Here is a 57,671-nt window from a genome sequence, read left to right as displayed (position 1 = left end):
CAGGTCGCGGATCATGGCCAGGCTCCTCGGAAAAACGGTGGTGGCCAGGCCAGCCTACGCCCGCCGCACCGGGCGGCGTTGACGTGGGTCAAGCCCGCGCCCCTGGCAAGTCTCACCCAGTGAGACGGCCCTGGCCGCTAATGCAGGACCCCTGCCCTGGACAGACCGCCATGCCTTCCAATGCCCTGGCCCGCCGCGACGCCCGCGACCTGGCCCTGCCCTCCGCGGCCCTGCCCGCCGGCCCGGCCGATGCCCCGCTGGCACCGCGCGTGCAGGACCCCCGCCAGCTGGCCAGCCGCCTGCAGGCGAAGTACCGCGACCGGGTGACCGGGCATTTCGTCCAGCCCGCCCGCGAGGGGGCCTACGCGCCCCTGCCCGCCAGCCTGCCGCCGGCGCTGGCGCAGGCCCTGCAGGCGCGCGGCATCGGCCAGCTCTACAGCCACCAGGCCCAAGCCTGGGATACGGCGCAGGCCGGCAAGCACTTCGTGGTGGTCACGCCCACCGCCTCGGGCAAGAGCCTTTGTTACACGCTGCCGGTGGTGTCGGCGGCGATGCAGGAACAAGCCAAGGCGCTGTTCCTGTTCCCGACCAAGGCACTGTCGCAGGACCAGGTGGCCGACCTGCTGGAACTCAATCGCGCCGGCGACCTCGGTCTGCGCTGCCACACCTTCGACGGCGACACGCCCGGCGATGCCCGCCAGGCCATCCGCCTGCACGCCGACCTGGTGGTGTCCAACCCGGACATGCTGCACCAGGCGATCCTGCCCCACCACACCAAGTGGGCGCAGTTCTTCGAGAACCTGCGTTACGTGGTCATCGACGAAGTGCACACCTATCGCGGGGTGTTCGGTTCGCACCTGGCCAACGTCGTGCGGCGACTCAAGCGGGTCTGCGCGTTCTACGGCGCCAATCCGCAGTTCATCCTGTGCTCGGCCACCATCGGCAACCCGCAGCAGCATGCGCAGGCGCTGGTGGAGGCGCCGGTCGAGGCCATCACCGAATCCGGCGCGCCGGTCGGCGAAAAACACCTGCTGCTGTGGAACCCGCCGGTGGTCAATCCCGACCTGGGCCTGCGCGCGTCGGCGCGTTCGCAATCGAACCGCATCGCCCGGCTGGCGATCCGCGCGGGGCTCAAGACCCTGGTGTTCGCGCAGTCGCGCACGATGGTCGAGGTGCTCACCAAGTACCTCAAGGATGTCTTCGACCACGACCCGCGCAAGCCGCCGCGCATCCGCGCCTACCGCGGGGGTTATCTGCCCAACGAACGCCGCGAGGCCGAACGCGCCATGCGCGCCGGCACCGTCGACGGCATCGTCAGCACCTCGGCGCTGGAGCTGGGCGTGGACATCGGTGCGCTCGACGTCGTGGTGCTCAACGGCTATCCCGGTTCGGTGGCGGCCACCTGGCAGCGCGTGGGTCGCGCCGGCCGCCGGCAACAGCCTTCGCTGGGCGTACTGGTGGCCTCGTCCGACCCGCTCGACCAGTACCTGGTGCGCCACCCCGGCTTCTTCGAGCAAGCCAATCCCGAGCACGCCCGCATCGCGCCCGACCAGCCGCTGATCCTGCTCGACCACCTGCGCTGCGCCGCCTTCGAGCTGCCCTTCCTGCGCGGCGAAACCTACGGGCCGATGGATCCCTCGCCCTGGCTGGACGTGCTGGCCGAAACCGGCGTGCTGCACGCCGAGGGCGAACGCTGGGACTGGATTGCCGACAGCTACCCGGCCAATGCGGTGTCGCTGCGTTCGGTGGCCGACGGCAATTTCGTGGTTGTCGACCGCACCGACGGCCGCCAGAAGATCATCGCCGAGGTCGATTATTCCGCCGCCGCGCTTACGCTGTACGAAGGCGCGATCCACATGATCCAGTCGGTGCCGTTCCAGGTCGAACGCCTGGACTGGGAAGGCCGCAAGGCCTACGTCACCCGCACCCACGTCGATTACTACACCGACGCCATCGACTACACCAAGCTCAAGGTGCTCGAACGCTTCGACGGCGTGCGCGCCGGCGACGGCAGCGCCCAGCACGGCGAGGTACACGTGGTGCGGCGGGTCCCGGGCTACAAGAAGATCCGCTACTACACCCACGAAAACATCGGCTACGGCCCGGTCAACCTGCCCGACCAGGAAATCCACACCACCGCGCTGTGGTGGCAGCTGCCGCAGGACGCACTGGCGCTGGCGTTTTCTTCGCGGCAGGACGCGCTCGATGGTTTCCTGGGCGCGGCCTACGCGCTGCACGTGGTCGCCACCGTCGCGGTGATGGCCGAAGGCCGCGACCTGCGCCAGGCCGTGGGCAGCGGCGACGGGGCCTGGTTCGCCCACACCGACGGCCGCGGCCGCGGCCAGCTGCGCGGGGCCGACGGCCAGCCGGGCAGCCCCGACGCCGCCGAGCGCTTCACGCCCACGGTTTACCTCTACGACAACTACCCCGGCGGCATCGGCCTGAGCGAACCGCTGTGGCGACGCCAGGCGGAATTGGTGGCGCGTGCCCGCGAACTGGTGGCGGCCTGCGATTGCGCCGCTGGTTGCCCGGCCTGCGTCGGCCCGGTGTTGGCCGCCGACGAAGGCAAGACCGGCAATACGCCGCGGGCGCTGGCGCTGCGGGTGCTGGGCCTGCTGGAAAGCGCGGCATGAGCGCGGTGTTGTCGCAGCGGCTGCGGCAGTTGCAGCGGGAAGCGGGAAGAACGCCAGCCCTGGCCGGCCTGCCCGCAGGGCGGGAGCGCGATCAGACCCCGCCAGGTGCCGTCCGACCCGAAGTGCCCGAGAACATCCGCCGCCTGCTGGGCCTGCGCAGCCGTGCTTCCAGTCGGCCTGTGACGCCCTTGCGCCCACCCGACCGCCACCTGCCGGGCGATGAGATCGCACCCGGCTTGCGCTACATCGAGTCCCGGCACGAAGCCCCGCCGATGCCCGAGGCTATCGACGCCAGCTTCGCCAAGGACTTCGATACCGTCGAACCCGCACAGCTGCTGTGCTTCGACACCGAAACCACCGGCCTGGCCGGCGGCACCGGCACCCGCGCCTTCATGATCGGCGCCGCCGATCGCGTCGACGGCCAGCTGCGCATCCGCCAGCTGATGACCACCACCCTGGCCGCCGAGCGGGCCATGCTTGAAACCTTCGCGCGCTGGCTTCGCCCGGACACGGTGCTGGTGAGCTACAACGGCCGCAGCTACGACGCGCCGCTGCTCAAGACCCGCTACCGCCTGGCGCGCCTGCCCTGCCCGATTACCCCGCTGGCCCATCTCGACCTGCTGCACCCCGTCCGCCGCCGCTACCGCGGCCACTGGGAAAACTGCCGCCTCGCCACCGTCGAACGGCAGCTGCTGAAGGTGCTTCGCGAAGACGACCTGCCCGGCAGCGAAGCCCCGCGCGCCTGGCGCGACTACCTGCTAGGCGGCCCGGCCACCCACCTGCGCCGCGTGCTGGCCCACAACCACACCGACGTGCGCAGCCTGATGCAACTGCTCGCCCACCTGGCGACACCTACCCTGTAGGAGCGGCTTCAGCCGCGAATCTTTTGACTTTGCCTATGGCAAAGAAGAACTTCGCGGCTGAAGCCGCTCCTACAGGTTTACGACACCCATGCCCGAGCCGTTCAAGAACCTCATCAATGCCGCCCTCGTGCGCGCCTGCGGCAACCACCTGCATCGCCATTGGCACGACTTCGACCGCCGCGGTTTCGAAGCCCGGGCCTTGGCCGGCCTCGACGCCCTCGAAATGAAGGCCCGCGCGATGCAAATCGCCGACGCGCTGGAAGCCAGCCTGCCCGACGACTTCGATCGCGCCGCCGGCATTATCGAAGCCGCACTCGCACCGCCCGCCCGCAGCGACGAGCTCGACTTCAAGACCACCGACGCCGGCCTGGCCGGCTGGATCGGCTGGCCGCTGGGCGAGTTCATCGCCCGCCGCGGCCAGGCCGAACCCCAACGCGCACTGCGCGCCCTGCGCGAACTCACCCAGCGCTTCACCAGCGAATTCGCGGTGCGGCCCTTCCTGGTCCATCACTTCGCGCTGACGCTGGCGCACTTCGTCCGCTGGCAGCACGACCCCAGCCCGCACGTACGCCGCTGGGTGAGCGAAGGCAGTCGCCCGCGCCTGCCCTGGGGCCTGCAGATCAGATCCTTGATCGAAGACCCGTCGCCGACGCTGCCGCTGCTGCGTTCCTTGCAGGACGACCCCAGCCCCTACGTGCGCCGCAGCGTCGCCAACCACCTCAACGACATCGCCAAGGACCACCCGGGCGTCGTCGCCGACTGGCTCGAACAGCACCTTCCCGGCGCCGACGCCGGGCGCAAGGCCCTGCTGCGCCATGCCAGCCGCACCCTGGTCAAGCGTGGCGACCGGCGGGTGTTGAAGGCCTGGGGCCTGGGCAGCAGGTTCCGCGGCGAAGCCCGGCTGGCGGCGTCGCCCGGACGGGTGGCCGTGGGCGACGCACTGACGCTGGTGGCGACCCTGGTGTCGTCGGCGCGGAGCCCGCAGGCCCTGGCCGTCGACTACGTGGTCCACCACGTCAAGGCGAACGGCGGGAGCTCGCCCAAGGTGTTCAAGGGTTGGTCGCTGACGCTTGCCCCGGGCGAAACGCGGCGGCTGGAGAAGTCCCACTCCCTGCGACCCATCACCACGCGACGCTACTACCCCGGCGTGCACCGCATCGAACTGCAGGTCAATGGCAGCGTGGTGGCGGAAGCCGCTTTCACGCTCCGCGCCTGAAGAAACGGAAGGGAACAGGTCCGCAAGGCGGACCTGTCCCCGCGTCACATCAGTTGCACTGGTTCTGGAACACGCACGCCGCCCATTCCGGATGGTCGATGAACGGGTTGCGGTTGCCCTGGTAGGAATACACCGCCTCGTTGCGCAGGCGTTCCTTGTCGTCCACCGGGTCCTCGGCGTGCCACTGCAGCAGGTCGGCCAGGCGTCCCATGTAGGCGACGCTGAGGTTGCTGCCGGACGCCTGGATCAGGCCCGGGTCGTCGGTGAGGATGAGGTCGGGCTCGGCGGCGCCGGTGACGCCATGCGTGCCGCCCTCGTAGCGAACGTCCATGTACAGCAGCGCGCGGGCGACGTCGCCCTTGCGGTCGCCCCAGGTCTGCCAGTACGTCGTCGAGTACCAGTTCGAATTGCCCGGGAACACGCCGCTGCCGCCGCCCTTGCCGTTGTGCGCGAGGGTGGTGCGCTCGGTGCAGCCCGACAGGCAGTTGGCGTAGGGCTTGTTGCCGCGCGAACTGTTGTAGCCCGAATCGGACAGGAACAGCATGTGGGTGTCGGTGTACGGGTAGTTGGTGCTGCCGTCGTTGGTGAAGCCGTAGCTCTTGGGCCAGGTGTGTTCGCGGTTGTATTCCGTGTTGCCGGCACCGTACTTCTGGTAGCTGGCGTTGCGGTAGACGTCCAGGATGCGGCCCGGGTTGAGCGGGTCTTCGTCGGCGAACTCCAGCACGTCCCAGGTGTCGGTGGCCGTGGCGCTGTACGGGAAACGCTGGTGGTCGTCGATGATCGCGTGCAGGCTGGCGCGCAGGGCGCTGGCGCTGGCCTGGTTGACGCCCTGGTAGTAATCGTTGCCCGGCACCGAAGCCGTGGTGAAGACGAAGCTGTGGTTCGCCGCCATCGGCGTGGGCGCGCCGTCGAGGTCGCTGACCTTGTTGGCCAGCACGTCCACCAGGCAGTCTTCCAGTCCCGCCAGGTTCGACTGTGGGTCGGCGGTGAACACCGTCGGGCCGCCGCTCACCACCACCGGCACGTTGCCGCTGGTGTCGCAGCCCAGCACGATGGCGCCGGCCTGCAGGCTCACCGGTTCCGAGAAGCTCACGGTGACCTGGGTGTCCAGGGGCACGGCCGCGCTGCCGTCCGCCGGCGTGGTGGCCGTGACCGTGGGCGCGACGTCCGGCGGCGGGAAGGACTGGCCGGCATTGCAGGTACCGAAGCTGCTCGAGGCGGGCGCGTGCCAGCTGAAGTCGGCATAGGCGTTGCCGCTGCCCTTGAGCTGCAGCGAGTAGCCGGCAGGCGTCGACGCGGCTTCCGAGACGCCGATGTCCACCGAGGTCTGGTTCAGCGCCGGCCCGTTGGCCGCCTTGAACTGGCCTTCGTAGCTGAGGAACTGCACCGCCGCCCCGGAGGCATCGACCAGGGCCACGCCGTCGGGTGCCCCGTTCTGCATGCCCGCCGCGGCCACCGACACGAAGCCGTAGCCGCCGCAGGTATCGCCCAGGGTGCCCGACAAGCTGCGCGTCATGTACACGCGCCGGTCCGAGCCGTTGTAGAAGTGCAGCGACCATCCGGCCAGCGACGTCCCCGCGTCACCGGCCACTTCGATGCGTTCACCGGTGTCCGTGCCGTCATTGTCGTAGTGGATTTCGTTGATCCAGACCCCCGCCTGGGCGAAGGCAGGGCACAGCAACAGCGCGGGCAGCAGCCCGATCTTTCTGGTGTCCATCTGAATGATCTCCCCGAAGTACCGTCGGATACTCCCCTGCGTGCGTGACAGTACCGTGGCTGGCGCCCCTGTGGGAGGGATTTCAGTCCCGGGCTGCCTTCGGGACTGAAGTCCCTCCCACAGGGGGCCGCCCACCTGCCGTCGCATGGGCCTGGACCCGGCTTGGGTGCGGCGCGGCTTCGCACGTGGAAACCGCGCGCAAACCGGCTAGGCTAGGCCGGCCCCGACGCCGGAGACCCGCATGCAAGCCGATCGCTTCCGCCTGTATTCCGAAGTGGACCTGGAAATCGTGGTGGACGACATGGCCCGCCAGGCCGCCGCCCTGCTCGACGCCACGCCAACGGTGCTGCTGGGCGTGCTGCGCCGCGGCGCGCCGCTGGCGGACAAGCTGCTGGCCCGTATCCGCGTGCATGCGCCCTGGGCCGAGGTCGAACGCATCGACCTGAAGGTGAAGCGCTACGCCGACAACCTCGAGCTGCTGCATCCGGACACGTCGCTGGAGGCCCCGCAGGGCGCCGACCTGATGAACCGCCGCGTCATCGTCGTCGACGACGTGCTCTACCAGGGCTACTCGTTGATGCGCGTGTTCGAGTGGCTTTCCACCCAGAAGCCGGCGCACGTGCACGCGGCGGTGCTGGTGGACCGACAGCGCCACCGCATGCCGGTGCGCGCGGACATCGTCGGCCTGGCGCTGAAAATCGCGCCCGAGGACGTCATTGAATGCAACGTGCCGCCCTATGAAACGGACTTTGCCGTCGACCTCTGGCGCCCCGCCGAGTCCCCGAAGGGCTGACGATTGGCCCTGTGGGAGGGACTTCAGTCCCGATGCCTTTCGGGACTGAAGTCCCTCCCACAGGGCCGTGCGCTTACTTCGCGCGGACGTACAGGTCCTTGCCCCCCGCCGGGCTGGCGAGCTCCTTGAACTCGAACCACTTGGGATACGCCTTGAACAGGTCGCTCAGTTTCCGGTGGCCGAACAGGCGCGGATCGAAATCCGACCGCAGCTTGTTGAGGTAGCTGCCCACCGCGCCCAGCTGGGCCCAGCCTTCTTCGTCGCTGGCTTCCTCGATCGCCTGGTTGAGCAGTTTGCGCGGCGCCTGCTGCGGCTGCTTGGGCTTCTCCGCAGCGGTCGCGGAGGAGGCCGTGGCCTTGGTGGCCTTTTTCGCCCCACGAGCGTTCGACTTGGCCGGCTCCGGTTTCTCCGCCTCGCCGGCGTCCTGGCGCAGCACTTCGACATAGGTGAACTTGTCGCAGGCTTGCACGAAGGGATCTGGCGTCTTGCGCTCCCCGAAGCCGTACACGGTGAGGCCCGCTTCGCGCAGCCGCTGGGCCAGGCGGGTGAAGTCGCTGTCGCTCGACACCAGGCAGAAGCCGTCGAAGCGCCCGGTGTACATCAGGTCCATCGCGTCGATGATCAATGAACTGTCGGTGGCGTTCTTGCCGGTGGTGTAGGCGAACTGCTGCACCGGGTGGATGGAGTGTTTGAGCAACGCCTGCTTCCAGCCCTGCAGGCGCTGCGAGGTGAAGTCGCCGTAGATGCGCTTGACGCTGGCGACGCCGAACTTCGCGACTTCGGCCAGCAGGCCTTCGATGACCGAGGGCTGCGCGTTGTCGGCGTCGATCAGCACGGCCAGGTGCTGGGCGTCTTCGGCAGGCGTGGGGGTGTTGCGGTCTCGGGATGGCATGGGGGTCCTTCGCGGCTGAAGCCGCTCCTACAGAGGTTTTTCCGGGTCGCGGCGCGAGTAGAGGTCGATGATGGCTTCGACGGCATCGCTGCAGACGTCGCAGAAGTGGTCGGTGCGGGTGAACATCAGGCAGTTGAGCTGCGGGCGGTAATAGCCCGTGGCCTGGTAGTTGGCGCCTTCGAAGGCGCCTACGGCGTTGGCGTGCGGGTGGCCGTCGAACAGGTCGGTGATGAAGGCCTGCTCGTCATGGAAGAGCTGGCTCATTTCCGACTCGGGGCGCTGGTCGGCGCGCAGCTGGGCGCGGCGGGCCTGGTTCTCGCGCTGGAAGGCTTCGAACTGCGTCTTCGGCCAGGGCGTGGGCAGCGGCGAGGCCGGGCTGACAAGGTGCTTCCACTTGTCCGCCCGTGGGTCGGCGGTGGCATTGGGCTCCCAGGGTTCCGGCCGTTCGCCGCCGCTCTGGTAGGCCACGGAGGAGGTGTAGTACTCGTCGGCCAGGCCGGCGAAGTGGTGGCCAAATTCGTGCACGAACAGGTAATCGGCCCAGTCGTTGCCGGCCGCCGCGGTGCTGAACTGGCCGAAGATGCCGCCGCCGCCGTAGGTTTCGCTGTTGAAGATGATCTCGACCACGTCGTAGGGCGCGTGCTGGGCCAGTTCGCGCCAGGCACGGTTGTCGACGCTCAGCGCGTAACGTTCGGAACCGAAGATGTCGTAGCGCAGGCCGGTGGCGCTGGCCTTGTGCACGCCGGTGGATGGCCGCGAAACGCCGCTTTCCGGCAGCGGCACGGTGAGCGCCCAGACATTGAAGTCGGCTTCGCGCTCCTTGAACGGCGAGACGCTGAAGAGGTGGTCGGCCAGGCGGCGGGCGTCGGACTCGAACTTGCCCAGTTCGTCGGCGGCGTAGCCGTCGCCCAGGATCAGCAGGTCGACCTTGTCGGCCGGGTCGCCGTTGTCGCGGATGGCGATCGGCGTGGCCGGGGCTTTGGCGACGGCACGCTCGACGTCCAGCCCCGCCGGGTCGATGCGGACCTGCCAGGCGGGCACGAACGCGTTGCCGGCGTCGCGCTTCATCACCTGCACGGTGACCGGTTTGCCGGGCATCGGGATGCGCAGCGATTCCTGGAAACTGCGCTGGATGTTTCCGGCCTCGGCGGTGGACTGCCATTCGCCGAAGATCGTGCTGTAGCCGCGGGAGTACAGGACCTCGCCGGTGTCGGGGTCGAGTACGCGCAGCAGGTTCATGCCGCGATTGCTGGTGTCGATCGGTCGCGCCGGGTTGCCGGGCCAGGGCAGCGGTTCCACCACCACCCGTTCGAGCGCGAAGTGTTCGGTTTGCGCGTCGCCGCCGTGCTGGAGGTCGATGCGCAGGGTCGCGGGGGGCTCCGCCGCAAAGGCGGGCAGGGCAAGCAGGCAGGCTAGCGCGAAGCGGAACATGGGCCATCTCCCGGGTCTCGCCCCCCATCATTCAGGGGGCGGGGCGGGGAGTCCAGTTCAGGCCTGGCCGTCGTCGAGCGGGCGTGCGCCGGCGGTCACCATGGCCGCGTGGGCGGCGGCGTGGCGCTCGGCGGACTCCGCGTGCACCACGACCAGCAGCACGCCGGTTTCGACCAGGGCCTCGTAGCGCTTGCGGACGTCGTCGTCGGCGTGGTCGCCGGCCACGGGCCGGGTCCAGCCGGCCAGGTTGCTGCCCAGCAGGTTGAGCATGCCGGCGCCGGCCAGGCTGACGCCCAGGGTCGGCACGGTGACGGCGCTCAGGCCGGCCAGCAGGCCGCGCACGCGGCCGTGTTCGTCGGGCTCGCTGGCTTCGGGGTCGAGTTCGAGCTCGATGTCGTGGCGCGCGACCAGGGCGATGTCCTCGTCGGCGATGCCGGCGTCGCGGGCGGCGGTGAGCGCATCTTCGAGCTGGGCCAGGTTCTCGACGGCGAAGACGCTGCGATTTTCAGATTTGGGGTTCATGGCGAGGCTTCTCCAGGGTCACCAACGAAAGCGGCCGGGCGTCCAGCCCGGCCGCTACCATCCACTCTGACATGGATAGGCGTTCTCGCTTAGTCGTTCATGTCCTCGACATCGTCTTCGTCCATGGCCTCGTCCGGGCCGACGATGAGGTTGGTGGCCACGACGCTGCGCACGCCCTTGGTGCCCTGGGCGATCTCGACCGCCTTGGTGCGGGCCGCCAGGGTCGGGGCGGTACCGGTCAGGGTGACCACGTTGTCCTCGGTGTCGACGTTGATGTCGGTGCCGTGGACCTGGTCGTCGGCGAGCAGCTGGGTCTTCACCTTGGAGGTGATCCAGGCGTCATCGATCTCGTCGCCGGCCTCGTCGGCGGCCTCGCGCACCTGGCCGGAGGCCGTGGCGGTGTTGGCGTCCTCGCGGGCCTCGGTGTCTTCGCCGGCCACGATCAGCTTGTTCTCGACGCGCAGCACGTCATCGACCTGGCCCACCACTTCGGTGGCGGCCATCTTGTCGGCCATCGAGTCGGCGCCGCCGGTCAGGGTGACCACGCCGTTGTGGGTGTCGACGTTGATGTCGAAGCCCTTGGTGCGCTCGTCGGCCAGCAGGCGGGTCTTCACGGACGCCGTGGTGGCGGCGTCGGCGGTGGCCTGGGCGGCGGTGCGCGCCGGCTTCATGTCGTTCTGGTGCTTGACCTTGTCGGCCATGTCTTCGCCGGTGTGGTGGTCGGCGTGGGCGGCGGTGACGCCGAAACCCAGGGCAATGGCGGAAGCGAGCAGGGAAGTCTTGAGAGCGTTCATGGCGTTTCTCCTTAACAACATGTGGTTGGACGGCCGGGGGGCCTCGCTCGCGGTTGGGATCGGGGGATCCACCAGCACGTCCGTCGAGCGTGGGGCAGAGACTGGCGGCCGGCGCCGAAATCGAAACTGAAGCAAATATTCGTTTTTTGTTATGGGATCGCCGGAATTCGCCTGTTTTTGTCGGTGATTCATCCACTTGCAGAACCTGAACGGGTCGGGACCCGCGGTTCGCAAGGCCTCTCCGGCCACTGGATTTACTCTCCACAGGGAGTAGTATCTCCTCTGACTCCACGAGGAGAGTGTCATGTCACCGCGTGCCGCCCCGATTCCCGCCAGCCGGCCCCTTCCCGACCTGGGCGGGCCGGCCCTTCGCGCCTATTTCGCCATCGCCCGGGCCTGGGACCTGAAAAACGCCGAAGCCCGGCGCCTGCTGGGCGATCCGCCGGAATCGACCTGGTACAAGTGGAAAAAGCAGCAGGACGGCAGCCCCGGGCGCGACGTCCTCGAGCGCATCAGCTACGTGCTGGGCATCTTCAAGGCGCTGCAGGTGCTGTTCCCCGACCCGACCCGTGCCGATGCCTGGCTTCGCAAGCCCAATGCCGCACTGCCGTTCGGCGGCGGCTCGGCGCTTGAGCGCATGTTGTCGGGCAACGTCGCCGACCTGTTCGTCGTGCGCAGCTATCTCGACGCCCAGCGCGGCTGGCAATGAGCCTGCCGCGCGTCACCCGGGTCAGCTGGACCCAGGCCTGGCGGCTGGTGCCCAGCCGTTTCCCGCCGCAGGGCGTGTTCGACCGCATCGCCCGTCCCGAGGACCTCGAGGCCCTGTTCGCGCTGGAGTCGCTGACCAACCCGCGCCTGCGCGAGGAGCTGGGCGAACTGCAGCTGGTGCCGCGCGAACGCCGCGTCAGCGGGCCCGGCACGCAACCGGTCATGGCCGCCTTCACCCACCTCAATCCCGCCGGCAGCCGCTTCAGCGACGGGAGCCATGGCGTGTTCTACGCGGCCCGCGCCCTGGAAACCGCGGTCGCCGAAACCATGCACCACCGGGCGCGCTTCATGGCCGCCACCGCCGAACCGGCGATGCGCATCGAGATGCGCTGCTATCGCACGGCGATCCGCGGCCACCTGCACGACCTGCGCCGCGGCTGGCCACAGATGCTCGACCCGGACGATTACGGCCCGCCCCAGGCCCTGGCGCGCCAACTGCGCGCAGCGGGCTCGAACGGCGTGGTGTACCCCAGCGTGCGGCACGCCGGCGGGGAATGCGTGGGTGTGTTCTATCCCGACCTGGTCGATCCCTGCGTCCAGGCCCGGCACCTGGTCTACAGCTGGGACGGCCAGCGCATCCTGCCCGACTACGCGCAGGCGACCCTGCGCAAGATGGGCTCAGGCCGCGACGAAGCGCACTGAGTGGCGGTGGCCGTGCACGAGCGGCTCGAGCAGGTACTGGCCCTGCATCGCCAGCGCGCGGTCCTTGATCGCCGGCACCAGCTGCAGCGGGGGCACGTGCTGCACGTAGGGTGAGAACTCCAGGTCCAGGGCCAGCGCCACCACCCGGGTGCCGTCGTCCCGTGGCTTCACTTCCAGGTGCAAGGCGAAGCGCCGCACCATCTCCAGGCGCACGGCTTCGCGCACGGCGGCCTGGCAGATGCGGTAGACGGTGGTGCGGGCGTCTTCGTCCAGGCCGTCCACCGGGCCGTCGAACGTCGGCTCGAAGACCACGCCGCTGTCGTCGAGCATCTCGTGCAGCGGGCCCGACTCCAGGGCCTGCTGCAGGCCGTGGGTGTCGAGCTGGGGCGGCCGCAGCTGCCGCAGCGCGCGGCGCAGGCTGTCCTGGATCTCGCGTACCTGTTCGCGCAGGGACTCGAGCAGGCGGGTGCCCTGTTCGTCGCGCACGTCGCGGAAAGCCAGGCTGATGCGGGTCCCCAACGCATGGATGGCGTGGCCCAGTTCGTATTCGAGCTCACTGGCGAGCTCGCGCTGGCCCTGCTCTTCCAAGCGCGCCAGGCGCTGGCCGACCTGGCCCAGCTCCGCCGCCAGCATTTCCAGTTCTGTGGTCTTGGCGGCCAGTTCCTGGTGACGCTCGGCCAGCACCTCGTGGCTGCGCCGCAGCGCCGTGCTGGCCGCGCCCAGCACCAGCGCGCCGCCGCCCACGACCGCCAGCACGAGCTGGAGCATGGTGACGTTGACCGTCAACAGGCCGGTTTGCACCAGGGCCTGCATCACCGCGGCCAGCAAGGCCGTCGCCAGCGCCCCGCCTTCCCAGCCGTGCCGGAAGCTCAGGAAGAACAGCGGCGCGAAGGCCAGCAACAGCACGTACATCGCCAGGTCTTCGTAAGCCTGCAGCACCAGGAAAACACCCAGTGCGCCAATCAGCACCAGTCCCAGGTCGCGCAGCAGGCTGGCGCGCTGCGGCCGCCGGAAGCTGCCATGCACGGCCGCGACCAACAGCGGCGCCAGCACGATCTGCCCGATCAGGTCGCCGTACATGAAGGCGAACATGCTCGCCAGCGAATCGGCCGTGGACATCGGGTACGTAACCAGGAACATCCACAGCAGCGGCGAAACACCGGCCGCGCCCAGCAGGCCCGCCAGCAACAGCAGCAGCATGCGGGTGGGTGAATCCGGCGGCGGCGCCGGCCGGGGGCCGCGCAGCAGGTACACCACGGCCGCGTAGATCAGCCAGGGCGCCACGCAGACCGCCAGGAAGGTGAAGGTGACCAGGGGATAGCCCAGCACCGCCGACTTGGTGGCCTGGGCCAGTATTTCGGCGGCGCCCAGCCAGCCCCAGCGGCGGGTCGGGGTGAGCCACAGCATCGCCAGGCGCAGCCCGGCGGGCAGGAACCACACCTGCGCCGAAAGCTGCTCCAGGCCCAGCCAGGCCGCCAGCACGCACAGCGCCAGCAGGGCCCAGCGGCCATTGCGGCCCGGACCTGCATCCTGCAACAGCGCCAGCGCGCGTCCGGTCATGCCTGGTGAATCCCCCTGTTGGCCGATACTCCCGGCTCCCGGCCATGCTAACCGAGCCGGGCGGCCGCGCCGTAAACGCACGGCCGCCTTCCTTGCCGGGGACGGGGCCGATATAATCGCGGCCTTCTTATCCACAGGGCCCCGGCCCTTTGTCAGGACACCCCGTGCGCAATCACGATCTGGTTTTCCTCAAGCACTTCTCGATGGTCATTGTTTTCCTGGTGGCGGTCACGGGCGTGCTGATCCTGCTCGGCCTGTACTTCAACAGCCAGCTCCAGCCCGAACCCAACCCGGTGGCCCAGGCCGCGATGGTCCAGCGCCTGCAGCCCGCGGGTGGCGTCTACGCCGGTTCCACGGGCGCGGCGGCGCAGGCCGCTGCGGCAGCGGCCGCGGCCGCGGCGTCGGCCGGCCAGGTGGCCTACGACGGCACGCTCGACGGCAAGGTCATCTACGACAACCTGTGCGGCGCCTGCCACACCTCGGGTGCCGGCGGCGCGCCGAAGCTGGTACGGGCCGAATGGACCGCGCGCATCGCCCAGGGCATGGACACCGTCCACAAGCACGCCATCGAGGGTTTCCAGGGCTCGGCGGGCATCATGCCGGCCAAGGGCGGCAACCCCAACCTCACGGACGAGCAGGTCATCGCCGCCGTCGATTGGATGCTCGACAACCTGCAGTAAGCTGGCGGCCACCGCCCTTGCGCCAAGACGCCGCCCCCGGGCGGCGTTTTCGTTTCCGGAGTCCCCGCATGACCCTTCGCCGCTTCCTGGTCGCCCCGCTGCTGCTGGCCGCCTGCACCCCACCCGGCCCGGATACCCTGGGCAAGGTGCCCAGCCCCGAGACCGGCCCGATGACGGTCTCGCGCATCCAGGGCAGCGGCGAACGCAGTCCGCTCGAAGGCCGCGAGGTGACGGTCGAAGCGGTGGTGGTGGCGCCGATGGGCGGCCTGGGCGGCGTGTTCGTGCAGTCGCTGGCGCCCGACGCGGACCCGGCGACGTCCGAAGGCCTGTTCCTGCCGCGCGCGCGCGACGCCCGGCCAAGGCTCCGGGCCGGCGACCACCTGCGCATCACCGGCACCGTCGTCGAGACCGGCGACGACGGCACCACTCTTACGGCGATCGAGGCGTCGGCGCTCGAGGTCCTGGGCCAGGCCGCGGTCGAACCCCTGGTGGTGTCGGCCGCCCCGGCCAGTGCCAGCGACTGGGAGCGCTACGAGGGCATGCTGCTGACCCTGCGCGGTCCGCTCACCGTCACCGGCAACGAAGACCTGGCGCGCTACGGCGAACTGCGGATCAGCTTCGACGGCCGGCTGTTCACGCCCACCGAAATGGCGCCGCCGGGTCCCGCCGCCCAGGCCATTGCCGCCGAGAACGCGCGCCTGATGCTGCGCATCGACGATGGCCGCAGCGCCCGCGACCCCGACCGCCTGTGGTTCCTGCCCGGCGACGGCCTGGGGCCAGGCCAGCCGCTGCGCGTGGGCAGCGTGCTGCACGACGTCACCGGCATCCTGGACCAGCGTTTTGGCAGCCACCGGCTGCAGCTGGTCGAACCGCTCGCCAACATCGAACAGGCGCCGCGCCCGGAAGCCCCCGAGGTCGGCGGCGACCGTCGCATCGCCGGCTTCAACCTGCTCAACCTGTTCAACGGCGACGGCCGGGGCGGCGGTTTCCCGACCGCGCGCGGCGCCGCCACCCGCGCCGACTACGAGCGCCAGCAGGCCAAGCTGGTGGCGACGGTGCGCGCCATGGCCCCCGACCTGGTGGCGCTGATGGAACTGGAAAACGACGGCTTCGGGCCCGAGTCGTCGCTGGCGCAGTTCGTGGACGCGCTCAACGCCGCCGGCCCGCATCGCGACTGGCGCTTCGTCGACGCCGGCCACGGCCCGGGCGACAACCCGATCCGGGTCGGGATGATCTACCGCGCCGAGCGCATGCAGCCGGTCGGCAAGCCGCTGATGTTGTCCGAAGGTCCCTTCGGCGACCGCAGCCGGGTGCCGCTGGCCCAGGCCTTCCGGGCCGGCACCGGTCCGGTCTTCGTGGTCGTGGCCAACCACTTCAAGTCCAAGGGTGGCTGCGAGGAGGCGCTCGACGGCGACGTCGACCGCCGGGACGGGCAGGCCTGTTTCAACGCCACCCGGGTGAAATCGGCCCAGCTGCTGCACAGCTGGCTCCGCAACGACCCCACGGGCACCGACCCGGCCGGCCACCTGCTCATCGGCGACTTCAACGCCTATGCCCAGGAAGACCCGATGCGCCTGCTGCGCTCGCAGGGCTGGCAGGACGCCTTCGCCCAGACCAAGCTCGAACGGCCCTATTCCTTCGTCTTCCAGGGCCAGTCCGGCCGGCTCGACCATGCCCTGCTGGACGCCGGCCTGGCCTCGCGCCTGCGCGGTGCCGCCGAGTGGCACGCCAATGCCGACGAGTCCGAGGCCTTCGATTACCGGAAGGACCGCGGCGGGCGGGGCGGCAGCGACCCCTGGCGGGCGTCCGACCACGACCCGCTGCTGCTGGGCTTGGACCTGGCGCGCTAGGGGCTATCATCCGCGCATGGACGCCTTGCCCGACTTCCCGACCGAATCCGGCCCGCTGCTGGTTCCCGGCCCCGCCGGCCAGCTTGAGCTGATGGTGGACCTGCCCGAAGAAGGGCAGGAACGGGCCGGCGTGGCCATCATCTGCCATCCCAATCCGCCCGAGGGCGGCACCCTGCACAACAAGGTGGTCACGATGACCGCCCGGGCGATCAGCGAGCTGGGCCTGGCGGCGGTGCGCTTCAATTTCCGCGGCGTCGGCAAGTCCGAAGGCGAGTGGGACGAAGGCCGCGGTGAAATCCTGGACCTGCTGGCCGTCGCCGACTGGGTGCGCAAGTCGCGTCCGGACGACGCGCTTTGGCTGGCCGGCTTCTCGTTCGGCAGCTGGGTGGCCCTGCAGGGCGCGCGCCAGCTTCCGGTGAAGCAGATGATCTCGCTGGCGCCGCCGGTGGGCTTCCGCGACTTCTCGGGCGTGCAGCCGCCGGCTTGTCCGTGGCTTGTGATCATGCCCGACGCCGACGAAGTGGTGGACCCGCAGAAGGTCTACGAATGGATCGACGGTCTGGATGAGTCGCCGACCCTGGTGAAGATGCCCGACACCAGCCACTTCTTCCATCGCCGGCTGATGGACCTGCGCGGCGCGGTCAAGAACGGCGTGCGCAAGAACCTGCCGCCGCCGCGCCATGGCTGAATCGTCCACGGTGCGCCCGCCGTCGGCCGCCTACGCCGACGGCGTGGCCAGCGGCCGCTGGCAGGACGACCCCGCGCAGCGGCCGGCGCTGGCGCAGCTCGACCGCATCCATGGCCAATTGCGGGCGCGTGAATCCACGCCCGCGTGGAAACGCTGGTTCGGCCGCGGGGCGGCACCGGTGCAGGGCCTGTACCTGTGGGGCGGCGTCGGCCGCGGCAAGACCTTCCTCAACGACCTGCTGTTCGACCAGCTCGGCGACCTGCCGCGCCGGCGCTGGCATTTCCATCGTTTCATGGTGGAAATGCACGGCCGCATCCAGGCCCTGCCCGAGGACACCGCCGACACCGTGGCCGTGGTCGCCGACGGCCTGGCCGATGAAATGCGCCTGCTGGTGCTCGACGAATTCATCGTCTCGGACATCGCCGACGCGATGATCCTGGGCCGGCTGCTCGACCGTCTGTTCGAACGCGGCGTGGTGCTGGTCACCACGTCCAACACCGAGCCGAAGAACCTCTACAAGGACGGCCTGCAGCGTGCGCGCTTCCTGCCGGCGATCGCGCTGCTGGAAAAACACAACGTCGTGCATCACCTCGCCAGCGACCAGGACTACCGGCTGCGCCAGCTCACCCGGGCGGAAACCTATCTCACGCCCCTGGGCGAGGCGGCCGACGCCGCGCTGTCGGCGCACTACGAACGCCTGGCCGCCGACGCCCCACGCGAACAGGGGCCGCTGCACGTCAACGGGCGGTCCATCCCGGTGCGGGCGCTGGCCGAAGGCATCGCCTGGTTCGATTTCCCGGCGCTGTGCGAAGGCGCGCGCGCCGCGGCCGACTACATCGAGGTGGCACGCGACTTCCACACCGTGCTGCTGTCGAACGTGCCGGTGATGGATACGCCCCGCGACAACGCCGCACGTCGCTTCGTGCACCTGGTGGACGAGCTCTACGACCGCAACGTCAACCTGCTGCTCAGCGCCGCCGCCGAACCGATGTGGCTCTACACCGGCGACAAGCTGCAGCAGGACTTCGAGCGCACCGCCTCGCGCCTGGTCGAGATGCGCAGCGCCGAATACCTGGCGCGCGAACACCGGCCATGAAGCGGGCCGCGCCCTGGCTGGCGGCATCGCTGGGCCTGGCGCTGGTGCTGGCGGCGTTCTGGCCGGGTTACCTGAGCTGGGATTCGGCCTGGCAGTGGTGGCAGGCGCGCACGGGTGAACTCGATCCCGGGCATCCGCCGGTGATGGTGCGGGTGTGGCAGCTCGCGCGCCTGGTGCTGCCCGATCCCGGCGGCATGTTGCTGCTGCAAAACCTGGCCTGGTGGGCGGCGATGGCGGGCTTCGCGCAGGCCCGGGGCGGCGGTGCCTGGCGCCGCGTGCTCACGGTGTGGGCCGTGGGCGCCTGGCCCGCGCTGCTGGCCCTGCTGCCGCATCTTTGGAAGGACGTCTGGATGCTGGCCCTGTTCGCCGGCGCGGTGGCCTGCCTGGCAGCCGAACTGCGCATGCCACGACGGCGCTGGCGCCTGGCCGCGCTGGCGCTGCTGGCCGGTGGCTGTGCCTTCCGCCACAACGCCTTGCCGGCCGCCTTGCCGCTGCTGGCCTGGATCGCCTGGCGCGAATGGCCCGGCCGGCCGCTGCGCGTGGCGCTGGCCAGCCTAGTGCTGGCCGGCGGCGTCCACCTGGCGGCCCTGCTGGCCAACCTGGCGCCGGGCGCGCGCGACACGCCGGTCTGGCCGGTGGTGGCGATGTGGGACATCGCCGCGGTGTCGATCGCCGAAGACCGCGTGCTGTTCCCGCCCGACTGGGTCGAGCCCGGGCTGACCGTGAACGACCTGCGCCGCGACTTCGTGCCCTACGTCAACGTCCCCAGCTTCGAATCCGGGCAGCTGCGCCTCAATTTCTACTACGACTACACGCCGGCGCAGTACGCGCAGCTGCGCGACGCCTGGCTGTCGCTGCCTGTCGGACATCCACGCGCCTACTTCGGCCATCGCGCCGAAGTCTCGGCCTACCTGCTGGGCCTGCGGCAGGCGGCGCAGCCCGACTTCCAGGTGCTGCAGCCGGCGATCGTGCCGCTGCGCGACAACCCGGCGCTGGCGCCGCCGTCGGGCTTCCTGCATCGCAGCTTGCAGCCGCGGCTCGACGCGCTGGTGGACACCCCGCTGTTCGCCGGGTGGATCTACCTCGTGCTGGCGGCCGGCGTGCTGGCGATGTGCGTGCTTCGACGCCGCGACGCCGGCGACGGACTGGCCGCCATCGTCGCCACTTCCGGCCTGCTGATCGCGCTGCCGCTGTTGCTGCTCGCTCCGTCCGCCGATTTCCGCTACCTGGCCTGGCTGGTCGCGGCGAGCCTGATGGCCTTCGCGCTGACCACACGCCGCGCCAACCAGTAGGAGCGCCTTCAGGCGCGAATTCGTTCGTTGCCGCAGGCAAAGCCAAAAGCTTCGCGCCTGAAGGCGCTCCTACAGGGGGCGCACTGGCTGCGTGCTAGCATCCGGCGAAACATCCAGGGGACCCGCCATGCGCCAGCTTTTGCTTGTTTCCGCCCTCGCCGCCGCCCTCTGCGGCCCCGCTTTCGCCCAGGCGCCCGAGGTCGAGGCGCTGGCTGCCTCGGTGGACGCGAAAGTGCAGGCCTGGCGCCGCGACATCCACCAGCATCCGGAGTTGGGCAACCGCGAAACACGCACCGCCAAACTCGTCGCCGACCACCTGACGGCACTGGGTTTCGAGGACGTGCGCACCGGCATCGCCACCACCGGCGTCACCGCCGTGCTGCGCGGCGGCAAGCCCGGCCCGCGCATCGCCCTGCGCGCCGACATGGATGCGCTGCCGGTGACCGAACGCACCGGCCTGCCCTTCGCGTCCAAGGTCACCACGACCTTCCGCGGCGAAACCACCGGCGTGATGCACGCCTGCGGCCATGACGCCCACACCGGCATCCTGATGGGCGTGGCCGAGGCGCTGGCCTCGGTGAAGGACGAGCTGGCCGGCGAAGTGCTCTTCATCTTCCAGCCGGCCGAAGAGGGTCCGCCGGACGGCGAGGAAGGTGGCGCCGAGGAAATGCTCAAGCAGGGCATCTTCGATCGCTTCAAGCCCGAGGCCGTGTTTGGCCTGCACGTATTCAGCACGCTCAAGGCCGGCACCGTCGGCTATCGCAGTGGTCCGCTGATGGCGGCCTCCGACCGCTTCAACATCGTCATCAAGGGCCGGCAGACGCATGGCTCGCGGCCCTGGGGCGGCGTGGATCCGATCGTGGCCGCGGCCGACGTCATCGGCACCGCGCAGACCATCGTCAGCCGGCGCCAGAACATCTCCAAGCAGCCGGTCGTGGTCAGCTTCGGCGCGATCAAGGGCGGCATCCGCTACAACATCATCCCCGACGAAGTGGAGCTGGTGGGCACCATCCGCACCTTCGACGAAGACATGCGCCAGCAGGTGTTCGCGGACCTGATCAACGTCTCCGAGTCGGTTGCCCATGCCCACGGCGCCACCGCCGTTGCCCAGGTGCCCGACACCAAGGGCAACCCGGTGACGGTGAACCATCCGGCGCTGACCACGCGCATGGTGCCGAGCCTGGAGAAGGTCGTGGGTGCCGACGACGTGATCGAAATGGACCTGACCATGGGCGCCGAGGACTTCAGCTTCTACGCCAACGAGGTGCCCGGCTTCTTCTTCTTCGTCGGTGCCACCCCGCCCGACCAGGACCCGCTCAAGGCCCCCTCGAACCACTCGCCGGAGTTCTTCCTGGACGAGAGCGCGCTGAAGGTGGGCACCCGGGCCCTGTTGCAGCTGACCCTGGACTACCTGCACGAGATGGATTGACGGTTTCCGCCGACCCCACTATCTTGTGGCTGTCGGTCCCGGGTGCCACAAGTGCTTGGGTTAATAGGGAAGCCGGTTCGAATCCGGCACTGCCCCGCAGCGGTATGTGGAAACGACCGCCGTCATAGAGCACTGGGACCTGGGGTCCCGGGAAGCGACGGCCAGTAGGAGAGGCGCCCGCCTCGCGTCCACGAGTCCGAAGACCTGCCGACAGCCGCGCGAAGCACGACGCGCGGTGACCGGCCCAGAGGTCTCCGGGGGGAGACGGCGCCGGTGTCGTGGCGGCGCGTCTCGGTCCCTGCGACACCCGTATTCCATTCTCCCGGTGCCTTGAACGCCCGCGTCGTCTTCCGAGGGAAGGGCGGCGGCCGTGCGCCATGCACCGGAGAAGCCCATGAACCACGAAGTCCTGGACGCGCCCGTCGACGCCGACGCGCCGCAGTTCGCCCTCACCCCGCCCGCGGCGACGCTGGGCATGACCGTCACCAAGCGCAACGGCCGCCGCGAACCGGTCGACCTCAACAAGATCGTGCGCGCCGTGATGCGCCAGTGCGACGACCTCTACGCCGTCGACCCGATGCGGGTCGCCACGCGCACCATTTCCGGCCTGTACGACGGCGCGACCACGCGCGAACTGGACGAGCTTTCCATCCGCACCGCCGCGCTGCTCACCGCCGAGGAGCCCGAGTACGGCCGCCTGGCCGCGCGCCTGCTGGCCGAGTGCATCGCCAAGGAAGTCACCGGCCAGGAAATCCACGCCTTTTCGCAGTCGGTGGCGCGCGGACACGAGCTGGGCCTGGTCAATGCCCGCCTGCTCGACTTCGTGCAGGCCAATGCCCGCAAGCTCAACGATGCGCTCGATGCCTCGAACGACCGTCGCTTCGACTATTTCGGCCTGCGCACGCTCTACGACCGCTACCTGCTGCGCCATCCCACCGCGCGCACGGTCATCGAAACCCCGCAGCAGTTTTTCCTGCGCATCGCCTGCGCACTCAGCCAGGACGTGCCCGAGGCGCTGGCGCTGTACCAGCGCATGGCATCGCTGGACTACCTGCCCAGCTCGCCGACGCTTTTCAACGCCGGCACCACGCACGAACAGCTCTCGAGCTGCTTCCTGCTCGATTCCCCGCGCGACTCGCTTGAGTCGATCTACCAGAAGTACGGCGACATCGCCCAGCTGTCCAAGTTCAGCGGTGGCATCGGCGTCAGCTACTCGCGGGTGCGGTCGCGCGGCTCGCTGATCCGCTCCACGAACGGACATTCCAACGGCATCGTGCCCTGGCTCAAGACGCTCGATTCGTCCGTGGCGGCGGTGAACCAGGGTGGCAAGCGGAAGGGCGCGGCCTGCGTCTATCTCGAGCCCTGGCACGCCGACATCGAGGAATTCCTGGAACTGCGCGACAACACCGGCGACGACGCCCGGCGCACGCATAACCTCAACCTCGCGAACTGGATCCCCGACCTGTTCATGCGCCGGGTCGAGGCCGACGAGGCCTGGTCGCTGTTTGATCCCAAGGCCGTTCCCGCCCTGGTCGACCTGTTCGGCGAAGCCTTCGAGGCCGCCTACGTGCAGGCCGAGCAGAACGGCCTGGCCGTGCGCACGCTGCGAGCTCGCGAGCTGTACGCAAAGATGATGCGCACCCTTGCCCAGACCGGCAATGGCTGGATGACCTTCAAGGACAAGTGCAACCGCGCCAGCAACCAGACGGCGAAAACCGGCAACGTCATCCACCTGTCGAACCTGTGCACCGAGATCCTGGAAGTCACCAGCGCCGAGGAAACGGCGGTATGCAACCTGGGCTCGATCAACCTGGGCCAGCACCTGGGCGAGCACGGCTTTGATTTCGACAAGCTGGCCGACACCGTGCGCCTGGCGGTGCGCCAGCTCGACCGGGTCATCGACCTTAATTTCTACCCGATCGAATCCGCCCGCCGGGGCAACCTTCGCTGGCGGCCCGTGGGCCTGGGCTGCATGGGCCTGCAGGATGTGTTCTTCCGGTTGCGCCTGCCCTTCGACTCGGCCCCGGCACGGACGCTGTCGGCGCGCATCGCCGAGGCCATCTATTTCCACGCGCTCGAAGCCAGCTGCGAGCTGGCGCAGGAGCGTGGCCGGCATCCCAACTTCGCGGACACCCGCGCGGCCACCGGCGAGCTGCAGTTCGATGCCTGGGGCGTCCAGCCATCGCAGCCCGAGCGCTGGGACGCCCTGCGCGAACGTATCCGCGAACACGGCTTGCGCAACTCGTTGCTGGTCGCCATCGCCCCCACGGCGACCATTGCCTCGATCGCCGGCTGTTACGAATGCATCGAGCCGCAGGTGAGCAACCTGTTCAAGCGCGAGACGCTGTCGGGTGACTTCCTGCAGGTGAACAAACACCTGGTGCGCGAACTCAAGCAGCTGGGGCTGTGGACGCCCGAGCTGCGTGACCGCATCAAGATGGCGGAAGGCTCGGTGCAGGGCATCACCCAGATCCCCGAAGAACTGCGCGCGGTTTACCGCACCGTCTGGGAAGTCCCGATGCGTTCGCTGATCGACATGGCCGCCGACCGCGGCGCCTTCATCGACCAGAGCCAGTCGCTGAACCTGTTCATGGAAAGCCCGAACATCGGCGCGCTTTCGTCCATGTACATGCACGCCTGGAAGCGGGGCATCAAGACCACCTACTACCTGCGCTCCCGGCCCGCCACGCGCATCGCCAAGGCCACGGTGGATTCCACCGATGCCGTGGCCTGTTCCCTGGAGAACCCCGAATCCTGCGAGGCCTGCCAATAATGCAAACGAGCAAACTGCTGGACCCGGGCTACGACCTGACGCTGCGGCCGATGCGTTACCCACGGTTCTACGAGATGTACCGCGACGCCATCCGCAATACCTGGACGGTGGAGGAAGTCGACTTCTCGCTCGACACCAACGACCTCAAGAACAAGGTCGGGCCGGCCGAGCGGCACCTGATCGAGCGCCTGGTGGCGTTTTTCGCCACCGGCGACTCGATCGTCGCCAACAACCTGGTGCTCAACCTCTACCAGCACATCAACGCCCCCGAGGCGCGCATGTTCCTGTCGCGCCAGCTGTACGAAGAAGCCCTGCACGTGCAGTTCTACCTGACCCTGCTCGACACCTACCTGCCCGATCCGGCCGCGCGCGCGCGCGCCTTCGCGGCGGTCGAGAACATCCCCTCGATCCGGAAGAAGGCCGAATTCTGCTTCCGCTGGATGGACAGCGTGCAGGACCTGCGGCGGCTGGAGAACCCGGCCCAGCGCCGGCAGTTCCTGCTCAACCTGGTGTGTTTCGCGGCCTGCATCGAAGGCCTGTTTTTCTTCGGTGCCTTCGCCTACGTCTATTACCTGCGTTCGCGCGGGCTGCTGCACGGCCTGGCCGGCGGCACCAACTGGGTGTTCAGGGATGAAAGCGGGCACATGGCCTTCGCGTTCGAGGTCATCCGAACGGCGCGTGAAGAAGAACCCGATCTGTTCGACGAGGACTTCAAGAAGCAGGTCGTGACCATGCTGTGCGAAGCCGTGGACTGTGAATGCGCCTTCTCCGAGGACGTCCTGTCGGGCGGCGTCGCCGGGCTGTCGCCGCGGGACATGCGCCAGTACCTGGAATATTGCGCCGACCAACGCCTGGCCCAGCTGGGCCTGCCCCGGCATTTCGGGTCCCGCAACCCCTTCCCCTTCATGGACCTGCAGGACGTCCAGGAACTGACGAACTTCTTCGAACGCCGCGTATCTGCCTACCAGGTGGGCGTCCAGGGCGAAGTCGCCTTCGACGCGGCGTTCTGAAGGAACCCAGGCCGCACCGACCGGCAAGCCGTCCCGCACGGCCGCCGGTCGTGCCGTGTCGCGTATTGCCCTTGTAAAGCCCGCCCCCGTGAGACAATGGCCCCATGACGTCCCCCGAACTGAGCCCCCTGGGCAAAGCCGTCGCCTATGGCGGTGACTACGATCCTTCGCTGCTGTTCCCGATCGCCCGCGCCCAGTCGCGGGCGACCCTGGGCCTGGGCAACGACCTGCCTTTCGGTGGCGTCGATTTCTGGAATGCCTACGAACTGAGCTGGCTCGACGGTCGCGGCAAGCCGCGCGTCGCCCTGGCCGAGCTGCGGGTGCCGGCGGCGTCGCCGAACATCATCGAATCCAAGAGCCTCAAGCTTTACCTGGGCAGCTATGCCATGGCGCGCTTCAGCGACACCGACAGCCTGCGCGCGCAGCTGGTGGCCGACCTGTCGGCGGCCTCGGGTGCCACCGTCAGCGTGGTGCTGACGCCAGCAGGTTCGAACAACGTCGCCCTGATCGAAAACCTCGAGGGCGACCTGATCGACGACCTGCCGATCGACATCAGCCATTACGGTCCGCCCCGCCCGGATTTCCTGGCCTGCGACGAAGAGACTCGCGCCGACGAAATCCTGGTTTCGCACCTGCTCAAGTCCAATTGCCCGGTCACCGGCCAGCCCGACTGGGCCAGCGTGCAGATCCGCTATGCCGGCCCGCGCATCGCCCGCGATGGCCTGCTGCGCTATTTGGTGTCCTACCGCCAGCACAGCGATTTCCACGAAAGCTGCGTCGAGCGCATCTTCATGGACCTGATGCAGCACTGCGCGCCAACCCGGCTGGCGGTGTACGCTCGTTACACCCGCCGCGGCGGCCTGGACATCAACCCGTTCCGGGCCACCCCGGGCCTGCCCCTGCCGGGCAACCCGCGCACCAATCGCCAGTAACGCCCGCCCACGACCGACACCGACCATGCGCCCGACCCTGACGCTTCTCGCCCTGTCGCTTTCCCTGCTGCTCGTCGCCTGTGGCGACGAAGCGCCCGCGCCCGCCGAAGACGGCGCATCGCCGGCCCAGGCCACGGCCGAGGTCGCCGCGCAGGCCGCCACGCCCGAAGAGCCGCCGATGCCCGGCGGCGACTTCCGCGTGGTCGCCGTGGAGCTGGGCACCGAACTCGACGAAGAAGGCCGGGTGCCGCGCCCGCAGGATGTCTTCACCACCGTGGACACCATCCACGCCGCGGTCGTCGGCGTCGGCAGCAGCCCCGGCCTCACGCTGTCGGCCCGCTGGCTGCTCGAGGACGGCACGCCGGTGGCCAAGGCCGGCCAGGCCCTGGTGCCCGACGCACCGACGGTCACCACTTTTTCCATCACCCAGCCCGAGCCCTGGCCGGCCGGGGCCTACCGGGTGGAAGTGGCGATCAACGAACGGGTCGTCGAAACCCGCAGTTTCCGCATCGAATAACCCTGCCGCGGCCACGCCGCCCGAGACCGGCCCATGAGCCATCCCTGCCTGCGCTGCGGCGCCTGCTGCGCCACCTTCCGCGTGTCGTTCCACTGGTCGGAAGCCCAGCCACACAACCCCGACGGCCCCGCCGCCGAACTGGTGATGCCCCTGCGCCGGCACGAACTGGCCATGCGCGGCACCGAAGGCAGCCATCCGCGCTGCGTCGGCCTGCGCGGCAGCATCGGCGTGGATGGCCACTGCGGCATCTATCCCAACCGCCCTTCGGTGTGCCGGGAGGTCGAACCGAGCTGGGAATTTGGCCGCCACAGCGCCCAGTGCGACAAGGGTCGCATCCGGCATGGCCTCAAGCCGCTGACGCCCGAGGACTGGGCGATGCAACCGGTGTCGCTGCCGGGCGTGGACCAGGTGGCGGTGGAGACGGCGCCGCTGCCGGAAGTGGACGACCTGCCGCCGGCCTACGGCTTCGGCGCGCCCTCGCCGGAACCCGGTTCGCCCCTGGCCTGATCGGCTTCCCCCGCCGCGCCGGCACGGCGGTACACGCCCAGGAAGCTGGTCCTCCAGCTGCCGCCGTCGTCGTCCGACACCTGCCAGTGCTGGGTAACGCTCCCGTCCGCCGCGGGCGTCCAGGTGATGCGCTGGCGCTGCACGCCACCACTGGCCTGGGGCAGTTCGCCTTCGAGCACCATGGCGCCGTCGCGCAGGCCGCCTTCGAGCCGCAGCACCACGCCGTCGGCGCCGACCCAGACCTGCATCCAGGCACCGCGCCGGCGGTCGTAGGCGTTGAGGCTGTGCCCTTCGAAACCAGAGCCGCCGCGCCAGTGTTCGCGCAACAGGCATGCACCGGCGGCGTGGCTGATGGTGTTGCGGCCCAGTTCGGCGCCGGTGTCGGGGCGCGTCACGACCCAGTCGCCTGCCCAGAAATCGAACTGCCGGTGTTCGGTGGCGCTGCAGGCCGGTGCTGACGCCGGCGTCACGGCAGGCTCGGCGACCGGCGGTACGGCGGACGCGGCCAGGGAAAAAACGAGCAGCCAGGAAGCAGCCATGACGATCCTCCGGAGGGCCTGGCAGCAGCGTACACCCCCGTAGGGCCTGCGCGCTTTCCCCGGACCCGCGTAAACGCGACAATGCAAGGCTGAATAAACGAGACCTTTCCGCCATGTCCGATACGCCCAAGATCATCTACACGCTGACCGACGAAGCCCCGTTCCTGGCGACCCAGTCGCTGCTGCCGGTCGTGCAGGCCTTCGCCGGCGCCGCCGGCATCGCCGTGGAGACGCGCGACATCTCGCTGTCGGGTCGCATCCTGGCGCAGTTCCCGGACCGGCTGCGCGACGACCAGCGCATCGGCGACCACCTGGCCGAACTGGGCGAACTGGCCACCCAGCCGGAAGCCAACATCATCAAGCTGCCCAACATCAGCGCCTCGGTGCCCCAGCTCAAGGCGGCCATCGCCGAGCTGCAGTCCCAGGGTTACGACCTGCCCGACTACCCGGACGAGCCCAGGACCGACGCCGACAAGGACACCAAGGCCCGCTACGACCGTACCAAGGGCAGCGCCGTGAACCCGGTGCTGCGCGAGGGCAATTCCGACCGCCGCGCGCCCAAGTCGGTGAAGGCCTACACCCGCAAGCACCCGCACCGCATGGGCAAGTGGAGCGCGGATTCGAAGTCGCACGTCTCGCACATGGACGGCGGCGATTTCTACGGCAGCGAACAGTCGGCGACCGTCGACGACGCCGGCAGCCTGAAGATCGAGCTGCTGCGTGCCGACGGCGTCACCACCGTCCTGAAGGACGCGGTGAAGGTGCAGGCCGGTGAAATCGTCGACGCCGCGGTGATGAACCGCAAGCGCCTGGCGGACTTCATCGCCGCCCAGATCGCCGACGCCAAGGCCAAGGGCGTGCTGTTTTCGCTGCACCTGAAGGCGACCATGATGAAGGTCTCCGACCCGATCATGTTCGGCGTCGCGGTCGGCGAGTTCTACAAGGACGTCCTGGATCGCCACGCCGAGGCGCTGGCCGCCGTCGGTTTCGACCGCAACAACGGCATCGGCGACCTCGACGCCCGCCTGGACAAGCTGCCCGAGGCCACCCGGACCGCCATCACCGCCGAGCTGCAGGCGCTGTACGCCGCGCGCCCGGGCCTGGCGATGGTCAACTCCGACAAGGGCATCACCAACCTGCACGTGCCCAGCGACATCATCGTCGATGCCTCGATGCCGGCGATGATCCGCGACTCCGGCCGCATGTGGAATGCCGCCGGCGAACTGCAGGACACCAAGGCCGTCATCCCCGACCGCTGCTACGCCGGCATCTACCAGGCGGTGATCGACGACTGCAAGGCCCACGGCGCCTTCGACCCGGCCACCATGGGCAGCGTGCCCAACGTCGGCCTGATGGCGCAGAAGGCCGAGGAGTACGGCTCGCACGACAAGACCTTCCAGATGCCGGCCGACGGCATCGTGCGGGTCACCGACGAAGCCGGCCGCAGCCTGTTCGAACACCCGGTGATGGCCGGCGACATCTGGCGCATGTGCCAGACCAAGGACGCACCGGTGCAGGACTGGGTGAAGCTGGCGGTCGATCGCGCCCGCCTGAGCGACACCCCGGCGGTGTTCTGGCTGGACGCGGACCGTGCCCACGACGCCCAGATCATCGCCAAGGTCGAGACCTACCTGAAGCACTACGACACCAACGGCCTGGACATCCGCATCCTGGCGCCCGTCGATGCCATGAAGTTCTCGCTCGAGCGTATCCGCGCCGGCAAGGACACCATCTCGGTGACCGGCAACGTGCTGCGCGACTACCTGACCGACCTGTTCCCGATCATGGAACTGGGCACCAGCGCCAAGATGCTGTCGATCGTGCCGCTGATGGCCGGCGGCGGCCTGTTCGAAACCGGTGCCGGCGGTTCGGCGCCCAAGCACGTGCAGCAGTTCACCGCGGAAAACTACCTGCGCTGGGATTCCCTGGGTGAGTTCCTGGCCCTGGCGGCCTCGCTCGACCATGTCAGCGAGCGTTTCCTGAACTCGGCGGCGCCGGTGCTGGCCAGGACGCTGGACGAGGCCAATGCCCGCATCCTCGACGAGAACCGCTCGCCGGCCCGCAAGGTCGGCCAGCTCGACAACCGCGGCACCCACTTCTACCTGGCGCAGTACTGGGCCCAGGCCCTGGCCGACCAGGACGAGGACGCGACGCTCAAGGCGAAGTTCGCGCCGCTGGCCAAGGCCCTGGTCGAGAACGAAGCGAAGATCCTCGAGGAACTGACCGCCGTACAGGGCCAGCCGGTCGACATCGGTGGCTACTACCGCCCCGACCAGGTCAAGGCCAGCGCCGCCATGCGCCCCAGCGCCACCTTCAACGCGGCTCTGGCTTCCCTGTAACGTTTTGGAGGGCAGGCACCCTTGGGTGCCTGCCCCGGGAACCCCTAGCCCGGAAATTCGCCTTCGGGGACCGGTCGCGAGAAGAGATACCCCTGCAAGGTCTGGCATCCCATCCCGGCCAGGTTGCTCGCTTGATCGTTGGTTTCCACGCCCTCCGCCACCAGTTCCATGCCCAGGGCCTGGCCCAGCGAGATGATGGTGCGCACGATGGCCAGGTCGCCCTGGTCATCAAGATGGCCCCTCACGAACGCCTGGTCGAGCTTGAGCGTCTGGGCAGGGAAGCTCCTGAGGTAGGTCAGGCTCGAGTAGCCGGTTCCGAAATCGTCAATCGACAGGCGGATGCCGAGGGCACGAAAGCGCTGCATCAGCTCGCGCGCTGCGCCGACGTTGGCCATCAGCGTGTTCTCGGTGATCTCCAGCTCGAGCTGTTGCGGGGACAACCCGCCCTCGTCCAGGGCGGCTTGCACGGTCTTGAGCAGCGAGGGCTCGGCAAACTGCACGGCCGAAATGTTGACGCTGATGCGGAAATTCGGCCACTGCTTGCACCACTTGCCGGCAGCCAGGCAGGCCTTGCGCAGCACGTACTCGCCGATCGGCACGATCAGGCCGGTTTCTTCGGCCAGGGGAATGAAGGTCAGGGGCGGCACGAGCTGGCCGTCGCGGCTGCGCAGTCGCACCAGGGCCTCGGCGCCGACGACGTGCCGTTGGGACGCGTCGTACATCGCCTGGTAATGAACCTCCAGCCGACTCTCCTGCAGTGCGTCCCTCAGCTCGCGCTCGGCGCGGGTGCGTTCGACCAGGCGCTGCTCGTACTCCGCGGAGTAGAAACAGGTCTGGTTGCGGCCATCCTCTTTCGCGCGGTACATCGCCACGTCCGCATTGCGCAGCAGCCCTTCCTGGTCCGGGCAGTCGTCCGGGAAGATGCTGATCCCGCCACTGAGCGTGACTTCCACCTGGTGTTCGTCGAAGACGAACGGTTGGCGCGCCTCGGCCGACAGCAGCATCGAAAGCTCGGCAATACTCTCCGGCGACTCCGTCTCCGGCAAAAGCACCACGAACTCGTCGCCACCAAGTCGCGCCAGGGTGGCGCCACCGGGCAGGAGACGCTGCAAGCGCGAGGCCAGCAACTGGATCACCCGGTCGCCGATCGCATGGCCGGCGGTGTTGTTGGTGAGCTTGAAATTGTCGATGTCGAACAGGATCAACCCGACCCGTGAATTCATCTGCGCGGCGCGGCGGATGGCCAGGTTGATGCGGTCCTGCAACAGGACCCGGTTGGGAAGGTCCGTCAACGGATCATGATTGGCCAGGTGGGACATCTTGATGGCCATGGCCCGCGCCTCGCTGACATCGTGGAATACGATGATCGCGCCGCGGATTTCGCCCCGGGCATCCCGGATGGGGGCCGCCGAGTCTTCGACGTGGTAGGTAATGCCGCCAAGGGCATTGAGCCGGCAATTGAGAGCCATCGCCACCGTCCGGCGCTCCGACAGGGCCAGATAAACCGGGTTCTGCAGTTGCCGGCCAGACTCGCCCTCGGTCAGCGGCATGACGATTTCGATGGGCTGGTCCCGGGCTTGTGCCACGGTCCAGCCCGTCATCTGCTCCGCGATCGGATTCATGAAGGTCACGCGCCCGATGGTGTCGACCGCGATGACCGCATCGCCGATCGACGACAGCGTGACCCGGAGCAGTTCCTTTTCTTCGAACAGCGCGCGCTCGGCTTGCTTTAGCCGACTGATGTCGGTGAACAACAGCAGGACGAAGCCTTCCGGAAGACCCCGGCCCGCCGGCACGGCCGACAGGCGAACCACACGGTCCGGCTGCCCGGGCGCGTGCACCTGGAGTTCCCCTTCGGCCGAGTACCCGCCCCGGGCCCGCGCGACCAGCGGTTCGACCTGGGCCATGAAGGCCCCGTCGAGGCAGGCGTCCAGCCGCCGTCCCGGCTCTATCGTGTTGAGCATGGAAAAGGAGGGCGATTCGGACCCATTGACGTACCTGACCTCGCCATTGAGATCCATGCAGACCACGCGGGCAGGCAGCCCGCGCATCAGCTGGTCCATCTCGGCGCGTGCGAGCAAGAGCGCGTCCGATCGCCGCTTGAGCAGGAGATGGTTGCCCACCCGCAGGCGACAGGTAGTGAGATTGATGGGCTTGGCAAGAAAATCGACCGCGCCTTCCCGGAACGAGGCAGGCTCGAAGTGGTGGGGGTCGTGGCCGGTGACGAAGATCAGCGAGCATGTCGCCGTCGCGGGTTCTTCGCGCAAGGCGCGCGCCAGTTCGAAGCCCGACATCCCCGGCATCTCGATGTCCAGGATGACGACGTCGGGACAGTGACTGCGGGCCAATTCCAGGGCACGCGTGGCGCTGGTGCACACGAACACCTCGCCCAGACCGTCCACGGCCTGCGCCAGTATCTTGGCGCTGTCCGGGGAGTCATCGACAATCAAAAGCCTGCCGGGTCTATCTGGCGACGTCACCGAATCCATGCTTATATGGCTCATACGGAATCCCGCTTGTATGTATCGCCGAAAGGGGCACGATTGCAACTTGCCAGTTGCACGCTGAGAAATCGTCTCTCCTGAAGCACGGGTAGCTGGAGGTAGGGCCGGGATGTCTGCAGTCCTTCGGGAAAACAAGGTGTCGCTGGCCGTTGTCTTGCTCAGCGCCGGGTTGTCGGCAGGCACCTACTACTACGTCGGCGAATACAACCAGCAACGCGCCCAGGAAGAGTTCGATCGCGTGGCTACTTCCGCCGCCGAAGACGTCCGACTGCGCGTTTCCAGCTATGAGTTTGGCGCCCGGGGCGCCCGGGGCGCGATCGTGGCCGCTGGCGTGGACGCGCCGTCCCGCGCGCGTTTCATCACCTACATGAACACACGGGACCTGCCGACGGAGTTCCCCGGGGCGCTTGGCTTTGGTTATATCCGTCGCGTATCCCGCGGTGGCCTTGCATCCTTCCTGGACGAAGCCAGGGACGACGGATTTCCCGGATTCTCGCTGCGTGAACTCAATGCCCACGCCGGCGACCACTACATCATCCAATACATCGAGCCCAGTGGCGCCAACTACGAAGCCATAGGCCTGGATATCGGTTCGGAGGCCAATCGGCGGCTGGCCGCGGATCGGGCCATGCTGTCGGGCAAGGCAACCCTGACCGAGCCCATTACCCTGGTACAGGCCACGGGCAAACCGGCCCGCGGCTTCCTGCTGCTACTGCCGGTTTACGATCCGTCGCAACCCCAATCCACGCCGGAACAGCGGCGCACGGCCCTGGTGGGCTGGTCCTATGCGCCCCTGGTCGTGGATGACGTCCTGCGCCACATCGGTGCGACGCTTGACGATTTCACGCTTTCGATCCGCGACCCGGACTCGGACGACGTGACCCTGCCGTTCTATCGCTCGGAGCGGGAAACCAACGAGGATGCGCCCAGCGCGCGGCGTCGGCTGTCGCTTTTCGGTCGCCAATGGGACCTGGAGTTCACGGCTTCGCGGGCTTTTTCCGAGAGCCTGGGCCTGGTCAGCCCGGGCTTGCCAGCCGGGCTGCTGCTGGCCATCGGCATACTGACGGCCCTGTCGGCGCGGTATTACCTGAGCACGGCGCGCATGCGGCAGCACCTGCAGGCGGACCGGGCAAGGACGGCCGCCCTGTTCAACCAGTCCCAGGACGCCATCCTGGACCTGGACCTGGACATGCGCCTGATCAACGCAAACAAGGCGGCCGCCGCCTTGCTGGGCGATCGCCTGGATGTGGCGGAGGACCGCTCGGCCATCGATGCGCTGGCCATCGTGGAGGGAGAAGTCGCCCTGCGCCGTGCACTGGAATCGGTCGCCAAGGGGATGCCGCGTGCGACCACGGAACTCAGCCTTCGCGGCAATGGCCGCGACGACAGCCATAGCGTCGCGATCGTTTCCGCCGTCCGCGGGGCCGATGGCAAGACATCGAGCCTGTCGATCACCTTGCGCGACGTTTCCCGCCAGCGCGCGATGGAGGCAACGCTCAGTGAGATCTCCGTGCTCACTTCGGCGCAGCTGGGCGAGGACTTCATGGACGCGGCGGCCAATGCGCTCGGACGCCTGCTTCGCGCCGACCTGGTCACCATTGATCGCATCGCGCCGGACAGTCCCGACCAGGCCATCGTGCTGGCGGCTTATCGCGAGGGGCTTGACGTTTCCCGGTGGCGCTACGAACTCGAGGCTGCCATCAACAGCCAGGCCGAGCCCACGCTGGGAATGGCGGTGCCGACCGGCGACCGGCAACGTGGCTCCCGGGTGCGGGTGGATGCGGCCGGGGGCCTGCCGACGCCTTTGCCCGGCCTCACGGCAGCCAGCTGCATTTCGCTTCCCCTGTTCGACACCCAGGACCGGGTCTTCGGTCATCTCTCCGTGTTCCATGGGCGCCGGATCATGCCGGCCGACTTCGACCGTGCCTTCGAGGTGGCCCGACTGTTCAGCCACCGCGTCGAAGCGGAGATGCGCCGCATGCTGGCCGAGCAGGAACGCCTCACCGCCGAATCCCGGCTCAGGGACCTCAATGAGTCGCTCGAGCGCCAGGCGGCCGAGCGCACCCGGCAGCTTCGCCATACCCTCATCCTTCAGGAAAAGATCGTCGAAGGTGCGGGAGTCGCCCTGATCGCCACCGATCAGGAGGGCGTGATCACCCTGTTCAACCCGGCCGCGGAATCGCTGCTGGGACGTCGCGCCGCCGATCTCGTCGGCAAGTCCACGCCGGCCGTCTTCCATGACCCGGCCGAGGTCGAGCAGCGCGCGCAGGAGATCTCCAGGGCCCTGGGGCGGCCTTTCCCGCCGGGGTTCGAAGTATTCGTCCACGGGGTCGACCAGGACACCAGCACCAGTCGGGACTGGACCTACCTGCATGTCTCCGGTACGCGCATCCCCGTCCTGTTGGGCATCTCCCAGCTTCAGGACGACGACGGCACCGTGCTGGGCTATCTGGGCGTCGCCGTGGACATGCGGGCCCAGCGCGAACAAGCCGAGGCACTGCGCCGCGCCGTCGAGCGTTCCGAAAGCGCCACCCGCGCCAAGTCGGAGTTCCTGGCCAACGTCAGTCACGAAATCCGGACCCCGATGAACGCCATCCTGGGCATGATGCAGCTGCTGGCGACGACGTCCCTCGACTCACGGCAGCAGGAGTTCGTGCGCAAGTCGGAAGGTGCGGCGCATTCGCTGCTCGCGATCCTCAATGACGTGCTCGACTTCTCGAAGATCGAGGCCGGCATGATGTCGACCGAGAACCAGCCGTTCTCCCTGCAGATGCTGCTGTCCGAACTTTCCATCATCTGCGAAGGCCTTGGCGCCAAGCCCGGCGTCGAAATCGCCTTCGACGTCGATGCCCGGCTTCCCGATCGGTTCGTGGGCGATGCGTTGCGCATCAAGCAGGTGCTGACGAACCTGCTTGGCAATGCGATCAAGTTCACCGACGCGGGCCACATCATCCTGTCCATCAAGCCGGTGAGTGCGGAAGCGGACTGTTGGACAATGGAGTTCTCGGTCAAGGACACCGGCATCGGCATTCCCGAGAACCTGCAGGCGCACATCTTCTCCAGCTTCGCCCAGGCCGAGGCCAGCACCGCCCGGCGATACGGCGGCACGGGGCTGGGACTGTCGATCTGCGATCGCCTGGTGTCGATGATGGGCGGCCGGATGAACCTGCGCAGCGTGCCGGGGCACGGCAGCACGTTCTTTTTCTCCCTCGCCTTGCCGCAGTTGCCTGGCGAGCAGGCGGACGGCTCGGCGCCGCGGTCATCGCAAAGCGTACTGGTCGTCGAACCCAATGAGGTGGCGCGCGACATCCTGCAAGGCCTGTGTCGCCAGCTGGGCTGCCAGGTGCAGGCGACCTGTGACCGCGCCCAGGCGCGTCGCCTGCTGGCTGGACAGCCGGTGGATGTGTTGCTGCTCGCCTGGTCGGAATACGACGAGCAGCCCCTGGACGAGCTGGTGAACCTGGCGCTGGAGCTCAACGGGAACATCCACCATGGCGTTCTCTTCGCCGCTTCGGGTTCGCGCCACCGGTTGTTGCTCGAGGTCAGTACGAAGGGACTGCAGCGGGTTCGCTATCTCTCCAAGCCGGCGTTGTTGTCTTCACTGGCCACCGGTCTTTCCTCCCTGCAAAGCGGTGAATCCGGCGAGCGCCCGCAGGACCAGGCCACGGTTGCAAGCTCTGCGCTGGCGGGGGTCCGCGTCCTGGTGGTCGATGACAACCCGATGAACCGGGACGTCGCACGTGACGTGCTGGAAGCCGAAGGCGCCGAGGTGCGCCTGTGCACCAGCGGCCAGGAAGCGCTTGATCGCCTGGACGAGGCGCCGGACTGGCCGGTGTTGCTGCTGACCGACATCCAGATGCCCGGCCTGGATGGTTATGCCCTGTCGCGCCGGGTTCGCCAGGACCCGCGGTTCGCCAGCCTGGCCATCCTGGCGCTGACGGCGCACGTGACCGACTCGGACCGGGCGGCCTGCCTCGCCGCCGGCATGAGCGGACATGTGGGAAAACCCATCAACGTCGCCGAACTGCGAAGTCAGATCCTTCGTTGCCTCGGCCAGGGGGGCGGCGCCATCGCTCCGGAGCATGCGGATCGCCAAAAGCCTACCGGACTGGCCGCGGCGAAACGCCGCTTCCAGCAGCATCCGTCGGCCTTCCAGGGAGCACTGCGAAGTTTTCTGGAAAACGCACCCGTGCTGGTGGCGGAACTGCTCAACGCCTCATCGTCCACCGAAGACCGGCGTCGGGCGGCGCATACCCTCAAGGGCAATGCCGCGACGGCGGGCTGCGATGGGCTCGCTGATCTTGCAGCCCGGGCCGAGGAGCGCCTGCGCACCGCGGATGGCCTGGACCCTGCCGGGGAACAGGCGCTGCAAGCCGGCCTTTCCCAGGCTTTGCAGGACGTTCGCGACCACCTGGCCCATTCCCCCGGACAGCCACCGCAGACACCCCCGGCATCGGGAGGGATCCAGGCCGGGGAAGTGCAAGCCAAGCTGCAGGTGCTGCATGGCCTGCTGGTGGAGTGCAATTTTCGGGCCGTGGTGGAAGCCGAGGACCTGATCGCCCGCTGGCCGGGCGTGGCCCCGGCACTGGCGACAGAGCTGCTGACCCGGACCCGGGATTTTGACTTCGAGGGCGCCCTGCAGCGATGCGAGGTGTTGCTGACCACCCTGGGGAGCGACGGTCAATGATCCCCACGGCTCCGCCCCCGCCGTCGAATGGCCGCCCGGTGCTGCTCGTGGTGGATGACGATCCCGGCAACCTGCGCTTGCTTGCCGGACTGTTGGGCGAGTCCTACGACCTTCGCCTGGCCACCCGGGCCGAAGCCGCACTGAAAATCGCGGCCAGCCAGCATCCGGACCTGATCCTGATGGACGTGGTGCTGCCGGGCATGAGCGGACTGGAAGCCTGCCGTCGCCTGGCCCAGGACCCGGGCACGGCCGACATTCCCGTGATCTTCATCACGAGCGGATCTTCCGAAGACGATGAGCTGGCGTGCTGGGACGCCGGCGGCGTCGATTTCGTCAGCAAGCCCGTGCACCCCGTTACGCTTGCGCGCCGCGTCGCCGTGCACATCAAGTTCAAACAACAGGCAGATCGCCTGCGTGAACTGGCCGGCACCGACGCGCTGACCGGCCTGGCGAATCGGCGCACGTTCGATGCCCATGCTTCGCGCGAATGGCGCCGCTGCCGTCGCTTGCGCCTGCCCCTGTCGGTGGCGATCCTGGACGTGGACTGGTTCAAGGCCTTCAACGACTACTACGGGCATGACGGCGGTGATCGTGCCCTGCGGCTGCTCGCCGACACCTTTCGAAAGCTGTGTACGCGCGCTGGCGATACCGTGGCGAGGCTGGGCGGCGAGGAGTTTGCCCTGCTGATGCCCAATACCAACGCCGAGGGCGCCCGGACGCTGATTGCCCGCCTGCTGGAGGCCGTGCACTCCCTGCAGGAGCCCCACGCTTCCTCCCCGCTGGGCTACCTGAGCCTGAGTGCGGGTCTTGCTTCGGTAGAGCCGGCCACCGGCGGTGACCTGGCCGCCTTGATGACGCTTGCCGACCAACGGCTTTACCGCGCGAAGGACGCCGGGCGGGCCCGCTGGGTGGACGCCGACTAGCGGGCGTCCACCCCTGGCCGCTTAGCCGTGCAGGTCGAAGCGGTCGGCCTCCATCACCTTGGTCCAGGCCGCGACGAAGTCGTCGACGAACTTCCGGTCGGCGTCGCTGGCGGCGTAAACCTCGGCCAGCGCGCGCAGCTGCGCGTTCGAGCCAAAGACCAGGTCCGACACCGTGCCGGTCCACTTGATCTCGCCGGTCTTGCGGTCGCGGCCCTCGAGGATGTCGCGATTCGATTCCGAGCGTTTCCACTTCGTGCCCATGTCGAGCAGGTTGCGGAAGACCTCGTTGTTGAGCGTGCCCGGGGTCTTGGTGAAGACGCCGTGCTTGCTGCCCTTGTAGTTGGCGCCCAGGGCACGCAGGCCGCCCACCAGCACCGTCATCTCCGGGGCGCTGAGCCGCAGCAAGGCGGCGCGGTCGACCAGCATCTCGGCTTCGGAGCCTTCGAAACCCTTGGCCACGTAGTTGCGGAAGCCGTCCACCTTGGGCTCGAGGGGCTCGAAGGAGTCGGCGTCGGTCATCTCGTCCGTGGCGTCGGTGCGGCCCGGGTGGAAAGGCACGGTGATGTCGAACCCGCCCTTCTTCGCCGCCGCTTCGATGGCGGCGTTGCCGGCCAGCACGATCAGGTCGGCCATCGAGATCTTCTTGCCGCCGCTGGCGGAGCCGTTGAAGTCCTTTCGGATGTCCTCGAGCGTGGACAGCACCTTGGCCAGCTGCCCGGGCTGGTTCACTTCCCAGTCCTTCTGCGGCGCCAGACGGATGCGGGCGCCGTTGGCACCACCACGCTTGTCGCTGCCGCGGAAGGTCGAGGCCGAGGACCAGGCGGTGTAGACCAGCTGCTCGGTCGCAACGCCGGAATCGAGCACCTTTTTCTTCAGTGCGGCCACGTCCTTGTCGTCCACCAGCGCATGGTCGACGTCGGGCACCGGGTCCTGCCAGATCAGCACTTCCCCGGGCACGTACTTGCCCAGGTAGCGGTTGCGCGGGCCCATGTCGCGATGGGTCAGCTTGAACCAGGCGCGCGCGAAGGCGTCGGCGAACTCGTCCGGGTTGTCCTTGAAGTGGCGCGAGATCTTCTCGTAGGCCGGGTCCATGCGCATGGCCATGTCGGCCGTGGACATCATCAGCTTTTCCTTGCGGCCCGGGTCGTGGGCGGCCGGCGCCATGTCTTCGTCCTTGAGGTTCTTCGCCTGCCACTGCTGCGCGCCCGCGGGGCTCTTGGTCAGCTCCCAGTCGTATTTGAACAGCACGTCGAAGTAGCTCATGTCCCACTTGGTCGGCGTCGGCGTCCAGGCGCCCTCCAGACCGCTGGTGATGGTGTGGCCGGCCATGCCCGACTCGTAGCTGCTGGCCCAGCCCAAACCCTGGCTTTCGATGTCCGCACCCTCGGGCTCGACCTGCACCAGGCCGGCGTCGCCGGCACCGTGGGCCTTGCCGAAGGTGTGGCCGCCGGCGGTCAGGGCGACGGTCTCGTAATCGTTCATGGCCATGCGCGCGAAGGTGTCGCGGATGTCACGCGCCGACAGCAGGGGGTCGGGATTGCCGTCCGGGCCTTCCGGGTTCACGTAGATCAGGCCCATCTGCACCGCGGCCAGCGGATTGGCCAGGTCGCGTTCGCCGGAGTAGCGGCTGTTTTCCTTGTCGCTGGTGGACAGCCATTCCTGTTCCGGGCCCCAGAACACGTCGGCCATCGGCTCCCAGATGTCGCTGCGGCCGCCACCGAAGCCAAAGGTCTTGAAGCCCATGGATTCGAGCGCGACGTTGCCGGTCAGGATGAACAGGTCGGCCCAGGACAGCTGCTTGCCGTACTTTTGCTTGATCGGCCAGAGCAGGCGGCGCGCCTTGTCGAGGTTGCCGTTGTCGGGCCAGCTGTTGAGCGGCGCGAAGCGCTGGTCGCCGGTGCCGCCGCCGCCGCGCCCGTCGAAGGTGCGGTAGGTGCCGGCTGCGTGCCAGGCCATGCGGATGAAGAAGGGACCGTAGTGGCCATAGTCGGCCGGCCACCAGTCCTGCGAATCGGTCATCAGGGCGTGCAGGTCCTTGATGACGGCGTCGAGGTCGAGCTTCTTGAACTCTTCGCGGTAGTCATAGTCCTCGCCCATCGGGTTGGCCCGGGGCGAATGGCCGTGGAGGATGCCGAGGTTGAGCTGGTTGGGCCACCAGTCCGCGTTCGTCCACGCACCAGTGATGGCCTGGCTGCGGCTGCCGCTTCCGGTGAAGGGGCATTTTGCTTCGTTGGACATGGCGATCTCTCCTTGGGTTTCTAGCGGGGGGCGATGGGGGGACTGTAGGCCCCTTGACTCCTGGGTGGAAATCAATGTTTCGTATCATCCTGATAGGAAACACCTATCGGCTTGTGGCGGGCTCGCGAGCGCCGAACGTTGAAATCTCCTGGGGGAACACGCTTGATCCGTCGCATTCTTATGATTGGCCTCGCTCTGACCGGGCTGGTCCTGTGGACAGCACCCACAGACGCATACACCCCGGTCGATCCCGATGCGCAACCTCCCGCCTTGCTCAACGATGCCATCGACCACCGGAAGGTCGCGAAGGCGTTGTCGATCGTCCACAGGGACGCGCCATGCTCACCCTGTTGGGGTGCGTTGGTCGACTACACGACGTTCACCAAGCCCGTACAGAGCTACCGCGCGAAGCGGTTTGATGGCTTCTACGTCACCGTGCTTCTGCCGGTGGAGAACCCGCGTGAGCACCTAGTCACTGATCGCCACCTGCGCGCCTTGGTGGATCGCCTCGACATCCTCTATCTCGCCTATCGCGACCTGATGGGCTGGGAACCGGTGCAGTCGCGTGACCCGGCTGGAAAGCAGGTGTTCGCGATCCTCCCGAACGACCCGAACTTCATCGGGATGGGTCGGATTGCAGGGGACTCCAGCGAGTATTCCAACAGCGTTCTCGAAGATCCGGAGCTGGACGTAGACATTCTCCCCTACGTCTGGAGTCACGAGCTCGCCCACAACTTTGATCCGATCGACCACTGGGACTACGGCTACGACGAACTCCATGCCTGGACGACGTTCATCGATTCGTGGTTTCTTCGGAAGCAGTCGCGCTACACGGTGACGAGCGACTGGCACTGGAGCCACTATTACCAGCAGGCGATAGACCAATGGGAATCATTGGTGGCCTTGCCGACGTTCAGTTGGTCGCGCTGCCTGGCCAATCCGATTCCGCAATGGGATTGTGGATACGTGTGGGCTCATTTTCACCACATCGGAAGTTTCATGGTTTCGCTCTCGAGCTACATGAAGCCTACTGAAGTTCGGGACTGGGTCCGCCAGGGTGTGCAAGAGTCCCGCCAGGGTCTGCTCGTCGCGAATACATCGGAAGCGAGGAACGACGCGATGTTGGCCGGGCTTGCAGCAGCCACCCGGAGCGATCCCAGCTGCCTTAACCAGATATTCCCATGGGGCGCGGGTCCGGGCGTACACGCCAATGGGCGGTTTGAACTGGCTTTCCGGCCCTGTCGGGACGAAGACGGAGATGGCTTCATCCGGCGCGACGACTGCGATGACTCCCGTGCAGACGTGAACCCACTCGCGATCGAACGTGTGAACGGACTGGACGACAACTGCAATGTTCTCGTGGACGACGTCTCGATCGCGGAGCTCGACCAGGCCGGCGGTGACTTCTCCGATGCGGTGTTTGATCCGCCGAATCTGGTTGACGTGCCCTTCCATGCGAGCGGAACCCTCTCCGGCGAAACCGACGTTGACACCATCGGCCTGCACGTTCCCGCGGCCCTTACTGGCTTCATCTGCTCCCAAGGAGGGCCGCTCGTCTTTTTCAGCGTGTATGCGCACGGTGGTGAATACACGAACGACTATTCGATACCTGCCGGCGGATGCCTCTCCATGAGCAATGCCAACCCCATGTCCGCATTCGGGGTTCGAGGGCAGGCGGGGTCTCACGGAAGTTATACGTTGAGGCTGGTCAAACATCGTGAACGCACCATGCTGAGCACCCGGGCTCTCCATCTGGAGTACCGGGGCGATACCGTCCAGGGCATCGTCGACGCATCCCGGCTTGATTCTGAACCGGAGTCGATCCAGGTCCGCTGGTTTGCCAGCGGGGCGGGGCTGATTGGCGACCGGCCTCTCTCGGACCCGGAGGCGCTGATCTCTCCTCCGATTCCCGAAGAATTGCTGTCGAACCCGTCTTACCCCGTTCAAGTGCGCGCCCAGCTTTGGCGCGACGAGATGCCCATTGGCGAGCCGTCGTTCCCCCTGACCGTCAACCGGCCCAGTTACGCGCTATCCAACGGCACGGCGGAGACCTTTCGCCTGGATGCCGGACAGGAACTTCGAAAGCTCTTCGTCGATGTTCCTGTCGGTGCCCAGTCCCTGCTGGTGACGGGTCAAAGCGCGGGTGAAATGGAAGTGCGGCTCGTGCGTGTGCCAGCACCGGCCACGCCCTGGCCGGACGCCAATATCGCCATCAGTCCGGACCCCGTTCTCGCTTCACACCGCTTCACCACCAGGAACGGTGACCAGCAGGGGGCGCTCATCGTCGGCCCAACTCTTGAGCCGGGTCGATGGTACGTGGTCGCGAACAACCAGGGCGCGATGGCCGCCGACCTGACCCTCATGGCCACCGTCACGGCGGCTGCGCCCGAGGTCAGGTCCGGAAGTTACTTCAATCCTTCCCGTAGCGGTCACGGTGTATTCGTCTATCCGGCGGGCGACCAGTGGTCCGCGCTTTGGTATACCTATTTCCGCGACTTCTCGCCGACCTGGTACTACGCGCAAGGGCCAGCCCCCGGGGCCGATGGCATTTGGAGCGCTCCTCTCTACCGTTCTCATTGGAGCCAGGGCACGAGCACCTTGCACGAGGTAGGCAACGTCATCCTGACGCCGACGGGGCGGGACGCCTTCACCTGGACCTTCAATCTGGAAGGCGACACCGGCTCGGAGCCCATGCAGTCCCTCGGCCGGGGCTGCCTGGAGAGTTCGGGCGGGATTCTCGATTCCAGCGGAAACTGGTTCGACCCTGAACGGTCAGGCTCCGGCTATTCGGTCCAGACTTGGGAGAATGGCTACGTGTATGTCGCGTCCTTCATCTACGACGCCAAGGGATTTCCGCGCTTCGCAAGTGCGGAGACCCTGACACCCTATCTCGCGACGATCGATTCCGGGGTGCGGCAAACTGCCGGTCCGTGCCCATTGTGCCTGGCGCAACCCAAACTGGCCCCCCTTCTGCAGGTGAGATCGGCCGGCGTCACCGAGTTCGATTTCAGCTCGGGAACGTTGGGATCGGTTTTCTCCGACATTGGATTCGTGGGCAATGTGGAAGGCAGTTGGACCAGCTTCGATCAGGTTCAGCCACTTGGTGAAATCCAGGGATGCGAGCTCTAGACCACACGGGAGGGTGACTGGGCCCGCCACGACGGGTCGTTAACGGCGGGCCGTGCTAGCCTCGCGGCTCGTCTATCACTCCGGAGTCCACCATGCGTCCGTTGATGTCGTCGCTTGCCCTCGCCCTGTCTGCCGGCCTGCTTTTGTCCGCCTGCGGCTCCGAACCGGCCCCTGCTCCGGCACCGGAAGCTGAGCCCGCCGAAACCGCCGAGATGGGCGCCCACACCGACCGCGACGCCCAGACCGATCCGATGGACGCCGTGCTGGCCGGCGACTGGCGCGATCCGGCCAACGTCGCCCGCGACGACTGGCGCCACCCGCGGGAAACCCTGGCCTTCTTCGGGGTCGGCCCCAGCCAGACCATCGTCGAGATCTCCCCGGGCGGTGGCTGGTACACCGAAATCCTGGCCGCACTGCCGGGCGAAAAGGGCAGCTACATCGGTGTGATCAACGACCCCGCGCAGTCCGGCAACGAGCGTGCGCAGGAGTACTACACCAATGCCAACACCAAGCTGCGCGAGAAGCTGGCGGCGCGCGCGGACGTCTACGGCGAGGCGACGCTGGTGGAGGTCGACCCGAAGGCGCCGGTCATCGGCGAGCCGGGTTCGGCCGACGTCGTGCTCACCTTCCGCAACGTGCACAACTGGGTGATGGCCGGCAACGAGGCGGCGATGTTCCAGTCCTTTTACGACGTGCTGGCACCAGGTGGCGTCTTGGGCGTGGTCGAACACCGCGCCGCCGCCGGCAAGTCCCTGGCCGAGGTGAAGACCTCCGGCTACCTGCCCGAGGACTACGTGATCGGCCTGGCCGAAGCCGCCGGCTTCGTGCTCGAGGAAAAGAGCGAGATCAACGCCAACCCGGCCGACACCAAGGACCACCCCAATGGCGTCTGGACGCTGCCGCCGGGCAACAACCACGATGAAGCCGACCGCGCCAAGTACGCCGCGATCGGCGAGAGCGACCGCATGACGCTGCGCTTCGTGAAGCCCGCCGCGGAGTAACCGCCGACCCGCTGTAGGAGCGGCTTTAGCCGCGAATCCGTTGACTTTGCCTTTGGCAAAGCAGGGCTTCGCGCCTGAAGGCGCTCCTACAGTTCGATGACCTCGCCGGTCTGCAGCCGCCACAGCGCGGCGTAGGCCCCGTTGCGGGCCAGCAGCTCGTCGTGGCTGCCGGACTCGACGATGCGGCCGGCGTCCATCACGTGGATCACGTCGGCATGGCGCACGGTGCTCAGCCGGTGCGCCACCACCAGGGTGGTGCGGCCTTGGGCGGCACGCGCCAGCGAGCGCTGGATGGCGGCTTCGGTTTCGTTGTCCACCGCCGACGTCGCTTCGTCGAGTACCAGCACCTTCGGGTCGCGGTACAAGGCGCGCGCGAGTGCGATGCGCTGGCGCTGGCCGCCGCTGAGATTGCCGCCGCGCTCACCCACTTCGCTGTCATACCCGCGCGGCATCGCGGCGATGAAGGCGTGCGCCTCGGCGGCGCGGGCTGCGGCTTCGACGCGTTCGCGGTCGGGCTGGCGCTCGCCGTAGGCGATGTTGTCGGCGACCGTGCCGTCGGTCAGGAAAGGCTCCTGGGCGACGTAGCCCACCGTCCGGCGCAGCGCCGCCGGCGCGATGGCGGCCACGTCGGCCTGGTCCAGCAGCAGCCGCCCCTGCTTGGGGTCCAGGAATCGCAGCAGCAGTTTGAGCAGCGTGGACTTGCCGGCGCCGGTGCCCCCGACCAGGGCCACGGTGGAACCGGCGGGAACGTGCAGGTTGATGTCGCGCACCGCGACCCGGCCACCGTAGTCGAAGCCGACGCCCTCGAAAACCAGTTCGCCGCGGGCGTTGGCCGGCACCGGGTCGGTGCCGCGCACGGGCACGGGCGTGTCGAGCAGGTCCATCACCCGGTTCACCGAGGCCATGGCGCGTTGGTAGAGGTCGACCATGTCGGCCAGCCGCGTCAGCGGCCAGAGCAGGCGCTGGGTCAGGTAGACCAGGGCCGAATAGCTGCCGACGCCAAGGTCGCCGCGCAGGGTGAGCATGCCGCCGTAAAGCAGGGTCGCCACGAAACCCGCCAGGATCGCCATGCGGATCACCGGCGTGATCGCCGCCGAGAAACGGATGGCGTCGGCATTGCGGGCCCGGAAACCGTCGGAGGCCTGGCGCAGGTGTTCGGCCTCGAAGTCCTCGGCCGTATAGGCCTGGATGGTGGCCATGCCGGCCAGGTTGTTGTTCAGCCGCGCCGACACCGTGGCGGCGGCTTCCCGGGCCGCCGCGTAGCGCGGGGCCAGCCGCTTCTGGAACCAGAACGCGCCGATCAGGATCAGCGGGATCGGCAGCATCGCCAGCGCCGCCAGGCTGGCGGTGAGCGCGAAGAACACCGCGCCGACCAGCAGCGAGGAGACCACGACCTGGATCAGGTCGTTGGCGCCGGTGTTGAGGAAGCGTTCGATCTGGTTGACGTCTTCGTTCATCAGCGCCATCAGCCGGCCGCTGCGTTCGCGTTCGATCACCGCCGGCGGCAGCCGCTGGAGGTGGCCGTAGGCCGCCTGGCGCAGGGCGTGCTGCAGCTCCTGCGCCAGTCCACGCCACCTCACCGCCAGCAGGTATTCGAACAGCGACTCGAGGCCCCAGACCAGGATCGACAGCGCCACCAGCAGGTAGAGCTGGTGCAGCGGGTCGGGCACGCCCAGGCCGGCCAGGAAGGAGTCCTGCTGGTTCACCACGACGTCCACCGCCACGCCGATCAGCAGCTCGGGAAGCACGTCGAAGAACTTGTTGAGCACCGAGTAGACCGTGGCGGCCACGGCGCTTGCGCGGTGGGGGCGGGCGAATCCGGCGAGCCGGCGCAGTGGGTGTTCGCGGGTCATGGGGGTTCCCTGTGCGGGGCCGGTCCTGGCCCCGGCAGCATTTTCCCATGCGGCGTAGAATGGGCGGATGCTGATCGCCTTCAATAAGCCCTACGGTGTACTGAGCCAGTTCACGGACAAGACGGTGCCGCCGCGGCCCACGCTGGCGGGCTTCGACCTGCCCGAGGGGGTTTACGCCGCCGGACGACTCGACCAGGACTCCGAAGGCCTGCTGCTGCTGTCGGACGACGGCCCGCTGATCGCCCGCATCAGCTCGCCCAAGTTCCACTGGCCCAAGACCTACCTGGCCCAGGTCGAGGGTGATGCCACCGAGGAACAGCTCGCGGCCATCCGCCAGGGCGTCGAGCTCAAGGACGGCACCACCCGGCCGGCCAAGGCCCAGAAGCTGGTCGGTGCCCCGGACTGGCTCTGGAAGCGCGAACCGCCGGTGCGCCAGCGCAAGACGGTGGCCGACAGCTGGATCGAGCTCACCATCACCGAAGGCCGCAACCGCCAGGTGCGGCGCATGACCGCCGCCATTGGCCTGCCCACCCTGCGCCTGCTGCGCATCGCGGTGGGCCCGCACCGTCTCGAGGGCCTGCGCCCGGGGCAGTGGCGCGAGGAACCGCTTTAAGCCAGGCACCAGGCAGGGGACGAGGCATGGAATTCAAGGATCATTTTTCCGGCCATGCGACCGACTACGCCTCGGCACGTCCGACGTATCCGCGCGAACTTTTCCAGTGGCTGGCCGACCAGTCCCGGCAGCACGGGCTGGCCTGCGACGTGGGCTGCGGCAACGGCCAGGCCAGCCTGGCGCTGGCGCAATGGTTCGACCAGGTGCATGCCTCCGATGCCAGCGCCGCCCAGGTCGCCGCGGCGCCCGAACACCCGCGCGTGACCTGGCACGTGGAGAGCGCCGAACGCTGCTCGCTGCAAACGCACACGGCCGACCTGGTGACGGCCGCGCAGTGTTACCACTGGTTCGACCAGGAACGCTTCTGCCTCGAAGCCCTGCGGGTGCTCAAACCCGGGGGGCTTTGCGCGCTGTGGTGCTACGGCCGCTCGCGCGTGGACCCGGACGTGGACACGGTGTTCGACGTGCTCTACGACGACCGCCTCGGCGCGTACTGGCCGCCCGAGCGCCGCCATGTCGAAGACGGCTACCGGCACTTGCCCTTCCCTTTCGAGGCCGTGGGCGACATCCCCCGCTTTCGGATGCGCCAGCCCTGGACCCAGGCCCAGTACCTGGCCTACCTGCGCAGTTGGTCGGCGAGCCAGCGCTATCTGGCGGAAACCGGCCGCGATGCGGTCACCGAGCTCGAGCTGCGTTTTGCCGAGGCCTGGGGCGATCCGGGTTCAGTGCGCGAGGTCAGCTGGCCGCTGTCGATCCGCGCGGGCCGCGCCCCACCCGCGGACCTCTAGGCAGGAGAACGTGGGAGGGACTTCAGTCCCTCCCACAGAAAATCTTTACTTCGTGGCCTTCTTGCGCGCGCCGGTCTTCTTGGCCGGTGCCTTCCTGGCCGTGGACTTCTTCGCAGCCGCCTTCCTGGCGGGCGCCTTCTTCGCAGTGGCTTTCTTCGCAGTAGCCTTCTTGGCCGTGGACTTCTTGGCCGTGGCCTTCTTGGCGGTCACCTGCGTCGACTTCTTGGCGGCGCCACCTGCGGCGGCGGCCTTCTTGCGCTTGTTGACGGCGTAAACCGCGGCGCCGACGGCAGCCAGCGCTGCGGCGGTGGCGGCGGCGCCGACCGGATGCTTGCGAACGGCCTTGATGGCCGCGCTCGAACCGCGCTTGACGGCGGCGGCACCGGCGCCAACGCTGGCGATGGCGCCGGCCTTCTTGGCCAGGTCGGCCTTGTTCCACGATTTCTTCGCAAGCGCACCGGCATCGCCGAGTTTGTGCTTCGCGATGGCGCCGGCATCACCCAGCTTGGCCATGGCGGTCGAAACAATTTTGTTCTTCTTGCTCATGTCTTGTCTCCGGGATTCGGGGTGTAGCGACGGGATTGCCCATACAGCCTAACTCCAAAAGCATGAACGTAACGCAGCGAGACCTGCGGACGGCTAGGTTCCCCGGGGTTTGGCGCGGTGGGTGGCGGTGGCGGTCCAGGGGTCGTCGGGCCACGGATGGCGCGGGTATCGCCCCTTCATTTCCTTGCGCACTTCCGGATAGGTGGCCTGCCAGAAGCTGCGCAGGTCCTGCGTGACCTGCAGCGGCTTGCCGCCCGGCGACAGCAGGTGCAGCAGCACCGGCACCCGGCCGTCGGCGACCCGCGGGGTGTCGGCCAGGCCGAACAGTTCCTGCAGCTTCACCGCCAGCACCGGCGGACTGCCCAGGGCGTAGCTGACCGGCCGTTCCTGCCCCGAAGGCACCGTTATCCGTCGCGGCGCCAGGCTGTCTATGCGCTGGCGCAGCGACCAGTCCAGCCCGGACTTGAGCGCCTCGCCCAGCGCCTGTTCGTCCAGGGCGTCGAGCCGGGTCTTGCCGGCGAAGGCCGGCAGCAGCCACTGCGCCCGGCTTTCCAGCAAGGCGGCGTCGGACAAGTCGGGCAGGCCCAGTTCGGGCATCCATTCGCGCAGGCAGCGAACGCGTTCACGCCACTGCCGCAGCGCATCGGTCCAGGGCAAGGCGTCCAGGCCGAGCTCGCCGACCGCGTCGGTGAGCGCCTGCGCGGCGACGGCGGGATCGGGCCGCCCGGCGGGTCGCGAGCCGAGCGTGATGGCATCGAAGCGGCGTTCGCGGCGGCTCACCAGGGCCCGGGACTGGGCGTCCCAGCGCACCACGTCGCCTTCGAAGAACCGGTCGGGGAAGTCGCGCGCCAGTCCTGCCTCGTCCACCGGCGCCGCGCGCATCAGCAGTGAATCCCGCGCCTCGAAGCGCAGTTCGGTGACCACCAGCCAGGGTTCGCCGAACACCGCGCTGTCGTCGAACAGCCGCGCCATGCGTCCGTTGGCGAGCTGGTAGCGACGGGGGTCGCCCGGATGCTGGCGGGCGATGCGGTCGGGAAAGGCGTGCGCCAGCAGGTCGCCCAGGCGATGCGGCGGCACTTGCGCCGGCGGCGAGGCGTCGCAGCGCAGGCGGCGGCGCCATTGGCGCGCGGCCGCATCGATGGCCGCCAGGGCGCCGCGATGGGCGGCGCCCGGTGGCCGGCCGGCACGGAAGGCCGCCAGCGCCTGCCAGCGCGTCGCCAGGGCATCGCTGCGTTCGCGCAGGGGGTCGCGGGCCTCGACCAGGGCAGCAAGGTCGCAGGCCAGGGCGGCGGCGTCCGGCGTCGGCGCCGCGAGCAGCATCGCCGCCAGGCGCGGGTGGGTGCCCAGGGCCAGCAGTTTGCGACCGAAGGGCGTGATGCGGTGGCTGTCGTCGAGCGCGCCCAGGCGCCGGAGCAATTCGCGCGCGGCCGCGAGTGCGCCGACGGGTGGCGCGTCCGGGAAGCGCAGGGCGTCGCTGCCCCAGACGGCAAGTTCCAGCGCCAGGCCGGCCAGTTCGACCTGGGCGATCTCCGGCGTGCGCATGGGTTCGAGCCGCTGCGACTGCGGCCATAGCCGGTAGGCCCAGCCCTCGGCGACACGACCGGCGCGTCCGGCGCGCTGGTCGGCCGATGCCTGGGAAATGGCCACGGTCTCGAGCCGGGAGAATCCCGAGTTGGGGTCGTAGCGCGGCTCGCGCGCCTGGCCCAGGTCGATCACCACGCGAACCCCGGGCAGCGTCACCGAACTCTCGGCGACGTTGGTCGCCAGCACGATGCGGCGGCGTCCGGCGGGATCGGAAGCCAGCGCGGCGGACTGCTGGTCCACCGACAGGTCGCCGTGCAGCGGCAGCACCGCGATATCACCGGGCAAGGCGGTCAACGCGGCTTGCGCCAGGTCGATTTCCCGGCGCCCGGGCAGGAACACGAGCAGGTCACCCGGATGTTTTTCCATGGCCTCGGCGACGCAGCGGCGCAGCTGGACGTTCCAGGCCTCATCGCGCCGCGCCGGGAAGTGGGCGACGTTGACCGGGAAGCTGCGCCCGGCGCTGGTCAGCCGCGGCGCGTCCAGGAAACTCGCCAGGCCGGCGCCGTCGAGCGTGGCCGACATCACGACGATGCGCAGGTCCGGGCGAAGCTGCGATTGCACGTCCAGCGCCAGCGCCAGGCCGAGGTCGCCGGCCAGGTGGCGCTCGTGGAATTCGTCGAAAACGATCGCCGCCACGCCCTCGAGCGTGGGGTCGTCCTGGACCAGGCGGGTGAGGATGCCTTCGGTGACCACTTCGACGCGCGTGCGCGTCGAAACCTTCGACTCGAAGCGGATGCGGTAGCCGACGGTTTCGCCCGGCGCCTCGCCGCACTGCCGGGCCATGAAGCCGGCCGCCGCGCGCGCCGCCACGCGGCGGGGCTCGAGCATCAGGATCCGGCCGTCGCCGCGCCAGGGCGCGTCCAGCAGCGCCAGCGGCACCTGGGTGGTCTTGCCCGCGCCGGGCGGCGCTTCGAGCACCAGGCGCGGATGTGCCTGAAGGCTGCTCAACAGGCCTGGCAGCAGTTCACGGATGGGAAAGTCGGCGGGGTCCACGGCGCGCAGTGTACCGGCGCGCCGGGCAGGGCCGGTCGCGTCCCGCTAGAATCGGCGGCCTTTGACGCGGGAACCGGCATGGACCTGATCGACATCGGCGCCAACCTGGGCCACGAAAGTTTCGACCACGACCTCGACGCCGTGCTGGCGCGCGCCCGCGAGGCCGGGGTTTCGCGCATGGTGGTCACCGGTGCCAGCCGCGCCGGCTCGGTACGTGCGCTGGAATTGGCGCGGGCCCACCCCGGCCTGCTCTGGGCGACCGCCGGCGTGCATCCGCACCACGCGGTCGAATGCACCGCCGAGGCCATCGCCGAGCTGCGCGCCCTGCAGGCCGAACCCGAAGTAGTGGCCGCCGGCGAATGCGGACTGGACTACCACCGGGACTTCTCGCCGCGTCCGGCGCAGCGCACGGCCTTCGAACGCCAGCTGGAGCTGGCCGCGGAAACCGGCCTGCCGGTGTTCCTGCACCAGCGCGATGCGCACGGCGACTTCATGGCCATCCTGAAGGACTTCGAGGGCCGGCTCGGACCGCTGGTGGTGCACTGCTTCACCGGCACGCGCGAAGAATGTTTCGACTACCTCGACCAGGACTGGCATATCGGCATCACCGGCTGGCTGTGCGACGAACGTCGCGGCCGGCACCTGCGCGAGTTCGTCAAGGACATCCCGGCGAACCGGCTGATGATCGAAACCGACGCGCCCTACCTGCTGCCGCGCACCGTGCGGCCCATGCCCAGCCACCGGCGCAACGAGCCGATGTACCTGGCGCATATCGTCGAAGAGCTGGCGCGCGACCGCGGTGAGCCGGTGGCCACCGTCGCGGCCGCGACCGCCGCGACGGCCGAGGCTTTCTTCAGGCTGCCGCCCGCCGGGAATCCGTGACGCCGCTGGTCAGCTGCGCAGCCCGACGCCGCGCTTGAGCAACCACAGCGCCAGCGCGCCCAGCCCGAGCACGAAGACGAGCATCAGCCCGAAAGCCACGCCCATCGATACATCCGACTGGCCCAGCAGCCCGTAGCGGAAGGCGTTGACCATGTAGAAGATCGGGTTGAGGTGGGTGGCGGTCTCGGCCCAGGCCGGCAGCAGCTTCACCGAATAGAACACGCCGCCCAGGTAGGTGAGCGGGGTCAGGATGAAGGTGGGCACGATGGCGATGTCGTCGAACTTCTTCGCGTACACCGCGTTGACGAAGCCCGCCAGCGAGAAGATCACCGCGCCCAGCACCACGGTCGACAGCGTGACCAGCGGATGCGGGATGCGCACGGTGGTGAACAGCATCGCGATGCCCAGCACGATCGCGCCGACCATCAGGCCGCGCAGCACGCCGCCGGCGACGTAGCCGCCCAGGATGACCCAGTTCGGCATCGGGCTGACCAGCAACTCCTCGACGTGGCGACCGAACTTGGCCCCGAAGAAGCTCGAGCTGAGGTTGCCGTAGGCGTTCTGGATGATCGCCATCATCACCAGGCCCGGCACGATGAAATCCATGTAGCTGATGCCGTCCATGGTGCCGATGCGCGAACCGATCAGGCTGCCGAAGATCAGGAAGTACAGGGTCATGGTGATCGCCGGCGGCACGATCGTCTGGCCCCAGATGCGCAGGATGCGCGACACCTCGCGGCGCGCGATGGTGCGGATGGCGGTGAGGTTGGGGTGGACGCGGCTCACGGCTGCACCTCCTGCTTGCCGGTGAGCCGGACGAACAGCTCCTCGAGGCGGTTGGACTTGGTGCGCATCGAACGCACCCGGATCCCGGCGCCGTCGAGCGCGGCGAACACGCGGTTGAGGTCCATCTCGCGGGGCATTTCCAGGTCGATGGTGTGGTCGTCCTCGGCCAGCAGCGTGGCGCCTTCGATGTGCGGCAGGCCGGCGGGCAGCTTGCCTTCGACGTCGATGATGAAACCTTCGACGTCGAGCTTGGCCAGCAGCGTCTTCATCGGGCCCTCTTCGATGATGCGGCCGTGGTCGATGATCGCCAGGTTCCGGCACAGGCTCTCGGCTTCCTCCAGGTAGTGCGTGGTGAGGATGACCGTGGTGCCGGCGGCGTTGACCTCCTTGAGCGTCTTCCACATGCCGCGGCGGATCTCGATGTCGACGCCGGCGGTGGGTTCGTCGAGGATCAGCAGCCTGGGCCGGGTCATCATCGCGCGAGCGATCATCAGCCGGCGCTTCATGCCGCCCGACAGCGTGCGCGACATCTTGCGCGCCTTGTCCCAGAGCTGGGCGTTCTTGAGCTCCTGCTCGGCGCGCACCAGCGCCTCGGCGCGCGGGATGCCGTAGAAGCCGGCGTAGTTGACCAGGATGTCGAGCGGCTGCTCGAACATGTTGAAGTTGATCTCCTGGGGCACCAGGCCGATCAGGCGCATGGCGCGTGAACGCTCGGCGTGAAGGTCGACGCCGAACACCCGGACTTCGCCTTCAGTTTTGTTGACCAGTGAACTGACGACGCCGATCAGGGTGGACTTGCCGGCGCCGTTGGGGCCGAGCAGGGCGTAGAAATCGCCTTCTTCGACCCGCAGCGAAACGCCCTTGAGCGCTTCAACGCCATTGTCGTAGGTCTTGCGGAGATCGCGGATCTCCAGCGCGGGGGTGGTTTGCATAGGGCTCCTGGGCCTGCGGCGCTGCGCCGGCAGGCAATGGGGCCGTATTATAGGCGCCTTGCCGCCCCGGCCCCGCGCCGACGGCGGTACGGTGTTTCCCATTACCGGAGTCCGTATTGGCCATCGTTCACTTCCCGCTTCGCGTGGTCGGCAGCCGCATGCTTGCCCCCAGCGTGCGCCATCTCGAATTCGCCCGCGACGACGGGCAGCCGCTGGACTTCATCCCGGGGCAGTTCATCCAGGTGCATTTCAACTACGCGGACGGTACGCCGACCAAACGCAGTTATTCGCTGGCGACCATGCACGACCATGCCTTGGGGCCGGGCGAAGCGGTCGAGATCGCCGTCAGCTACGTCGCCGGCGGCGCCGCCACGGCGCTGTTCGAAGCCCTCGACGAAGGCCAGCAGATCCAGGCCTCGGGACCCTACGGCCGTTTCTGCCTGATGCCCGGCGACAGCAACCGGCGCTACCTGCTGGTCGGCACCGGCACCGGCGTCACGCCCTACCGGGCGATGCTGCCGCGGCTCGAAGCCCTGATGAAGGAGCGGGGCGTCGAAGTGGTGCTGCTGTTCGGCTGTCGCACGCCGGCGGAGCTGCTTTACGGCGACGACTTCCGCGCCTTCGCCGCCCGCCACCCGAACTTCCGTTTCGTGCCCTGCTTCAGCCGCGAGCTGCCGGCCGAACCCGGTCCCGACGACCGCCGCGGCTACGTGCAGGACGCCCTGCCCGATTTCGCGCCTTCGGCCGAGGGCGACATCGCCTACCTGTGCGGCAACCCGAACATGGTCGACGCCAGCTTCGAGGCGCTCAAGGCCGCCGGCCTGCCGGTGCCGCACATCCGTCGCGAGAAATACGTCAGTTCGAAGTAATCGGCGATTTTTCGTCACGTTTCGGCGTCCCGGGACGTCTGTCATCCTGTGGGCCGATCCGGCCCGGATGGGAGAGTCCATGAAAGCGCTGTTTATGCCCCTGGTCCTGGGAACACTGCTGGCATCGCCCCTGGCGCCTGCCCGCGACCTGGGCCAACTCGAATTCACGCCCTGCGACCTGTCGCAGCCCGGCACGGGCGCCACCACCCGCCTGGAGTGCGCCACCCTTGAGGTTCCCGAAGATCCCGGCAAACCCGATGGCCGCAAGCTTCGGCTGAAGGTGGGGCTGGCGCCGGCGCGGTCGTCCGAACCGGAAGCCGACCCGGTGCTTTTCATCGCCGGCGGTCCGGGCCAGTCCGCGACCGAGAGTTATCCGTCCATCGCAGGCGGTTTCTCGCGCCTGAGGGAAAAGCGCCACGTCATTTTCGTCGACCAGCGCGGCACCGGCGAAGGCCATCGCCTGGCCTGCGATTTCCCGGACGAGATGGCCGAAGGGGCCGCCTCCGACGAACAGCTGGTGACGATGGCGCGCGACTGCCTGGCCGGTTTCGATGCCGACGTTGCGCAGTACACGACCTCGGTCGCCGTGACCGATCTCGAAGCGCTGCGCCAGGCCCTGGGCGCGCCCAGGCTCAATGTCTACGGTGGCTCCTACGGCACGCGGGTGGCACAGGAATACGCGCGGCAATATCCCGATGGCGTGCGCAGCCTGCTGCTCGACGGCGTCGTGCCGCCGGAGCTCGCCCTGGGCAGCGAACACAGCATCAACCTCGAGGATTCGCTCAAGGCCATCCTGGGCCGCTGTGCCGACGAACCCGCTTGCAGCGAAGCCTTCGGCGATCCGTACCGCACGCTCTACGCGCTGCGCGACCAGGCGCGTTCGCAGCCGCTGACCGTGCAGGTTGCGGACCCGCGCACGTTCGAGAAGCGCGAACTCAAGCTGGACGAGCCGGCGGTGGCGATCATCGCCCGACTGTTCGCCTATTCGCCGGAGACCGCCGCACTGTTGCCGCTGCTGCTCGACCAGGCCGCCAAGGGCCGGCCGGAATCGCTGCTGGCGCAGGCGGCGCTGGTGTACGACTCGCTGGCCGGCCAGATCAACCACGGCATGCAACTGTCGGTGATCTGTGCCGAAGACGCAGCGCGCCTGGCTACGCGTGAACAGGATGCCGACCTGATCCTCGGCAACGCCATCGTCGGCGTCACGCTCAACCAGTGCAGCGTCTGGCCCAGGGGTCCGGTGTCGGAAGGATTCAACGAGCCGCTGCGCAGCGATGTCCCCACCTTGCTGCTGTCGGGCGAACTCGACCCGGTGACCCCACCGCGCTACGCAGACCAGGTGGCCGCCTCGCTGCCGCGCTCGCGCCACCTCGTCGGCAAGGGCCAGGGCCACATCCTGCTGGCCCGCGGCTGCACGCCGCGGCTGGCGGCCGAGTTCGTCGATGCGCTCGACCCCGAGGGGCTCGAGGCCGACTGCCTGGAGGTACTCGGCGCCTCGCCCTTCTTCCTGGACTACAACGGAGCCGCGCCATGATCGAGGTCCGCGACCTGCACAAATCATTCGGCAAGGTGACCGCCGTGGATGGCGTCGGCTTCCGCGCCAACGACGGCCAGATCACCGGCCTGCTCGGCCCCAACGGCGCCGGCAAGACCACCAGCCTGCGCATGCTCTACACCCTGCTCCGGCCCGACCGTGGCCAAGTGCTGGTGGACGGCGTGGATGCCGCCAAGGACCCCGAAGCGGTGCGCCGCAAGCTGGGCGTGCTGCCCGATTCGCGCGGCCTGTACAAGCGCCTCACCAGCCGCGAGAACATCCGCTACTTCGGCCGCCTGCACGGCATCGACGACGCCACCATCGCCAGCCGCACGCAAACCCTGGTGCAGGCCCTGGACATGGCCGACATCATCGACCGCCGCACGGAAGGCTTCTCGCAGGGCCAGCGGGTGAAGACCGCGATCGCCCGCGCGCTGGTCCACGACCCGCGCAACGTCATCCTCGACGAGCCGACCAATGGCCTGGACGTGATGGCGACGCGCGCCATGCGTCGCTTCCTGCACCAGCTGCGCGACGAGGGCCGCTGCGTGCTGTTCTCCAGCCACATCATGCAGGAGGTCGCCGCCTTGTGTGACCGCATCGTGATCATCGCGCATGGCCGCGTGGTCGCGGAGGGCACCGCCGATGAACTGCGGGCCCAGACTGGCGAATCCAATCTCGAGGACGCCTTCGTCAAGGCGATCGGCACCGAAGAAGGACTGATGGCATGAGCGCCGCGATCACTGTTTTCCTGAAGGAAGTCACCGAGAACCTGCGCGACCGCAAGACGGTCTTCAACGCGCTGGTGATGGGCCCGCTGCTGGGTCCGGTCTTTTTCGTGATGATGATGAGCTTCATGATCAACAAGCAGCTCTCAAGCGCCGAAAAGCCGCTGGAGATCCCGGTCGTGGGCGCCGAACACGCTCCCAACCTGGTCGACTGGCTGCGTCGGCAGGACGTGCAGGTGCAGCCGGCACCGGCCGATTCGGAAGCGGTCATCCGCGACCGTGAATCGCAGGCGGTGCTGGTGATCCCGGCGGATTACCCGACGCGCTGGCTGGCCGGTGAGACCGCGCAGCTGCTCGTGCTGCACGACAGCTCCGACCAGGATGCGCGCGCCCCGGTGTCGCGCCTGACCGGCCTGCTCGAAGCCTATTCCCGGCAGCAGTCGGCGCTGCGGGTCAGCGCCCGGGGTATCCATACCGCGATCCTCTCGCCGGTGGTGGTCGCCCAGCGTGACCTGGCCAGCGTGCAGCAGCGCGCGGGCCAGCTGATGAGCTTCCTGCCCTACCTGCTCATCCTCGGTGCCTTCCTGGGCGGCATGTACCTGGCCATCGACACCACCGCCGGCGAACGCGAGCGGCAGTCGCTCGAGCCGCTGCTGGCGAGCCCGGCCTCGCGCGCCCAGATCGTGCTGGGAAAGCTGGGGGCGACCTTCGGGTTCGCGATGGTGAGCATGATGCTCAGCCTGGTCGCTTTCGCGGTGGCCTTCCAGTACATCCCCCTGGACCGGCTGGGCATGAAGGTGGATTTCGGCGCATCGCTGATCCTGCGCGCCGGCCTGTTGATGGTTCCGCTGGCCATGGTGTTCGCGGCGCTGCAGACGGTGGTCGCGGCCTATGCCAAGAGCTATCGCGAGGCGCAGACCTACCTGTCGTTGCTGATGTTGCTGCCGATGATCCCGTCGGTGCTGCTGATGGTGTCGCCGATGAAGGGCGAGCTGTGGATGTCGGCGACGCCGCTGTTGTCCCAGAACCTGCTGATCATGGAACTGGCCCGCGGCGAATCGGTGGCGCTGCTGGACTTCGCGCTCAGCTTCGGCTGCACCCTGCTGCTCGGCGTGATCGTTGCCTGGCTGGCGGTACGCATCTACCACCGCGAAAGTCTCGCCGTGTCAGCCTGACCGCCGGAACATGCGCAAAGAAAAAGGCCCGGCGATGCCGGGCCTTTTTCGTGCCTGCCGCCGGGTCAGGGTCGGAAGGTGAAGGTGCGGGTGAGCGTCGCCGGGCCATCCATCGGCTCGAAGCGCCATTCGCGCACGGTGTTCACCACTTCGCGGTCGAAGGTGCCACGCGGCTGCGAGCGGGTGACGTTGACGTTGGTGACCTCGCCGCTGGCGGCGATGGAAATCTCCACCGTCACTTCACCCGACACGCCGCTACGGTAGGCCGCACGCGGGTAGGAGGGCTGCGGCGCGCGCACGGCGACCGGATTGCTGCTGCTGGCCAGGGCCGGCTGGGCAGGCTGGACCGGCGCCGGCGGCGGCGTGGCCGGCTGGCTCGGCGGCGGGGTCGCGGGCCGGGTCGGCGCCGGGGTGGCCGGCTCT

At 68.3% G+C, this 57,671-nt stretch carries 45 protein-coding genes and 1 riboswitch (1 of these 46 running past the window's edge); of the genes, 29 read left to right on the top strand and 16 right to left on the bottom strand.

Features of this window, described 5'->3' with window-relative positions; all coding sequences use genetic code 11:
- A protein-coding gene (locus tag N788_RS10395; RefSeq protein ID WP_051924566.1) for a universal stress protein crosses the window boundary here: on the bottom strand, window positions 1-15 show its start. It extends 825 nt beyond the left edge of the window; 15 of the gene's 840 nt are visible here — the first part of the coding sequence; the start codon lies at window positions 13-15; its stop codon lies off the left edge, out of view.
- Between the two features lie 155 nt (window positions 16-170).
- On the opposite strand from N788_RS10395, the gene N788_RS10390 reads away from it, so the two are divergent.
- The 3 genes from N788_RS10390 (at window position 171) to N788_RS10380 (ending at window position 4,712) form a co-directional block, all read left to right on the top strand.
- Complete coding sequence (locus N788_RS10390) at window positions 171-2,633, top strand: DEAD/DEAH box helicase (protein WP_084696008.1); 2,463 nt, start codon at window positions 171-173, stop codon at window positions 2,631-2,633.
- 122 nt (window positions 2,634-2,755) lie between these two features.
- Window positions 2,756-3,496 carry a ribonuclease H-like domain-containing protein gene (locus tag N788_RS10385; RefSeq protein WP_425476480.1) on the top strand — a complete coding sequence of 247 codons (741 nt, stop codon included), beginning with the start codon at window positions 2,756-2,758 and terminating at the stop codon, window positions 3,494-3,496.
- A gap of 88 nt (window positions 3,497-3,584) precedes the next feature.
- Complete coding sequence (locus tag N788_RS10380) at window positions 3,585-4,712, top strand: DNA alkylation repair protein (protein WP_034224769.1); 1,128 nt, start codon at window positions 3,585-3,587, stop codon at window positions 4,710-4,712.
- Window positions 4,713-4,761: 49 nt separating this feature from the next.
- On the opposite strand, the gene N788_RS10375 is transcribed toward N788_RS10380, so the two are convergent.
- Complete coding sequence (locus N788_RS10375) at window positions 4,762-6,435, bottom strand: endonuclease (protein ID WP_425476481.1); 1,674 nt, start codon at window positions 6,433-6,435, stop codon at window positions 4,762-4,764.
- Between the two features lie 235 nt (window positions 6,436-6,670).
- Between N788_RS10375 and N788_RS10370 the strand changes: the two genes are divergently transcribed.
- Entirely contained in the window at window positions 6,671-7,222 is a 552-nt protein-coding gene (locus tag N788_RS10370) for a phosphoribosyltransferase family protein (protein WP_034224763.1), read from the top strand.
- Window positions 7,223-7,295: 73 nt separating this feature from the next.
- Here the strand turns inward: N788_RS10370 and N788_RS10365 are convergent, their stop codons facing one another.
- From N788_RS10365 to N788_RS15075, 4 genes are all read right to left on the bottom strand, one after another.
- Complete coding sequence (locus N788_RS10365; RefSeq protein WP_034224761.1) at window positions 7,296-8,114, bottom strand: NYN domain-containing protein; 819 nt, start codon at window positions 8,112-8,114, stop codon at window positions 7,296-7,298.
- Window positions 8,115-8,141: 27 nt separating this feature from the next.
- On the bottom strand, window positions 8,142-9,545 hold the full coding sequence (locus tag N788_RS10360) for an IgA Peptidase M64 (protein ID WP_034224759.1): 1,404 nt from the start codon (window positions 9,543-9,545) through the stop codon (window positions 8,142-8,144).
- A 57-nt stretch (window positions 9,546-9,602) separates the two neighbouring features.
- On the bottom strand, window positions 9,603-10,067 hold the full coding sequence (locus tag N788_RS10355; RefSeq protein ID WP_034224756.1) for a hypothetical protein: 465 nt from the start codon (window positions 10,065-10,067) through the stop codon (window positions 9,603-9,605).
- Window positions 10,068-10,156: 89 nt separating this feature from the next.
- Window positions 10,157-10,861 (bottom strand): BON domain-containing protein, encoded by a 705-nt coding sequence (locus N788_RS15075; RefSeq protein WP_051924565.1) that lies wholly within the window; start codon window positions 10,859-10,861, stop codon window positions 10,157-10,159.
- Between the two features lie 304 nt (window positions 10,862-11,165).
- On the opposite strand from N788_RS15075, the gene N788_RS10345 reads away from it, so the two are divergent.
- Both N788_RS10345 and N788_RS10340 read left to right on the top strand, forming a co-directional pair.
- Complete coding sequence (locus tag N788_RS10345) at window positions 11,166-11,570, top strand: MbcA/ParS/Xre antitoxin family protein (RefSeq protein WP_034224753.1); 405 nt, start codon at window positions 11,166-11,168, stop codon at window positions 11,568-11,570.
- Complete coding sequence (locus N788_RS10340) at window positions 11,567-12,271, top strand: RES family NAD+ phosphorylase (RefSeq protein ID WP_034224751.1); 705 nt, start codon at window positions 11,567-11,569, stop codon at window positions 12,269-12,271. Before N788_RS10345 ends, N788_RS10340 begins: the two co-directional genes overlap by 4 nt.
- Here N788_RS10340 and N788_RS10335 read toward each other — a convergent pair.
- Window positions 12,248-13,831, bottom strand: a complete 1,584-nt coding sequence (locus N788_RS10335; protein ID WP_034224748.1) for an MASE1 domain-containing protein — start codon at window positions 13,829-13,831, stop codon at window positions 12,248-12,250. The two genes, N788_RS10340 and N788_RS10335, sit on opposite strands and share 24 nt — an antisense overlap.
- A gap of 164 nt (window positions 13,832-13,995) precedes the next feature.
- Here N788_RS10335 and N788_RS10330 point away from each other — a divergent pair, with 164 nt between their 5' ends.
- The 11 genes from N788_RS10330 (at window position 13,996) to N788_RS10280 (ending at window position 26,605) form a co-directional block, all read left to right on the top strand.
- Window positions 13,996-14,511 carry a c-type cytochrome gene (locus N788_RS10330; protein WP_034224746.1) on the top strand — a complete coding sequence of 172 codons (516 nt, stop codon included), beginning with the start codon at window positions 13,996-13,998 and terminating at the stop codon, window positions 14,509-14,511.
- 68 nt (window positions 14,512-14,579) lie between these two features.
- The gene (locus N788_RS10325; RefSeq protein ID WP_034224743.1) at window positions 14,580-16,361 is read left to right on the top strand and encodes an ExeM/NucH family extracellular endonuclease; all 1,782 of its coding nucleotides are present in this window, start codon (window positions 14,580-14,582) and stop codon (window positions 16,359-16,361) included.
- Window positions 16,362-16,377: 16 nt separating this feature from the next.
- Complete coding sequence (locus tag N788_RS10320) at window positions 16,378-17,049, top strand: alpha/beta hydrolase (protein ID WP_034224740.1); 672 nt, start codon at window positions 16,378-16,380, stop codon at window positions 17,047-17,049.
- Entirely contained in the window at window positions 17,042-18,145 is a 1,104-nt protein-coding gene (gene zapE, locus N788_RS10315) for a cell division protein ZapE (RefSeq protein ID WP_034224736.1), read from the top strand. The genes N788_RS10320 and zapE overlap by 8 nt, the downstream gene beginning before the upstream one ends.
- A complete protein-coding gene (locus N788_RS10310) occupies window positions 18,142-19,437 on the top strand; it encodes a hypothetical protein (protein ID WP_034224733.1) in 1,296 nt (431 codons plus the stop codon). Before zapE ends, N788_RS10310 begins: the two co-directional genes overlap by 4 nt.
- A gap of 127 nt (window positions 19,438-19,564) precedes the next feature.
- Window positions 19,565-20,866 carry a M20 family metallopeptidase gene (locus tag N788_RS10305; protein WP_034224729.1) on the top strand — a complete coding sequence of 434 codons (1,302 nt, stop codon included), beginning with the start codon at window positions 19,565-19,567 and terminating at the stop codon, window positions 20,864-20,866.
- Window positions 20,867-20,882: 16 nt separating this feature from the next.
- Window positions 20,883-21,092: riboswitch (cobalamin riboswitch) on the top strand.
- Between the two features lie 168 nt (window positions 21,093-21,260).
- Window positions 21,261-23,639, top strand: coding sequence for a ribonucleoside-diphosphate reductase subunit alpha (locus N788_RS10300; RefSeq protein WP_034224726.1), 2,379 nt, complete (start codon window positions 21,261-21,263; stop codon window positions 23,637-23,639).
- The gene (locus tag N788_RS10295; RefSeq protein WP_034224723.1) at window positions 23,639-24,649 is read left to right on the top strand and encodes a ribonucleotide-diphosphate reductase subunit beta; all 1,011 of its coding nucleotides are present in this window, start codon (window positions 23,639-23,641) and stop codon (window positions 24,647-24,649) included. The genes N788_RS10300 and N788_RS10295 overlap by 1 nt, the downstream gene beginning before the upstream one ends.
- A 104-nt stretch (window positions 24,650-24,753) precedes the next feature.
- Window positions 24,754-25,581 (top strand): NADPH-dependent 7-cyano-7-deazaguanine reductase QueF, encoded by an 828-nt coding sequence (gene queF, locus N788_RS10290; RefSeq protein WP_034224721.1) that lies wholly within the window; start codon window positions 24,754-24,756, stop codon window positions 25,579-25,581.
- Between the two features lie 25 nt (window positions 25,582-25,606).
- Complete coding sequence (locus N788_RS10285) at window positions 25,607-26,098, top strand: hypothetical protein (RefSeq protein WP_034224711.1); 492 nt, start codon at window positions 25,607-25,609, stop codon at window positions 26,096-26,098.
- A gap of 33 nt (window positions 26,099-26,131) precedes the next feature.
- On the top strand, window positions 26,132-26,605 hold the full coding sequence (locus N788_RS10280) for a YkgJ family cysteine cluster protein (RefSeq protein WP_084696006.1): 474 nt from the start codon (window positions 26,132-26,134) through the stop codon (window positions 26,603-26,605).
- Here the strand turns inward: N788_RS10280 and N788_RS10275 are convergent.
- A complete protein-coding gene (locus N788_RS10275; RefSeq protein WP_051924564.1) occupies window positions 26,557-27,144 on the bottom strand; it encodes a hypothetical protein in 588 nt (195 codons plus the stop codon). The two genes, N788_RS10280 and N788_RS10275, sit on opposite strands and share 49 nt — an antisense overlap.
- A gap of 113 nt (window positions 27,145-27,257) precedes the next feature.
- Between N788_RS10275 and N788_RS10270 the strand changes: the two genes are divergently transcribed.
- A complete protein-coding gene (locus tag N788_RS10270; RefSeq protein ID WP_034224708.1) occupies window positions 27,258-29,483 on the top strand; it encodes an NADP-dependent isocitrate dehydrogenase in 2,226 nt (741 codons plus the stop codon).
- Between the two features lie 44 nt (window positions 29,484-29,527).
- Here the strand turns inward: N788_RS10270 and N788_RS10265 are convergent, their stop codons facing one another.
- Window positions 29,528-31,972 (bottom strand): two-component system response regulator, encoded by a 2,445-nt coding sequence (locus N788_RS10265; RefSeq protein WP_034224705.1) that lies wholly within the window; start codon window positions 31,970-31,972, stop codon window positions 29,528-29,530.
- Window positions 31,973-32,096: 124 nt separating this feature from the next.
- Between N788_RS10265 and N788_RS14010 the strand changes: the two genes are divergently transcribed.
- A complete protein-coding gene (locus N788_RS14010; RefSeq protein WP_084696004.1) occupies window positions 32,097-36,674 on the top strand; it encodes a CHASE domain-containing protein in 4,578 nt (1,525 codons plus the stop codon).
- Window positions 36,671-37,597 (top strand): GGDEF domain-containing protein, encoded by a 927-nt coding sequence (locus N788_RS10255; protein ID WP_034224702.1) that lies wholly within the window; start codon window positions 36,671-36,673, stop codon window positions 37,595-37,597. Before N788_RS14010 ends, N788_RS10255 begins: the two co-directional genes overlap by 4 nt.
- Window positions 37,598-37,618: 21 nt before the next feature.
- On the opposite strand, the gene katG is transcribed toward N788_RS10255, so the two are convergent.
- Window positions 37,619-39,835 (bottom strand): catalase/peroxidase HPI, encoded by a 2,217-nt coding sequence (gene katG, locus N788_RS10250; RefSeq protein WP_034224699.1) that lies wholly within the window; start codon window positions 39,833-39,835, stop codon window positions 37,619-37,621.
- 162 nt (window positions 39,836-39,997) lie between these two features.
- Between katG and N788_RS10245 the strand changes: the two genes are divergently transcribed.
- Both N788_RS10245 and N788_RS10240 read left to right on the top strand, forming a co-directional pair.
- A complete protein-coding gene (locus tag N788_RS10245) occupies window positions 39,998-42,964 on the top strand; it encodes a putative metal-binding motif-containing protein (RefSeq protein WP_152560452.1) in 2,967 nt (988 codons plus the stop codon).
- A gap of 92 nt (window positions 42,965-43,056) precedes the next feature.
- Window positions 43,057-43,965, top strand: coding sequence for a class I SAM-dependent methyltransferase (locus tag N788_RS10240; protein WP_084696002.1), 909 nt, complete (start codon window positions 43,057-43,059; stop codon window positions 43,963-43,965).
- Window positions 43,966-44,051: 86 nt separating this feature from the next.
- On the opposite strand, the gene N788_RS10235 is transcribed toward N788_RS10240, so the two are convergent.
- Entirely contained in the window at window positions 44,052-45,818 is a 1,767-nt protein-coding gene (locus tag N788_RS10235; RefSeq protein ID WP_034224691.1) for an ABC transporter ATP-binding protein, read from the bottom strand.
- Between the two features lie 67 nt (window positions 45,819-45,885).
- Here N788_RS10235 and N788_RS10230 point away from each other — a divergent pair, with 67 nt between their 5' ends.
- Complete coding sequence (locus N788_RS10230; RefSeq protein ID WP_034224688.1) at window positions 45,886-46,431, top strand: pseudouridine synthase; 546 nt, start codon at window positions 45,886-45,888, stop codon at window positions 46,429-46,431.
- Between the two features lie 26 nt (window positions 46,432-46,457).
- On the top strand, window positions 46,458-47,219 hold the full coding sequence (locus tag N788_RS10225) for a class I SAM-dependent methyltransferase (protein WP_034224685.1): 762 nt from the start codon (window positions 46,458-46,460) through the stop codon (window positions 47,217-47,219).
- A gap of 45 nt (window positions 47,220-47,264) precedes the next feature.
- Here N788_RS10225 and N788_RS14910 read toward each other — a convergent pair whose 3' ends face one another.
- Together N788_RS14910 and hrpB are read right to left on the bottom strand one after the other, a co-directional pair.
- The gene (locus N788_RS14910) at window positions 47,265-47,765 is read right to left on the bottom strand and encodes a hypothetical protein (protein WP_051924561.1); all 501 of its coding nucleotides are present in this window, start codon (window positions 47,763-47,765) and stop codon (window positions 47,265-47,267) included.
- A gap of 93 nt (window positions 47,766-47,858) precedes the next feature.
- Window positions 47,859-50,342: an ATP-dependent helicase HrpB gene (hrpB, locus tag N788_RS10215; RefSeq protein ID WP_034224682.1), complete on the bottom strand. Its 2,484-nt coding sequence runs from the start codon at window positions 50,340-50,342 to the stop codon at window positions 47,859-47,861.
- Between the two features lie 78 nt (window positions 50,343-50,420).
- Between hrpB and N788_RS10210 the strand changes: the two genes are divergently transcribed.
- Window positions 50,421-51,224 carry a TatD family hydrolase gene (locus N788_RS10210; RefSeq protein WP_034224679.1) on the top strand — a complete coding sequence of 268 codons (804 nt, stop codon included), beginning with the start codon at window positions 50,421-50,423 and terminating at the stop codon, window positions 51,222-51,224.
- 9 nt (window positions 51,225-51,233) lie between these two features.
- Here N788_RS10210 and N788_RS10205 read toward each other — a convergent pair whose 3' ends face one another.
- Entirely contained in the window at window positions 51,234-52,010 is a 777-nt protein-coding gene (locus N788_RS10205; RefSeq protein WP_034224677.1) for an ABC transporter permease, read from the bottom strand.
- The gene (locus N788_RS10200; RefSeq protein WP_034224675.1) at window positions 52,007-52,942 is read right to left on the bottom strand and encodes an ABC transporter ATP-binding protein; all 936 of its coding nucleotides are present in this window, start codon (window positions 52,940-52,942) and stop codon (window positions 52,007-52,009) included. The genes N788_RS10205 and N788_RS10200 overlap by 4 nt, the downstream gene beginning before the upstream one ends.
- 116 nt (window positions 52,943-53,058) lie before the next feature.
- Between N788_RS10200 and N788_RS10195 the strand changes: the two genes are divergently transcribed.
- From N788_RS10195 to N788_RS10180, 4 genes are all read left to right on the top strand, one after another.
- Window positions 53,059-53,811: a ferredoxin--NADP reductase gene (locus tag N788_RS10195; RefSeq protein WP_275039609.1), complete on the top strand. Its 753-nt coding sequence runs from the start codon at window positions 53,059-53,061 to the stop codon at window positions 53,809-53,811.
- A 79-nt stretch (window positions 53,812-53,890) separates the two neighbouring features.
- The gene (locus N788_RS10190) at window positions 53,891-55,345 is read left to right on the top strand and encodes an alpha/beta fold hydrolase (protein WP_051924560.1); all 1,455 of its coding nucleotides are present in this window, start codon (window positions 53,891-53,893) and stop codon (window positions 55,343-55,345) included.
- Entirely contained in the window at window positions 55,342-56,076 is a 735-nt protein-coding gene (locus N788_RS10185; RefSeq protein ID WP_034224668.1) for an ABC transporter ATP-binding protein, read from the top strand. The genes N788_RS10190 and N788_RS10185 overlap by 4 nt, the downstream gene beginning before the upstream one ends.
- On the top strand, window positions 56,073-57,248 hold the full coding sequence (locus N788_RS10180; protein WP_034224665.1) for an ABC transporter permease: 1,176 nt from the start codon (window positions 56,073-56,075) through the stop codon (window positions 57,246-57,248). Before N788_RS10185 ends, N788_RS10180 begins: the two co-directional genes overlap by 4 nt.
- A 65-nt stretch (window positions 57,249-57,313) precedes the next feature.
- Here N788_RS10180 and N788_RS10175 read toward each other — a convergent pair.
- Window positions 57,314-57,671, bottom strand: a 358-nt coding sequence (locus N788_RS10175; RefSeq protein ID WP_152560451.1) for an energy transducer TonB, incomplete at its 5' end; no start/stop codon positions are given.

The organism is Arenimonas donghaensis DSM 18148 = HO3-R19, from assembly GCF_000743535.1.
GTDB lineage: Bacteria > Pseudomonadota > Gammaproteobacteria > Xanthomonadales > Xanthomonadaceae > Arenimonas > Arenimonas donghaensis.
This window is presented reverse-complemented; position numbering and strand designations above follow the sequence as displayed.

Bases quoted from the DNA above. Each gene is read 5' to 3' on its own strand.
- N788_RS10390 (WP_084696008.1), top strand. From the start codon at position 171: ATGCCTTCCAATGCCCTGGCCCGCCGCGACGCCCGCGACCTGGCCCTG.
- N788_RS10380 (WP_034224769.1), top strand. From the start codon at position 3,585: ATGCCCGAGCCGTTCAAGAACCTCATCAATGCCGCCCTCGTGCGCGCC.
- N788_RS10370 (WP_034224763.1), top strand. From the start codon at position 6,671: ATGCAAGCCGATCGCTTCCGCCTGTATTCCGAAGTGGACCTGGAAATC.
- N788_RS10365 (WP_034224761.1), bottom strand. From the start codon at position 8,114: ATGCCATCCCGAGACCGCAACACCCCCACGCCTGCCGAAGACGCCCAG.
- N788_RS10360 (WP_034224759.1), bottom strand. From the start codon at position 9,545: ATGTTCCGCTTCGCGCTAGCCTGCCTGCTTGCCCTGCCCGCCTTTGCG.
- N788_RS10355 (WP_034224756.1), bottom strand. From the start codon at position 10,067: ATGAACCCCAAATCTGAAAATCGCAGCGTCTTCGCCGTCGAGAACCTG.
- N788_RS15075 (WP_051924565.1), bottom strand. From the start codon at position 10,861: ATGAACGCTCTCAAGACTTCCCTGCTCGCTTCCGCCATTGCCCTGGGT.
- N788_RS10345 (WP_034224753.1), top strand. From the start codon at position 11,166: ATGTCACCGCGTGCCGCCCCGATTCCCGCCAGCCGGCCCCTTCCCGAC.
- N788_RS10340 (WP_034224751.1), top strand. From the start codon at position 11,567: ATGAGCCTGCCGCGCGTCACCCGGGTCAGCTGGACCCAGGCCTGGCGG.
- N788_RS10335 (WP_034224748.1), bottom strand. From the start codon at position 13,831: ATGACCGGACGCGCGCTGGCGCTGTTGCAGGATGCAGGTCCGGGCCGC.
- N788_RS10325 (WP_034224743.1), top strand. From the start codon at position 14,580: ATGACCCTTCGCCGCTTCCTGGTCGCCCCGCTGCTGCTGGCCGCCTGC.
- N788_RS10320 (WP_034224740.1), top strand. From the start codon at position 16,378: ATGGACGCCTTGCCCGACTTCCCGACCGAATCCGGCCCGCTGCTGGTT.
- zapE (WP_034224736.1), top strand. From the start codon at position 17,042: ATGGCTGAATCGTCCACGGTGCGCCCGCCGTCGGCCGCCTACGCCGAC.
- N788_RS10310 (WP_034224733.1), top strand. From the start codon at position 18,142: ATGAAGCGGGCCGCGCCCTGGCTGGCGGCATCGCTGGGCCTGGCGCTG.
- N788_RS10305 (WP_034224729.1), top strand. From the start codon at position 19,565: ATGCGCCAGCTTTTGCTTGTTTCCGCCCTCGCCGCCGCCCTCTGCGGC.
- N788_RS10300 (WP_034224726.1), top strand. From the start codon at position 21,261: ATGAACCACGAAGTCCTGGACGCGCCCGTCGACGCCGACGCGCCGCAG.
- N788_RS10295 (WP_034224723.1), top strand. From the start codon at position 23,639: ATGCAAACGAGCAAACTGCTGGACCCGGGCTACGACCTGACGCTGCGG.
- queF (WP_034224721.1), top strand. From the start codon at position 24,754: ATGACGTCCCCCGAACTGAGCCCCCTGGGCAAAGCCGTCGCCTATGGC.
- N788_RS10285 (WP_034224711.1), top strand. From the start codon at position 25,607: ATGCGCCCGACCCTGACGCTTCTCGCCCTGTCGCTTTCCCTGCTGCTC.
- N788_RS10280 (WP_084696006.1), top strand. From the start codon at position 26,132: ATGAGCCATCCCTGCCTGCGCTGCGGCGCCTGCTGCGCCACCTTCCGC.
- N788_RS10275 (WP_051924564.1), bottom strand. From the start codon at position 27,144: ATGGCTGCTTCCTGGCTGCTCGTTTTTTCCCTGGCCGCGTCCGCCGTA.
- N788_RS10270 (WP_034224708.1), top strand. From the start codon at position 27,258: ATGTCCGATACGCCCAAGATCATCTACACGCTGACCGACGAAGCCCCG.
- N788_RS10265 (WP_034224705.1), bottom strand. From the start codon at position 31,972: ATGGATTCGGTGACGTCGCCAGATAGACCCGGCAGGCTTTTGATTGTC.
- N788_RS14010 (WP_084696004.1), top strand. From the start codon at position 32,097: ATGTCTGCAGTCCTTCGGGAAAACAAGGTGTCGCTGGCCGTTGTCTTG.
- N788_RS10255 (WP_034224702.1), top strand. From the start codon at position 36,671: ATGATCCCCACGGCTCCGCCCCCGCCGTCGAATGGCCGCCCGGTGCTG.
- katG (WP_034224699.1), bottom strand. From the start codon at position 39,835: ATGTCCAACGAAGCAAAATGCCCCTTCACCGGAAGCGGCAGCCGCAGC.
- N788_RS10240 (WP_084696002.1), top strand. From the start codon at position 43,057: ATGCGTCCGTTGATGTCGTCGCTTGCCCTCGCCCTGTCTGCCGGCCTG.
- N788_RS10235 (WP_034224691.1), bottom strand. From the start codon at position 45,818: ATGACCCGCGAACACCCACTGCGCCGGCTCGCCGGATTCGCCCGCCCC.
- N788_RS10230 (WP_034224688.1), top strand. From the start codon at position 45,886: ATGCTGATCGCCTTCAATAAGCCCTACGGTGTACTGAGCCAGTTCACG.
- N788_RS10225 (WP_034224685.1), top strand. From the start codon at position 46,458: ATGGAATTCAAGGATCATTTTTCCGGCCATGCGACCGACTACGCCTCG.
- N788_RS14910 (WP_051924561.1), bottom strand. From the start codon at position 47,765: ATGAGCAAGAAGAACAAAATTGTTTCGACCGCCATGGCCAAGCTGGGT.
- N788_RS10210 (WP_034224679.1), top strand. From the start codon at position 50,421: ATGGACCTGATCGACATCGGCGCCAACCTGGGCCACGAAAGTTTCGAC.
- N788_RS10200 (WP_034224675.1), bottom strand. From the start codon at position 52,942: ATGCAAACCACCCCCGCGCTGGAGATCCGCGATCTCCGCAAGACCTAC.
- N788_RS10190 (WP_051924560.1), top strand. From the start codon at position 53,891: ATGAAAGCGCTGTTTATGCCCCTGGTCCTGGGAACACTGCTGGCATCG.
- N788_RS10185 (WP_034224668.1), top strand. From the start codon at position 55,342: ATGATCGAGGTCCGCGACCTGCACAAATCATTCGGCAAGGTGACCGCC.
- N788_RS10180 (WP_034224665.1), top strand. From the start codon at position 56,073: ATGAGCGCCGCGATCACTGTTTTCCTGAAGGAAGTCACCGAGAACCTG.